Genomic DNA, 57663 nt, shown 5'->3' on the forward strand with positions numbered 1-57663 from the left:
ATACATCCGCACCGCACGGGCACGCAACTCAAGCGAGTATTTCCGGGGTGCAGCCATGGTCAAAGGTCCTCTCATGAGTCCCATCTGACCGGCTGTCAGCTTCCTCCGCATCTCGGGGGAACCTCACGTGGCTGGCCAACCTGATCGTGGTGATCGCCTGTGTGGTGCTGCTGACCGGCGGTCAGCCCCCGGCCCGTCACAGCGCGCCGTCGACTGCCGCCATCGTCGCGAAGCTGGCGATCGGCCTGGCACTGGTGCTGTACAGCGCATACCGGCACCGCCGACCGCCCCGCCCGCACGGCCCGCCACGCTGGACCGCCCGGATCGACAACGCCTCCCCGGTCACGGCCGCCGGCCTGGCTTGGCTGTTGCAGCCCTGGGCACTGGTCGGCGCCGGCGCCGCGACCGCCGTCGACGCGAAGCTCTCCACCGTCACCGACTGGCTCGCACTGACCGGCTACTGCCTGCTGGCCACACTCAGTCTCATCATCATGGAGCTGTACGTGGTCTGGGCGCCCGCGGTCGCGAACGCCCGGTTGAACGCTCTGCGGACCTGGCTGGAGCAGCACCAGGAACAGCTGATCGTCACGCTCTCGCTGCTCCTCGGCCTGTGGCTGACGGCCCGCAGCATCGCCGAGCTCGTCGCCTGACACGCCCTCCGCACGCATCCCGCCACCGGACCGGGCGCTCCACCGAACTGCGCGGGCGCGGGTCTCCAGCCATGGTCATTCGATCTCGAGGGGGCCGATGCCCAGATCCTCACGCATGCGGCGGCGCATCTCGGCCATGGCGGCGCGGCGCTGCCGGATGAAGGCCATGTCCTCGGCGGAGCCGACCGCGACCCCACGGGCATAGGCGTCGCGCATCCGACGCAGGCTGTGAAACGCCTCGTTCCCGGCCGCGACGACGAGCGGCGGGCCCACGAGCCAGAGCTGCTCGCTGGCCGTGTGCAATCCGGTCCCACGGAAAGCTTCGCGCACCGCCGCATCACGCGCCGACTCGGACATGTGATCGCCCAGGGCGACAGCCCTTATCTCTTCCCCCGCGTCCTTGAGCGCGGAGGCGTACGCGGTGTACAGGGCACGCCGCGCTTCCAGAGCATGTCGTGCTTCCTCGCGCCGCCACCTGTTGCGATCGGCGATCAGGGTGGCAGCGATGCCGATGGCGGCACCCATCAGCGTGGAGAGCAGAGGCATCCAGTCCATGCGCCGCATACTGTCCCAACCACTGCTACGGCACCAGCGGCCCTGACGTTCCGGCATGGTGAACACGGGCCTGCCAGGCACGCAAGAAGTGGTTCACGGCCCGCTCCTGGTCCGGGCCTGGTTCCCGTCGTGCAGGTGGACGGGGGCACCTGGTCGCCCTGGTGCTCGACGTCCTGGCCTCGGGCGGGATGCGCGTCACCTTCACGTGAACGGCTCGCGACGGCGTCCGTCGGCCATGGCGAGCGCCGCGACCGGTGGCGTGCCAGGCCGCCACGAACCGGGCTGCGGGTGCTGTCGGCGGCGGGGTGCGGTCAGTCGCTCTCCCGGTAGTTCATGAACCATCCGTGAAGCCGTCCAGGGCGAGGGTGCGTGGGGCCCCGTGACGGTCGGCCAGCGATTCGACGAGCGTATGCGGGTCGATGTCCGCAGGCAGGTACAAGGACCCGCTTGGGGCGGTGAGCCGGGCCAGCAGGTCGTTGAGCATCCATGGGGTGAGCACCATGGCGACCAGTGAAGCGCGCGGCACTGACAAGGGGCGCACCGGGCCAGGCCCACCGCCCCTCGGCCCGCTCCGGCTTCTCGCCGGCCGCCGGCCCGCGGCGGTGGCTGCCCGGTCCCACCCGGCCCCCGGTCTCGCCAGGCCTCACCCGGTCCCGCCGAGTCAGGAGGGCCGGCGGATTTCGTTGCCGGGCGATGTCCGAGCGAACCAGCTCCGCGTCTCGTCCGGGGTCAGGACGCGGGTCAGTTCGGCCGTGCCGGGAAGATGCGGGAAGAAGCGGTCGGCGTTCCAACTGCGCTGGTAGGCCGGTTCGTCGAGCACGAGCAGGCGACGGCCCTCCACCACGGGGATGTCGTCGGGCAGACCCTCGTTCCAGATCCGCTCGCCGTCCGGGGCGAGGAGTTCGAAGGCACCGGTCGCGATGGTCCGGGTGCGCCCCTGCGCGGGCTCGGGGTCCGTGGCCAGGCGGACGCTCTCCGCCGAAGGCACAGTGCCGGGCACGTGGCCCCCGCCGACGAGGACGTGGGCAAGCAGCGTGTGCAACTGGAAGTTGTCCCCGATGCCGCCGATGCGTACCTCGAACCCGGCCCCAGTGGGCCTGTGCAGCACCACGATCGGTTCGTCGTCCAGAACAGCCAGCGCGTAGGCCAGGCACTTGAGGTCGTGCCGCTGCAGTGCCTCCAGATCGCGGCAGGCGGGGAGGTTCGCGGAGGCGTGCATGCGGCGCACCTCGGCGCTGCGGCACAGCACGGCGAGCGCCGGCGGCTGCCACTCCTCGACCGAGCACCAGGCCAGCGCCAGCCGCGTGGCCTCGTACACGTCGACGCCGAGGCGGGCCGGCAGCGCGTCGTCGATGATCTTCTCGTCCGGCTCAGGCAGTTCGTCCTCGGCCGCGCCGGTGGCGGTCCAACGGCGGGCGAACTCCAGGGCGTCGAGCAGGTCCTGCCGGACACCGTCGAGTATCGGCTCGGCGCAGGCCACCGGATCGGCCCCGCGCTCGACGCAGTATCCGGCCGCCATCGCCAGCATCGGCCGCGGGCCGGTGGGCGGGAAGGCGGGGAGCAGCGCCGCCAACCGAGGCCCTGCCAGACGGCATTCGGCGTCCGACACCGACTGCACACCGTTCATCACGGCGGTGAAGGCAGGCCCGGTGCGGTCGCCGTCGCGAGCGGCCACCGCACCCTCCAGTTCGGTCACGATGGCGGCGAGGCTCGGAGCCTCCCGCTTCCTCTTGAAGATCACCAGCACACCTTAGGCCCGAGGTCATCGCGGCGTCACCGGACCAGGGCCTCTTGAACAGCCGCCCGTGGATCATGGCGGCTTGCCGTACGACGTCTTCGGGAGCCGAGCCGGGCCGGTCTACCTGCCCTCGACGTGGGATTCCTCCGGGTGGCTTCGTTGGGCCGGTGTCACGGCGCGGGGTTCCTGGGCGTCGGAGCCCGAGTCCTCGTCGGCTGCCGGTCGCAGGCATTCGATGAGGTGGTCGCCGGTTTCGGGGTCGAGGGTCACGCCGTGGGTCTCGCTGCGGAATCCGGGAAAGCGGCGGTCGAAGGATTCGAGGGCGGAGAGGTGACACAGCAGCGGGCCGTCGGGGGCGCCGACGTTCTCGCCGGGCATCAGGACGGGAATGCCGGGCGGGGTGACGGTGATCATGGCGGCGGCCACCTGGCCCGGCGCCTCCGTCAACCGTACGCGGTGGGTGCCGCCGCGGATCCGCGTCGTAGCACAGGCCGTCGTAGGTGGAGTCGGTGAAGACCGCGTACTCAGGGTGCGGCGAGACCGCATCCCGGGTCAGCGGGTTCGCGGCGATCCGGGCCGCGACGGAGTCCGCCGCGAGTTCCGCCGGGGGCAACGGCCCCGCCAGGCCGTAGCCGTTGCGGGTGTGGATCAGGTGGACGGGACGGGCGCCGGAGACGACCAGCCCGTGCAGCACCACTTGTGGCAGTTGCGGTCCACCAGCGCGATCTCGTCGCGGGTGGCACTGAAGTGGCCGACCACGCGGTTGCGGGTGGAATCGCCGTGCAGCACGAAGTACGTGCGGCCCACGCCGAAGACCCGGGCGGCGGACGCGCGGGGGTGCGGGTTCCGGGACGGCGGCGGCCGGTCCGATCAGGGTCAGGGCGGCGACGCACAGGCCAGAGCGGCCGTCGCCGGGCCGCGACGGTCGGTCATGAGGCGCATGGGTGGGACCTTTCCGGTGGGACCGGGAGGGGTGGGGCCGGCGCCGGGCGTGGGCCGGGGCCCGCCCGCTCCACGGCGAGGGCGGATGGGCGGGCGGGTCCCGGAGGAGCGGAAGTGTCAGGCGGTGGTGCAGGAGGTGCCGTTGAGGCTGAAGGCCGCGGGCTTGGTGAAGGATCCGGCATAGCTGCCCTGGAAGCCGAAGGACACCTGGCCGCCGGGCGCGATCTGCGCGTTGTAGGCCAGGCTGCTTGCCGTGACCGCTCCGGACGACGGGGACACGCCGGCGCTCCAGCTGCTGGTGATCTGTTGTCCGGCGGGCAGGGTGAACCCGAGCTTCCAGCCGTTGACCGGGGAGGTGGCGGTGTTGGTGACGGTGACTTCGGCGGTGAAACCGCCCTGCCAGACGTTCGCCGCGTAGGCCACCTTGCAGGCGGTGGAGCCGCCGGGGTCACCGGAGCCACCGCCGGTGTTGACCGTGGAGGAGAACGAGGTCACGGCGAGGCCGACGCCGTTCTGCCAGGGCTCGAAGCCCGCCTGGACGCTGGTCAGGTACCAGTTGTTCTGGGCCAGTCCGCGGGAGACGGCCTGCCGGGCGAAGTCCATGACGTCGAAGTTCCAGCTGCTGATCGTCGACGGTGCGACGAAGGACAGCACGTCGTTGGAGCCGTTGTTGCCGGACCACACCTGCCACTGACGCCCGGCCACGGTGGCCGTGCCGACCGCGGAGCCCACCGGCTGGACGGATCCGACCTTGTCGAACCAGATCATGATCTCGGTTCGGTTGACGCCGTCGGTGCGGGGCGTGGGGTCGAGCCAGATGTCGTAGGCGGCGTCGTACGCCGCGTTGCCGACGTAGCTGTAGGAGATGCCGGTGGGCGCGCTGGAGATGGTGCCGAGCTGGGCGGGAAGGTTGGTTCCGGGTGAACAGTTGGTGTAGTGGCAGCCGTTGTAGACGGACGGGTAGGACTTCGGCGCACCGTTCGTCGGGACCGAGCCGTCGGCCTGGGTGATCCGGAATCCCGAGTCGCTCACGCTGATGCACTGTGTCTCGCCGGTGCCCCAGCGGTTGTTCTGGACGACGTAGCGGCCCTGGATCGTGGTCGACCCGAACTGCTCACAGATGGTGGTGTCGGCCTGCGCCGCCGAGGCGGTGGTCAGCAGCGCGGCCAGTGAGACGAGCGAGGTGAGCAGGGCGCCGAACAGGCCACGCGCCCTGCGGGCATGGTGCGGTGACGGTCGCATGCGGATCCTCTCCGAAGGGAGTGGGGGAAGTAGGTGCGGGGAGTGCTCCCACTACTGCGACAATGGGAGCGCTCCCATTCCCTCGGTTCGGCAGGGACTCTAGGGAGGCTCCATGTCCCTGACAAGGCTGTCGGCAGAAACCCGTCGAAAGTCTTCGATGACGCCCGGCCGGAGCCGCCCAGCATGCCAGGCCGGAGGAAGCGTGCGACTTGTCCTCCCGCACTGGTTGGGAGCGCTCCCGAGGGTGCCGACGGTCGGGAGCGTCCCACTGAACGGAGGCTTCCGGATCAACCGGCGGTGGGCAGGACGGCCGGGGGCAGTCAGGACACGAGCGGCCGACGGTGGTCGGGGCGCGACCGGCCGGAGGCGGTCAGGACACGAGCGGCCGACGGTGGTCAGGGCGCGACCGGCCGGAGGCGGTCAGGACACGAGCGACCGGCCAAAGGCGGTCAGGGCGCGACCGGCCGGAGGTGGTCAGGACGACTCGCGGACCACCAGTTCCGTGCGGAGGATGACGTGGCGCCAGGCGACGGCGGACTCGTCCATCTCCTCCAGGAGCAGCCGGATCATGGCGCGTCCGATCTCCTCCAGCGGCTGACGGACCGTGGTCAACCGCGGCTCGGTCTGCTCGGCCAGCGGAAAGTCGTCGAAACCGATCACGGCGACGTCCTCGGGCACCCGCCGTCCCGCCGCGCGCAGCGCCTGCAGAGCACCGACCGCCGTGGTGTCCGACGCGGCGAGGACCCCGTCGATCTCCGGATGCCGTTCGAGGAGTTCGGCCATGGCACGGCGCCCGCTCTCCTGCGTGAAGTCGCTCTCGGCGACCCGGGACCGCTCGCCCCCCTGGCCCGCCGTCACCAGGGCCTCTTGGTAGCCGCGCAGTCGGCACTGGGCGACGTACATGTCGAGCGGCCCGGTAATGGTGGCGATCTCCGTGCGGCCCCGTTTCAGCAGGTGGGCGACTGCGCTGCGGGCACCGCCGACGTTGTCCGCGTCGACGTAGCTGACGTGCTCGTCGCCCGAACGCCGTCCCAGCATCACCGTCGGCAACCGCGCCTCGGCGAGCATGTCCGGCAGGGGGTCCCCGGCATGCACGGACACCAGCAGCGCCCCGTCGACCCGGCCGCCCCGCGCGTACTCCAGGAAACGCTGCCGCTCCGCATCCGAGCGGACCAGGGTCAGCAGCAACTGCATCCCGGTGTCCGCCAGCGCATCCCCCAGCGAGCGGACGATCTCGGAGAAGAACGGCTCCGCGAACTGCCTCCAGTCCGGCTCCGTCAGGACAAGGGCCACGGCATCGGCCCGTCGCCCCGCCAGAGACCGCGCGGCGAGATTGGGCACATAGCCGAGTTCCTCGACAGCACGCTGCACAGCCCGGCGTGTCGACGCCTTCACACCGGCCGCGTTGTTGATGACGCGAGAGACCGTGCCCCGCCCCACCCCCGCGCGGACGGCCACCTCCTCCAGCGTCGGCCCCCCAGGACGTCGCCTGCCCATGACCACCTCCCCCACGAGATCACCAAATCCTACGGCCCGGCCCAACCCGGCACACGGACTTCCCCGGCGGCATGGCCGAACCACCGGGCAACCGGACGCCGCGAGGCATGGCGGACCGCGAAGGAGCGGAAACCCGTGTACCGCGCGCTCGGTCTTCTCCGTGAACTCACAGCGGTCCGGCGGCGGTACGCGACCCTATCGACCTGCCTGCGGCCGGGATGCCGGTGATGAGAGAGATCGCCCGGTCAGGGCGAGGAGAAGTCCTTCGATGCCGGGGACGAACCGCGCGAACAAGCCGAACGGGACGATCTTCGTGACAGGCCAGTTGGGGACATGACCTGTCGTGCCAAGCGGTGGCTGTGAAGCCCAGCCCTTGGGCCGAACCCCCGCAGAGGCCCAAAGTGACGGATCCTCGATTCCGTCCGCTCAGGTTCCGGCAGCACCCACCAGCAATGATCAACGGGGATGGGGAGGGCGCCGGGAGTGACGTGGAGGCGGCCGCACGAGTTCTCGCGTGTGACGACCAAGGAATGGACCCGTGCGGCATTGTCCCACTCTGCCTTCGCGGCATCTCCCGTGCCCATCTCGGCGCTTTGATCGCGGAGTTGGCCGGTCCGTGGACCGCGCGGTGCGAGTCCGCGCTGCACGAGCGGCGCGGCGGCCGGCGCAAACAGCGGTCGGGCGCCGGACCGAAGTACGACCTGAGACCAGCGCCAGGGCAGCGAGCAGGAGGAGTGGCTGCGGGGTGGACCGGTCGGGGTGACCGGTCGCCGGAGCAGCCGGGGGCGGGCCGGTCGGCAGCGGAGTCGGCCCAGCGTGGATGGCGCGGGTCGTCCCGTCGTCCCGTCGCAGTCGGCGGCGGTCGGTGCGGGTTGAGTGTCCGGCCCGAGCAGACCTGCCGGCGGGGCGGCGCGTCGACGCGCAACCCTTCAGTTGCACCTTAGGAGTCGATGTGCAACCCTGGAGTTGCATCAGACGATGACGACGAAGGAGCTCCTCATGAGCGAGGACCGGATCGAACGCGAAACCCTGATCGCAGCACCCGTGGAGCGGGTCTGGTCGCTGGTGGCCCAGCCCGGTTTCTGGGTGGCCGACAAGGCGAGCCTGCCCGGCACCGTGGCCAGGGAGGGCGAGTCGATGGTGGCGAAGAACCCCGAACACGGCGACTTCCCGGTGCGTGTGGAGAAGGTCGAGCCGCCGACCTACCTGTCGTATCGCTGGACCAGTGCCTTCCCCGGGGAGGAACTGCGCGAGGACAACAGCACCCTCGTGGAGTTCACGTTGACCCAGGAGGGCGACAAGACCCGACTCCGCGTCGTCGAGAGCGGGTTCGCGGCGCTGACGGGTTCCGAGGAGCTGCGCAGTCAGAACCTCAAGGACCACAGCGCGGGCTGGCCTCTGGAGCTCGACGCGCTCAAGGCACGTGCCGAATCTTCCGCCACGTGACGGAAGAACGCCCCGGAGCAGCCGAGGTCGTCGACAGCGTCCTCGGCGCGCTGGCCGACCCGACGCGTCGCCAACTGCTTGACCTCCTCGCCGCACACGGCGAGGCCACTGCCACGACACTCGCCGAACGGCTGCCCGTCTCGCGGCAGGCAGTGGTCAAACACCTCTCCGTCCTCGACGCCGCCGGGCTGGTTTCCGGCGGCCGGGTCGGACGCGAGGTCCGCTACGCCGTGCGACCCGCGGCACTGGACACGACGGCGCGGTGGATGGCCTCCCTCGCGGCCGACTGGGACCGGCGGTTGGCGCACATCAAACGCGTCGCCGAGGCAGCGGAACGGGATCCGGGTTCGGCACACCCCGACTGAACGGCTCGATGCCGCGACCGTCCACGCGCATCGGGACGCTTCACCCTCCGGTCCGCCGGCCTCTGTGGTCCCTCCGCCCCTGTGGTCCCTCCGCCCCTGTGGTCCCTGTGGTACTTCCGGTCTTTCCTGGCCTCTTCTCGGGGTTTGCCACGGCGAAGGGGATCCGGTCATGAGTGCCGCGAGCCCGGACGTCACGGCGTTGCGCCCACTTCGAGGGCCTGCCCCCCGTCTACGCTCGGCCCGTGGGGCAGCCTGAGCAGTGCGCCGAGGGCGCGGGACCGTTCACCACCCGGCTCACCTGGCGCCTTCCCGGCGGCGGCACCGCGGTGTGGGATTCGCGGCTCGCGCGGCGGCGCGGGCTGCTCGCCGTGCGTCCTCCGGGTGCGGCGACCGCTCGGCACACCCGTGCGGACGCCACAGGCATCGCCAGGCTGCGCAGACTCAACGCCGTCGCGGCGGTCGCGTTCGTCATCGGCGGAGCACTTTTCGCGACCGGTGCGGCTTTCGCACAGTTCGGCTCCGGCAACGGCACGCAGTGCGCCTCGATCTACTTCGCGGGCGGCCTCTTCTTCAACACCGGGGGTTACGTCTCACTGCTCCAGGTGATCAACGCACCTCGCCACGTCGTCGGCGGCGAAGGTCCGCTGGTCACCCACCCCTGGCGGTGGTGGAGCTACGAGCCGATGCGAGTGGACTGGCTGGGCGCCTTCGTCCTCTTCGCGGGCACGCTCGTCTTCGCCGTCGACCTGCTGGACTCCTTCCTCCAGGGCCTGAACGTCCACCAGGTCAACCGGCTGATCTGGGCGCCCGACGTGATCGGCTGCCTGCTCTTCCTGGTCTCCGGGCATCTGGGCTTCGTCGAGATCTGCCATGGACAGCCCTGCGTGCGCCCGCACAGTCTCGGCTGGTGGATCGTCGCCGTGAACCAACTCGGCTCCGTCCTGTTCATGGTCTCGGCGCTCGCCGCCTACACCCGCCCCGCCACGGGCAGCCTGGTCAACGCCGACATCGCCAACTGGGGCACCCTCGCCGGCGCCCTGTGTTTCTCCGTCGCCGGACTCCTGCAACTTCGCGAACACCCGTAGGGCTCCACGAAACGCATCTGCCCTGCCCGGTCAGGGCGAAGGAAGAGTGAGAGGCTCGCCCGGCGGTGGTCGGGGCGAGCAGGCAGAGGTGGCCTCACCCATTCCGGGAGGCGTCATGCACCATCCGACCGACCCTACGAACCGTTGCCGCTCCCTGCGGGCGCCCGAAGTACTGCGACGCACTCTGTCCATCCGGGTGCTCCTCAGCGCCGACGAAGCCGTTCAGCTCGAGGTCTGCTTCGTCCACGACCCCGCCGATCCGCTCGCCGTACGCATGGACTTCCCCGGCTCACCCGACGACATCGTGCCCTGGACGTTCTCGCGGGATCTGCTGTACGCCGGTCTGCGCGTGCCGTCCGGTGAGGGCGACGTGCGGGTCTGGCCGCCCTGCCCCTGCCATGGCCTGGGCACGGTCCGGATCCTGCTGCGGAGCAGTTTCGCCGCTGCGGTGCTCTTCGTACCGGCCGACGAACTTCGTGACTGGCTGGACGAGACGTTCGCGTCGGTGCCTGCGGGGGAGGAATCCGCCCGGATGGGCTGGGAGGGGCCCCTGGAACGTCTGCTGTATCCCGGGTGACCGCGGGGCGGCCCGCACGGTGATCTGGACACGCAGTGCATCCGTGGGCCCTCCGGCCGACGAAACACGAGGTGGTGCGACCGGTCAGCGCCACCGGTTCAGTGAGCGAGGAGAGGCAATCGTGGTCGAAGTCGAGCGTGTCCTGACCGTCCGCCATCCGTTGGACGAGGTCGTGCGGTACCTCGCGGACTTCTCGCACGCCGAGATGTGGGACCCGGGCACGGTCACCTGTGAACGGCTGGGCGCCGGCGCGGTGGCCGTGGGGACGGAGTGGCGCAACGTGTCGGAGTTCCGCGGGCGTCGCACGGAGCTGCGGTACCGGCTCGTCCGGTGGGAGCCGGACCGCCTCACCTTCGTGGGGCGGAACAAGACGGCCACCTCGACCGACGACATGCGCTTCGAGGAACACGCGGGAGTCACGCAGCTGACCTATCGGGCGCATGTCGACTTCCACGGCCTGGCTCGGCTGGCCGGTCCCCTGCTGCAGCGCGAGTTCGAACGGCTCGGCGACCAGGTGTCCGAGCGCCTGCCGCGGGCGGTCGACCATGCTCTGGGCGCTCCGCCGTCGCAAGGCGACGGGCCACGCTGAGGCCCGTCCGCGACCCGGCTCGCGAGGGTCTGGAAGGGCCGCGATCCACTCCTGAGTCCGCCGGGGCCGGCTGCCCGTCCTGAGCTGAGCTGCGGCCTCCGCCGGACATCAGCATCGCGGCCCACCCGAGCGGTGCTCGGACCGCAGCCTGGCGGACACGATTCAGATGAGTTCGGGCTGCGGTTCCGGTTGCCGGGCCGGTGCGGTCTTCGGTTCCCACAGCGCGGTGGTCCGTGCGTAGCCGTAGATCACCGAGGTCATGGCCAGCAGGAGAAGCGGTCCCGACAGCCACGGATGCTCCGCCATCTGCAGCGGCAGGTAGCGGTAGGAGACCAAGAGCGCAACGAAGACCGTGGCACCGTAGGCGACCGGCTGGATTCCCGCTCGGTCCCAGCCGCGGTCGAGCGAGCGCAGACCTGCCTCGATCGTGCACGCGAACACCACGCCGGCGATGAGATCCACTCCGTAGTGGTAGCCGAATCCCAGCGTTGCGGCGAGCGTGGCAACCAGCCAGAACGTTCCGGCGAATCGCAGGAATCGCGGGCCCTTCCGGGAATGGATGAAGATCGCGGTAGCCCACGCCGTGTGCAGGCTCGGCATGCAGTTGCGTGGGGTGGTCTCGTCGAACGGCATGTGGCGCGGGCCGGAGATCGGCGACGGGGTGACCGGCCAGAGGTCGCCCACCGCCCACTGCTCGCTGGACGGCGTGTGCGACCACAGGCTGACCGATGCCCAGTGCTCGGCGCCGGTGCCGTAGGCGAAGACCGGTCCGACGACCGGGAAGATCATGTAGATGGCCGGCCCGAGGAGGCCGATCACCAGGAAGGTGCGCACCAGATGGTGCCCCGGGAAGCGGCGCTCGGCCGCCACGTTGCGCAGTTGGTACAGCGCGACGACGACCGCGGCCACCGCGAGCTGGCCGTAGACGATGTCCAGGAAGTTGAAGCCGATCGAGCCGGTGGCGGTGATGATCCGGCCTGCCAGCCACGACGGTTCGCCCAGCGCGTGGTCGGCGGTCGCCACGTACTGGTCGAGCACCATGGGGCGGGTCTTCGAGGTGATGATCAGCCAGATGTCGCCGGTCTTCCGACCGGCCACCAGCAGCAGGCCCAGCCCGACACCCTTCAGCAGGAGGGCACGTTCCCTGCCGGTGCGGCGCGTGACCGCGATGACCGCACAGCCCAGCATCACCCACAACGCGCCGTTGCCGAAGGGGTGGCCTTCGTGCACCTTGACGTCGGCCGCCCGCCGGACCAGGAAGAAGACGGCGTCGATGCCGATCGCGGCACCGAACGCGATGAACCGTTGCCGCCAGGTGAGGACCACCGTCATCAGCGCCAGGCTGGCGTACAACAGGAATCCCGATTTGGGCGGGAATATCAGCTCCCCCACCTGGTTGCTGATCGGCCCCGGCAGACCGCAGCGACGCGCCGCGACTTCCAGCGCGATGAGGAATCCGAGGGCGACCACACCCACCGCGGCCCACAGAATCGCCCGGGGACGACTCTCCACGAAGCGGGCAGTTCTGCCTTTTATTCGCGAAAACGCCCGCATTGCTATGTATATCAATTACTTAACCAATTTGCTCGATTTTGAATGATCACATTACTCAGCACGCCGAATGGCGTGCTTTCCCTGCGAAGGACGGGCATGGGGGGCGTTCGTCGCGAGTTCGAACATGTTAACGGAGCGGTGCGGGTGGGTTACGTCGAAATGCGCATCGGCAAAGGTGAGCCACAGGAAGGGGGAGGGACCTGCCGGAGTTCCCCATCGCCCACCGTCGCCTCGGCCGGCGTGACGCCATGGGCGGGGCCTGCCGAGGGCGCTCTCGCGTTCAGTCGGTGGAGCGGGAGTGCACGCTGACGGCGTAGCCGCAGTCCGGGATGTACGGGTCGCCGTCCCAGGTGGCGAAGCGCTGCCGCAGGCTCAGTCCGGCCTGCGTGCACCAGTGGTCGAACTCCGTCAGTGTCACGGTCGGTTCCGGCAGCGGCAGGTGTTCCGCGTCCAGTCCCATGCCGGTGACCAGCAGTCCGCCGCCGCGCAGTACGGCGGCCAGCTGCCGGACGACAGCCGGTCCGGTACCGGGGGCCAGCAAGGGGATGACGTTTCCGGCGGCGAGCGCCAGGTCGAAGCCGGGTTCCAGGCCGATGCCGTCCAGGCGGGCCAGGTCACCGTGGAGCCATTCCAGGTCGGGGGCGGTGCGGCGCGCGACGGCGAGCATGGAGCGGTCGAGGTCCACGCCCGTGCAGAGGTGACCCAGCGTGGCGAGCCGGATCGCGATCCGCCCGGTGCCGCAGCCGGCGTCGAGTACCCGCCCGGCAGGATTCAGCAGCGCGTCGCAGAAGGCGGCCTCGCCGTGGATGTCGTGGCCCGACTCCGCCAGCCGCTCGAACCGGCGGGCGTACTCCTCGCCGGCTTGCCCGCCTGTCAGTTCCGCCCAGCGGTCGCGTTGGCTGCTCATGGTCTGCGTTCCTCCCGGGTGGTCAGGGGCGAGGACCGGTGCCATCGCGCGTTTCCCATCGTAGGTACGGACCTCGCGGGCTCAGGGATACGGAGAGCGTCCGCTCGGCTGCCACCGGATTCCGTGACCGGATCCCGGTGACCACGGGGATCGGTGACGGGCTCGACGCCGGTGACCTCCAGCCCCCTGTCCAAGGCTGCCCACCCGCCGCGCGGCCTCGGGCAGGGCGAGTCGATCTGGGACGGTGCCGGTTCCGGGACCGGTTCCCGCGCGGGTCCTGGAACGGCTTCGGTGGAGGTGCCTGCCCTCCGCCATGGCAGGAGGAGCGCGCTCGTCATGCACGGCGCACCGGCGCTGAGCAGCGTGTCACGGACACCCACCGCCTCGGCGAGGAGACCGCCGACGATCATGAAGACCGCCTGGCACGTCGTCGAGCCGACCGGGAGTCGTGGGCCGTCAGGGGGTCTGGACCGGGGGCAGGTCGCAGAGCAGACGGCCGAACTCCAGGGCGGGGAACAGCTCTGCGGCCAGCCGCAGCAGGCGCAGGGGCTGGGGCGCCAGGCCTGTCACTGCCGTCTGCCGGGGCGGGCCGTCCGGCGGTCGCCGGTCCGTGAGCAGGTGGAGGCCGGCGACGTCCATGAAGGGTGCGTCGTGGAGGTCCCAGGTCACCACGGTCACGTTCGGCGGCAGCGCCGCAGCGGCAGCGCGCAGTGCGGGCAAGGTGTCGTGGTCGATCGCTCCGTGCGGAGTGATCCGGGCGGCGGTGCCGACGATCATCGTGGTGATGTGCATCTTGGGCGAGCCCCCTTTCGGGGGGTGGTGAGCCCAAAGGCGAGGCGCCCCGAGGGGAGGCGGCCGACGATGGCGGGAGTTGGATGCCCGTGAAGGGGGCGATGTCCAGGACCCGGAGGTCGGCGTCCGGGGCCGGCCAGTCTCGTGTTCGCCCATCGTTGCACGGCTACAGCCGTGGAGACCGTGGTCGGCCGAAGGAGCCTCGCCACGCATCGCGCGCGGTGCCGGACCGGGGCTGCCGCGAGGGCGTTTCTTTTGGACCGGGCCGGATCAGGCCGCGGTGTCCGGAGCGGTGCGTCGCAAGGCGGAGCATGATCCGCGTACCGGGTGTACGCGGGTCGTGCGACAACGCCGCGAGGTGCCGCACCGCGCGCCGCGGCCCCGGGCTGATCCAAAAGAAGCCCCCTAGACCGCGGGCGGCGGTGTCGCCGCCAGGGGGTCGAGCAGGGTGATGCGGGCCGTGATGCGTTTGCCGACCGGCCGCTGCTCGATGAGGAGGTGCTCGGTGACGGCCTTGACGATCTCCAGGCCGTGCTGGCCGATCCTGTCGGGATCGGCGGGCCGGGCCGCGGGAACGACGGGGTCGCTGTCCCACACGACGACGTCGACGGCGCGGGTGGTGATGCGCAGTTCCATCAGGACGGGCCCGGGGGCGTATTTGCGGGCGTTGGTGACCAGCTCGCTCACCACCAGTTGGGTCAGGTCCTTGACCCGTGCGGATACGGCCAGGCCGTGGTCGGCGCCGGCCTGGTCGAGGAAGGCGGCGGCGTGGTGACGGGCGTCGGCGATACAGCCGTCGTCTCCGCCCAGTGCGTGGCCGACGCGCAGCAGATGTTCATTCGGCGCCGTACAACCGTCACCATCGGCATGGGATCCCACTGGCCTCGACCTCATTCCCCGTTTTACGCGCGCTACCCCCGATTCCGTCATACATGTCAGAGGCATGTTGTCCGGCACAGCCGCCCGAGTGTATTTGGCCCGGCCGGTGGGGCAGAATCGTCCGTACACGCCGTGGACCGGGGCAGGGCCGAGCACAGTCGAGGAGACGGTGACCGACATCGAACAAGCGGGCCGGCCGGGCCGGCTCTCCGTCGAGCATCGCGTGGTGGACGGCGTCCATGTCGTAACGGTTCAGGGCGAGATCGACCACGATGTCAAGAACATCCTGGTTGATGCTCTGACGATCGGGGACGGCACGGCACAGCCCTCGCGCATCGTGGTGGACCTCAGCGGCGTGACCTTCATGGACTCCAGTGGCATCAACGTCTTCGTCGCCGCCCACCAGGCCGTCAGCGCCACCGAGGGGTGGCTGCGTATCGCCGCTGCGCAGCCACCCGTGCTGCACGTGCTGCGACTGGTCGGCATTGACGCCCTCATCCCCTGTCATCCGACCATCGAGAAGGCCCTGAACAGTTAGAAGACTCTCCGCCGTCCACGGTCGGCGAAGAGCCCGACAGGCTGCCTTCCCCCAACTCGCTCGCTGCCGAGCCGCCCACGCGTGCGCCCACACACTCGTTCCGTCAGGAACAACCGCCCGTTGCCGTCACGGTGTCCGCGTCGGAGGCCGCCGACGTCGAGAGCGGTCTGTCGGCTGCCTGGTACGGCCGTCGGCCGTCAGGCGGAAACGTGACCCGTCGCCGGCGGGCGTCCCGGGGCCCGCGAAGTTCCTCGGGCGGACCGGGGGCCCGCGGAGTGCCTCGGGCGGGCGGACGGGAGCGGTGGCGGCCTGCGGATGAGGACTGCGTGGCCTTGCTGTCCGCCTCGGGACCGCCGCCTTTCGGGCCGGGCCGCCGAGGGCTAGTGTTCGGGTGCGACGAGTGACCCACGAGGAGCGAAGACATGATCGGTCGTCAGAGCGCGCGTTGACGCTGTGGGCCTTGACCGGCCCGTCATCGCGTGCTGCCTTTGATGCTGCGGCACAGCGAGCCTTCCCGCCCGAACCGTAAGTGCGCCTGCTGTGCGCCAGGGGGCGGGCCTCGTCGTCGGCGATCCAAGGGGCCCCTGTGCCGTCCGCCTCCTCTTCTTCCTCCGCCGTGTCCGGTTCCGGTCGGCCTGTTCCGTCGAGTCTGTGGCGGGACGGCGACTTCCGCAGGCTCTGGGTGGGTCAGACGGCCTCCCAACTCGGCGAACACGCGAGTCTGGTGGTTCTGCCGCTCTTCGCCGTCCTGACGCTCGACGCCGGTGCCGGCGAGCTGGGCGTCCTGCGCGCGGTGGGGCAGGTTCCGATCCTGTTGCTCTCGCTCTTCGTCGGCGCGTGGGTGGACGGATGGCGGACCCGCACGGTCATGGTGCTCACGGATGCCGGCCGGACCCTGGCCCTGTGCGCCGCCGCCGTGGCCGGTCTCCTCGGTGGGCTCGGTCTGGCGGGACTGCTTGTGGTTGCCTTCGTCGTCGGCGGCCTGTCCGTGTTCTTCGACGTGGCCTACCAGGTGGCTGCCGTACGGCTGGTGACGCCGGATCAGCTGGTGCGGGGCAACAGCGCGCTCGAGGGCAGCCGGTCCGCGGCGCAGATCGGCGGTCCCGCCCTCGGCGGCGCACTGGTGTCACTGCTGTCGGCGCCGATCGCCGCCGCCTCCAGCGCGCTGTTCTTCGCGCTGTCGTTCCTGTCGATCGGACGGATCCGCCGGATCGAGTCGATCCCGGAGCACTCGGATCGTCCCCCTCGTGTGGGGCGGCGGATCCACGAGGGCCTCCGTTTCGTCGTCGGCGAAACCTCGTTGCGAACCGTGTGCCTGGCCTCGGCCGCCTTCCAGTTCTCCTTCGCCGCCCTGATGACCGTCTATCTGCTCTTCCTGCCGCGGGAGTTGCAGCTTTCCGGCACCGCCGTCGGGCTGGCGATCGCCGCCATGGGGCCGGGCGCGCTCCTGGGCTCCGTGCTGGCCGCCCGGCTGCCGAGCCGGTTCGGCCATGGCGTGGTTCTCATGTCCGCAGCGGCTCTCGGCGACGGCGCCTTCCTGTGTGTGCCCGCCCTGCACGGCTCCGCTGCGGTGACGCTTCCCGTGCTCCTGACGGTCAGCTTCGTCTTCGGCGCGGGCGGCCAGTTGGTGAACGTCACGGTCATGGCCGTCCGTCAGGCCGTCACTGCGGACGGGATGCAGGGCCGCGCGGCCGCGACGATCACGTTCGTGGGCATGGGGCTGACCCCGCTCGGCTCCCTGCTCGGCGGATGTCTCGCAGCGGAGTGGGGGTTGCGCACCAGCCTCCTGGTGACGGCCGCGGGCATGATGTCGTCCCCGGTGCTGATGGCTTGGTCCCCGCTGGCTCGCCTGGGCCGGGAACTTCCTGCCTCCGGAGCTTCCCTCGGTCGTGGCGAAGGCGTCCGTCCTCCTCTCAACAAGCCTATTCCCAAAGGGAAATGAGCACCAGAGCTCCCTGCTATGGTGCGCCGATGTCATCGATCAAGCAGTTCCAGGTCACCTTCGACTGTGCGGAACCCGAGCGCGTCGCCCGCTTTTGGTGCGCGGTGCTGGGGTACGTAGTCCCGCCGCCACCAAAGGGGTTCGCCAGTTGGGGCGATTTCGAGGGCTCCCTGCCTCCGGAGGAGCAGGGTGCCTGGTTCGCCTGCGTTGATCCCTCAGGCGTGGGGCCGCGACTGTACTTCCAGCGCGTTCCGGAGGGCCGGGTCGTCAAGAATCGGGTCCATCTCGACGTGCGGGTCGGCACCGGACTCGTGGGCGAGGAGCGCCTGGCCACGCTCGAGGCCGAATGCGCACGGCTGGTCGCGCTCGGTGCGGTACGCGTGCAACTGCTGCTTGCCGATGACAGGAACGAGTCCTGCATCGCGATGCAGGACATCGAGGGCAACGAGTTCTGTCTCGACTGAGCGTCCTTAGGGCCGGCGAGGCGGGGAGCCATCGCACGGGCGCCTTGCCCGAGGGAGCGGCGATGCCCGACGCGTCGCCGCCTGACCGCATCGCGGCCACCTCGCGCGTCTCGGCGGCCTCCCTGCTTTCCGGGCCGCCGTCGGCGTTCATCCGCTCCCACCGTGCCCGGACGCACCCGATCCGCTCCTCGACGCAAGCCGCACCCGAGGGCCGGGCGAGCTGCCGAAGCGCGAGGTGGCGCAAAGCATTCGTAGGTGGTCACCGATCGATGGATCAAGTCTCAAAGCTTGAACACAAATTACACACATCCTCTCTTCATACCGGCCCGGATGGTCTAGATTGACCGTGCTTCAGCGGTTCGGACCTGAGGCGACCCGTATTCATCTCTAGGTCCGGCGCTACGCAGAGCCAGCAGCCGCGTCCCCGGCGCCCGACGTCGGGGTGATCGATTCGTAGAGCCCGAGAGGGCCTTGGGTGCGGGGAGCGCCCGAGGTTTCGAGACGTTTCCGCGCACCTCAGAAGTCCGACAGACACGCAAGTCCACTGCCGTCAGGGCGGGTTGTCCAAGCACCTCTGGAACAGCCGGGATGTCATGCGCGGGGGCGGGGGCCTTCCGGAGGGGAGGAACGGCACGGGAGGCGGGGGCCTCCCGGGGGGAGCAACAGTGCGGGGGGCGGGGGCCTCCCGGGGGAGGGACAGTACGGGGGGCGGGGGCCTCCCGGGGGGAGGAACAGTGTTAGGCGAACACGTCGAACCACTGGGGACCTTGGGGGGTTCTGTGCAGCAAGGGGGACTGGTCAGCCCGTTTCCGTCGACGCGCGGGCGTCGGCCGAACGGCGCGATAAGACCGCCCGCGATCGACTGGGAACAGCGCTACCGCCGTTCCGTGATCACCAGCGACACGGTGGCCACCGCCTTCGTGGTGGCGGCGATCGGCAACTTCTTCGGGGCCCGGGACGCCGCCAACTGGCATGAGAAGTGGGGAATTCTCGCCTTCGGCACCGAGCTGCTGGTGCTGGGGGCGCTCGCGGTGAGCCGGTCGTGGGCGCCGGCCGTGCTCGGCCAGGGCGCCGAGGAGTTCCGCCGGCTCGGCCGCTCGCTGTTCACGGCCACCGTCGTACTGGCCCTCGGCGGGATCGCCCTCACCTCGCGCAACATCAAGCTCTGGATCTTCGTCGCGATCCCCGCGATCGCGCTCGTCACCATGACCGCCCGATATCTGCTGCGCCTCTGGCTGCACAAACAGCGGAAGGAAGGCCAGTGCCTGCGACCGGTGCTCGCTGCCGGCAGCCCGGCCACCGTGCGCGACCTGATCACCCGAACCCGCAAGTTCCCGCACCTCGGCTGGCGGGTGGACGGCGTGTGCACGACGGACGGTCTCGGGCTCGACGGTGACGAACTGGACGGAGTGCCGGTCGTCGGCCGGCTGGCGGACGTCGCGAGCCACGTCCACCGCGACGGCTACCGTGTCGTCGCGGTCACGCCGGACCCGCACTGGTCACCGGCCCGGCTGCAGCGGCTGGCCTGGAACCTCGAAGGCAGCGACGCCGAGATGGTCGTGGCCCCCGTGCTGATGGAGGTGGCCGGCCCGCGGCTGCATATCGACGCGGTGCTCGGGATCCCGCTGCTGCGGGTCAGCATGCCGACCTTCACCGGAGGCCGCCGGGCGGTGAAAGGAGTCGTCGACCGGGTAGGCGCAACGATTCTGCTGATGCTGTTCGCGCCACTGATGGTGTTCGTCGGGCTGCTCGTGCTGCTGGACAGCCGGGGTGGGGCGGTCTACCGCCAGCGCAGGGTCGGCAAGGACGGCCGCGAGTTCACCATTCTCAAGTTCCGCACCATGGTCGTCGGGGCCGACGGGGCACGTGCCGGGCTGGCCGACCTCGACGAGGGTGCCGGCCTGCTGTTCAAGGTCCGCCGGGATCCACGGGTGACCCGGGTGGGAGCAGTGCTGCGCCGGTACTCGATCGACGAGCTCCCGCAGCTTTTCAACGTGCTCACCGGATCGATGTCGCTCGTCGGTCCGCGGCCTCCGTTGCCGGAGGAGTCCGCCGCGTACGGCCCGGACATCCGGCGGCGGCTGCTGGTCAAGCCCGGCCTCACCGGCCTGTGGCAGATCAGCGGACGCAGCGACCTGTCGTGGGAGGAAGCGGTCCGGCTCGACCTGCGGTACGTCGAGGACTGGTCGCTCGCCCTGGACACGGTGATCTTGTGGAAGACGCTGCGTGCGGTGCTCTACGGCCAGGGGGCCTACTGATGCGCGGGAGTCTGCAACTCGACGGTCCCGCCGGCGCGCGGACCGCAGGCCGCAGGGGCCTGCCTGGGGGGAGGAACGGGACATGAAGGTCAGCGTTTTCGGGCTCGGCTACGTGGGCTGTGTGTCGGCCGCGTGCCTGGCCAGCATGGGCCACGAGGTCATCGGGGTGGACGTGAACCAGGTGAAGGTCGACCTGGTCAACGACGGCAAGGCCCCGGTGGTCGAGGAACGGATCGGCGAGCTCATCGCCGAGGTCGTAAGGACCGGGGCATTACGCGCCACCGACGACGTCCGCGAGGCGATCACGGGCAGCGAGGTGTCGCTCATCTGCGTGGGCACACCGTCGGAGCCCAACGGCAGTCTGTGCACCACGTACCTGGAGCGGGTCACCGAGCAGATCGGCGCCGCGCTGGCCGAGGGGGCCAGGAAGGGGGGCCGGCACACCGTCGTGTTCCGCAGCACCATGCTCCCGGGCACCTGCCTGAACCTGCTGGTCCCGATCCTGGAGAAGGCCGTCGGCGGCACGGCCGGGGTGGACGTGGGGGTCGCGGTCAACCCGGAGTTCCTGCGCGAGGGCACGAGCGTGCGGGACTTCTTCGACCCGCCCAAGACCGTCATCGGCGAACTCGACCCGGCAAGCGGCGACGCGGTGCTGGCGCTGTACGACGGCTTGCCCGGCGAGGCGTTCCGGGTGCCCGTCCCGACGGCCGAGGCGATCAAGTACGCGGACAACGCGTTCCACGGCCTCAAGATCGGCTTCGCGAACGAACTGGGCGCGGTGTACCGGGCGCTCGGGGTGGACTCGCACCAGGTGATGGACGTGTTCCTGGCCGACCGCAAACTGAACATCAGCCCCGCCTACCTGCGGCCCGGATTCGCCTTCGGCGGCTCCTGCCTGCCCAAGGACCTGCGCAGCCTGGTCCACGCGGCACAGCGGGCCGACGTCTCGGTACCCATCCTCTCCCACGTGCTGCCCTCCAACTCCGACCATCTGCAGCGCGCGGTGGAGCTGGTCGAGCGCACCGGCAAGCGCCGGGCGGGCCTGTTCGGGCTGTCCTTCAAACCCGGCACCGACGACCTCCGCGAGAGCCCGCTGGTCGAGCTGGCGGAGAGACTCTTCGGCAAGGGGTACGACCTGAAGATCTACGACGCCAACGTGAGCCTCTCCCGGCTGCTCGGCGCGAACCGCGAGTACATCGAGACCCGGCTGCCGCACCTCGCGCAACTGCTCGCGGATTCCGTCGAGGAGGTGCTCGAGCACGCCGAGGTGTGCCTGGTCGGGACCAGGGATCCGGCCGTGCTGGCGGCGCTGCCCCATGGCGACGGCACGGTGATCGTCGACCTCATCCACCTTCCCGACGCCGAAGCGCGCCGGGCCGAACCGGGGTACGTGGGCCTTGCTTGGTGACAGATCGTTCGGCGACACAGCCGACGACGAACGGCCGGACCGGCGCGCGCTGATCCTGGTGGAGAACCTGTCGGTGCCGTTCGACCGGCGGGTGTGGCAGGAGTGCACGACACTGCGCGACGCGGGCTGGGAAGTGCACGTCATCTGTCCCCAGGGGAGCAAGCGGGACACGGAGGCGGAGGCGGAGATCGACGGGGTGCGGATCCACCGCTACCCGTTGCGCGCGGCCACCGGAGGGCCGGCCGGCTATCTGCGGGAGTACGGATCGGCGTTGTGGCACACGGTCCGGCTGGCCCGCAAGGTCGGCCCGGTCGACGTGGTCCACGCCTGCAATCCGCCCGACCTGCTGTTCCTGCCTGCGCTGTGGCTGAAGCGGCGCGGAGCACGGTTCGTCTTCGACCAGCACGACCTGGTACCCGAGCTGTACCTCTCCCGGTTCGACCGCGGCGAGGACCTGCTCTACCGCGCCGTGTGCGCGCTCGAACGGCTGACGTACCGGGCCGCGGACATCGTGCTCGCCACGAACGAGAGCTACCGGGACGTCGCGGTGCGCCGTGGCGGTCGACGTCCGGCGGACGTGTTCGTGGTGCGCAGCGCGCCGCAGACCGACCGGTTCCAACCGGTGGCGCCCGAGCCCGAGTTGAAGCGCGGCAAGCCTCATCTGCTGTGCTATCTGGGCGTCATGGGCCCGCAGGACGGCGTCGACTACGCCCTTCGGGCCCTGGCGAAGCTGCGCGACGAGCTCGGACGGACGGACTGGCATGCGGTGTTCGTCGGCGCGGGCGACGCATTCGACGCGATGGTGGAGCTTTCCGGGCGGCTCGGGCTCTCCGGGCAGGTGGAGTTCACCGGGCGCATTCCGGACGCCGACCTGGTGCGCTACCTGTCCACCGCGGACGTGTGCCTCTCCCCCGACCCGCGCAATCCGCTCAACGACGTGTCGACCATGAACAAGGTCCTGGAGTACATGGCGATGGGCCGCCCGATCGTCTCGTTCGACCTCCGGGAGGCGCGAGTCTCCGCCGGCGACGCCGCCGTCTACGCGCCCGCGAACGACGAGGCCGAGTTCGCCAAGCTCATCACGCTGCTGCTGGACGATCCGCAGATGCGGGCCCGGATGGGCAAGATCGGCCAGGAGCGGGTCAGCGGGCCGCTCTCCTGGCGGAACTCCCAGCGATCACTGCTGGCAGCCTACGCCGCCGCCTGCCGTGACCACGCCCCGCTGTCGGCGGGCGAACCGCACCGGGCATGGAAGAGGCCGCGCCGTTGAGCGACGACACCATACGCCTGGTCACGATCGGGCGGATCATCCGTCGGCGCCGGCGGCTGCTCACCCTCCTCGTCGTGGTGGGCGCGCTCGTCGGCTACGGCACCTCCTTGCTGTTCCCGCCGCGATACACGACGTCGGCGTCGGTACTGCTGCCGGGGGCGTGGGAGGAGCGCGAGCTGGTGACCCAGGCGGAGATCGCGACCAGTTCGGTGGTGGTCGACCGCGTGGCTGCCACGCTCGACTGGACCGGGGTCAGCGGCAGCGAGCTGCGGGACCGGGTGAGCGCCAAGGCCGCCGACGGGAACATCATCAAGATCTCGGGCACGGCCGACACCCCCGAGCGCGCACAGCAACTCTCCGACCGGCTGGCCCAGCAGTTCGTCACCTTCGCCGCGCAGATCACGGGCGACAGCACCGACCCCGAGGCGGCGGCGCCCGAGGCCCTGCGGCAGATGGTGGTGCAGACCAGCCGCCGCATCACCGAGCTGGCCGACGCGGCCGGTCCGGGGCAGACCGTGGAGAGCGTGCAGACCCGCACCGAGCTCTCGAAGCTGCGCACCGCGCTCCAGGAAGCCATCAACAAGCTGGACGAGACCGACCCGGCCGCGACCCAGGCCGACATGGTCGTCATGGGTCCGGCCGCCCGGCCGACCGGCGAGGCACCGCCGACGAGGATCCAGCTCGTCGTCGCCGGGGCGCTGCTGTTCTTCCTGCTCGCGGTCATCGGCCATCTCACCGCCGCACGGATGAGTCGCCGGCTGCGCACCGAACCGGAGATCGCCGCGGCGCTGGGCTCGGCGCTGCTGGGTACCGTCGACGTACCCGGTGAACGGCCCGCGCACCGGCCGGAGAGCCGTGACTCGCGGGCCCGGATCCGCCGGCTGCTGGGCGTCGACGTCCGGTGGGACGTACCCGCCCCGCAGACCTCCGGCGACGAGGCCAGCAGGCAGATCCGCTACCGGCGGGTGTGCGCCCGCCTCCGGGACCGACTGCCCGCCCCCCGGCGGCTGTTGGTGGTCGTCCCGGACGGCGACGAGATCGCCCTGCGGGCCGCCGGCCGGCTCGCCGCCGAGGCCGAGAGCGATCCGCCGCTGCGGGTGGTGGAGGTTTCGGTGTCCCAGCCGATGGTGCCGGACCGCGACAACGAGTCCGGTGTCCTGGTCGTACTCAGCGCGGGCAGCTGGACCGCAGGGGAGCTCGCCGGCATCGCCGAGGCGTGTGCGGACGCCAAGCACGAGGTCGTCGGCATCGTCCTCGCCGGCACCGTCTGGGCGCGTCCGACGCGGTCCGCCGGCCATCCCCGCCATGCCGCCACGACGGAGCTCGCGGCCGGCGACGGCGCGACAGGAGGTTCACAGTGACGACGCACACGACTTCGCAGTCGTCGGCCGCCGCTCCGCTGCTGGACCTGCAGGCGCTGGTGGTGTCGGTGCGCAGGCGGCGCCGCTTCTGGTGCTCCCTGGCACTGCTGGGGCTGCTCGTCGGCGTAACGGTGGCGGTCCTGATGCCGCCGCCGCCGACCGCGGTGACCAAGGTGCTGGTCGCGCATCAGGAGGACCAGCCGAACGACCCCGGAACGCTGATCCGCACGGACGTCGCGCTGCTGCAGACCACGCGGATCGCCGACGTGGCCCTGCGGTCCCTGAAGTCCCCGGAGAAGCCGGAGGACTTCATGCAGGACTACGGGGGTATCGGCCTGACCAACAACCTGCTGCAGATCAATGTGACAGGTGACAGCGACGCGGAAGCGGTGGCCCGTGCCAAGGCGCTGGCCGACGCGTTCGTCTCGGACCATGTGCGGCGGATCCAGCAGGCCGCGAACGCCGAGGCCAAGGCCCTGGTCGACCAGCGTGACCGGATACGGGACGAACTCGCGCAGGTCAACAAGGAGATCGGCGAGGCATCGCCGGACGGCGGGCCGAAGGCGGCGGCGAACCTGGAGTCGCTCTTCGCCCGCCGGGCCGAACTCACCTCGCGGATCTCCGATTTCGACCAGCGCGCCGCGGAGGCGCGCATCGGCACCCCGCAGCTCATCGCCGGCACCCAGATCGTGGACGCCCCTCGCGCGGTGCGGCACTCCCTGCCCAGGAGCGCTGCCACCAACGGCGCGGTCGGACTCGTCCTCGGACTCGCCCTCGGGCTCGCGGTGGCCGCGATCCGCACGGTGGTGGCGGACCGACCGGTACTGCGCCGGGACATCGCCGCGAACCTCGGCGCCTCGGTCATCGCGGAACTGCCCTACCGGTCGGCCGGGTTGTGGCAGCGCCGACGGATCCGGGCGGCACGCGAACGGCTCACCGCCTCCCTGGCCCGCACCGTGCGCGGCTCCGCGGAACCGGTGTCGCTGCTGGAACTGGGCTGTGCGCGCAGCGCGAGCGCGCTCGCCCTGGACCTCGCCGGCGCACTGACGGCGGAGGGGCCCGTGGTCATCGTCGACGGCCTGCCGGGCCTGCGGCTCGCGGGCCGCCGCCAAAAGCCGGGAGACCCGGCCGTGGTCAGCGGCGAGCGGGCCGCGACCGTGCCGCCCCAGGAGCGCCGGCTCGGCGTCGGCTCGGTGGCGCCCGGCACGGCGTGGACCGACCTCCGGTACCTCGGCACCCGGACCGCGCTCGTCGTGCGCGCCGGGCACGGCAGCGCCGCATGGCTGCACACCGTGGCGCGGCAGCTCGCGGACCAGCGCATCGCGGTGATCGGTGTGGTGCTGATCGACCCCGATCCGCGTGACCGGACCGACGGCACGCTGTGGGACGGGCCGCACACCGCGCTGCGCGGCCAGAACGAACCGCCGGCCCCACAGAACGGTGGGGGTACCTCCCACGCCGTTCAGGCAGTGGGAGAGGGCCCGCGGCGGACCGAACGACAGCCGATGTGGGCGGCACGCGTCCCGGACAGCGACCAGGAGGCGCGCTAGACATGTGTGGCATCGCAGGAACCTACCGATGGCCGGACGGGAAGCTCGTGACCGACCGGCTCACCGAGACCCTCGCCCACCGCGGTCCGGACGGGGCGGGCCGGTACGGCCACCCCGTCGGTGACGGCGAAGTGCACCTCGGGCACCGCCGGCTGGCCATCATCGACCTGTCCGAGACCGGCGCCCAGCCGATGGTCTCGGACGGCCTGGTCCTGACGTACAACGGCGAGCTGTACAACGCGCCCGAGCTGCGGGCCGAGCTGTCGGCCGCCGGGGTCCGCTTCCGCGGTACCTCCGACACCGAGGTGGTGCTGGAGGCCTGGCGGCGCTGGGGCACGGACTGCCTGCCCCGGCTGCGCGGGATGTTCGCGTTCGGGATCTTCGACGAGCGAACCGGTGACCTGGTGCTCGCCCGCGACCAGCTCGGCATCAAGCCGCTGTTCCTGCTCCGGCGCGGCGAGGGCCTGATGTTCGCCTCCGAGCTCAAGGCGCTCGCCGCCGCGACCGGCGGGTCGCTGGAGGTGGACCATGCGGCGCTGGTGGCCTCGCTGCTGTACTACTGGGTGCCGGACTCACGGTGCGCGTTGCGCGAAGCGGAGAAGCTGCCGCCGGGGAGCTGGCTGCGGTGCCGGCCCGACGGCCGGGTGGAGCGCGGCCGGTTCTGGCACCTGAAGGACATCGCCGCCGAGGGGCAGGAGCTGGCCCGCAGCGGCGAACAGCCGGATCTGGCCGCCGTCGTCGAGGAGTCGACCCGGCGCCACCTGCTCTCCGACGTGCCCGTGGCGACCTTCCTCTCCGGCGGGCTGGACTCCAGCTACCTGACCGCGCTCGCGGCCCGCGACCGACCGGGGATCTCCGCCTACACCATCGGGTTCCGTGCCGAGGACGCCAGGTTCGAGGCGATGCCGGACGACCTGCGCTACGCCCGGCAGGTGGCCGAGCGGTTCGGTGTCGACCTGCACGAGATCGAGATCGCTCCGAACGTGCTCGACCTGCTGCCGCAGATGACGTACGCCTTGGACGAGCCGATCGGCGACCCGGCCGCGATCAACACGTTCCTGATCTGCTCGGCCGCCCGGGAGGCCGGCGTCAAGGTGATGCTCTCGGGGATGGGGGCCGACGAGCTGTTCGCCGGCTACCGCAAGCACCTGGCCAACCTGCTCGCGCTGCGCTACCAGCGCGTCCCGCGGCCCCTGCGGCGCGGCCTGTCCCGGGCCGTGGACCGGCTGCCGGTCGCCACGGCCCGCCGGGGGTACCGGTCGGTGCGCTTCGCGAAGCGGTTCCTGTCCTTCGCCGATCTGCCGGAGGAGACCGCGTTCCGGCGCAGCTACACCATGTACGACCAGGACGAGCTGCTCGCCCTGGTCGATCCCGACCTGGCCGGGACGGTCGACGACGTGCTGACCGAGCATGCGGACATCTACCAGGACAACGAGCTCGACGACTTCGTCAACCGCATGTGCCTGGGTGACGCGCGGATGTTCCTGCCGGGTCTGAACCTCGCCTACACCGACCGGTCGAGCATGGCCGCGTCGACCGAGGTGCGGGTGCCGTACGTGGACGTGGAGGTGGTCAAGGCGGCGTTCGCCTTCCCCGGCGATCGCAAGATCGTCGGACGGCAGGGCAAGGCCGTCCTCAAGGAGGCGGCCGTCTCGATCCTGCCCCGGGAGATCGTGTACCGGCCCAAGGGCCTGTTCAGTGCCCCGCTGCGCGCCTGGATGAGCCGGGATCTGGCACCGCTGGTGCGCGAGGTGGTGAACGACGGCGTGCTCGTCGGTTCCGGGCTCCTGCGCCGCGACGCGCTGGCGCGCATGGTCGCCGAGGACGCCGCCGGGCAGCGGGACTTCTCCAAGCATCTGTGGCACGTGCTGACCCTCGAGTACTGGTATCGCGACGCGACCTCACGGGCCGGCCAGAACTCTCACTGACGGCGTAGAGACAGTAGAGACAGAGGACTTCGGGTGAAACAGGTTGTTCAGAACTACAAAAGCGGCGAGCTGGCGGTGCTCGACGTGCCGGTGCCGGGATGCAAGCCGGGCGGGGTGCTGGTCCGCAGCGCCTACTCGCTGATATCCACCGGGACCGAGCTCATGAAGGTGTCCGAGGCCGGCATGTCGATGCTGGGCAAGGCCCGCTCCCGGCCGGACCAGGTGGCCAAGGTCATGCAGAGCGTGGCCACCAACGGGGTGCCCGCCACCTACCGCAAGGTGATGGGCAAGCTGGACTCCTACACGCCGCTGGGCTACTCGCTGTGCGGGGTGGTCGAGCAGGTCGGCACCGGGATCGACGACGTGAAGGTCGGCGACCTCGTGGCCTGCGCCGGCAACGAGCACGCGTTGCACGCCGAGCTGAACTGGGTACCGAAGAACCTCTACGCCCGGGTGCCGGACGGTCTCGCGCCGCAGCACGCGGCCTTCGGCACCGTCGGGTCGATCGCGATGCAGGGCGTGCGCCAGGGCGAGCCGCAACTCGGCGAGGTGGCGCTGGTCATCGGCCTCGGGCTGATCGGGCAGCTGGTGGTGCAGCTGCTGGCCGCCTCGGGGGTTCGCGTCGTCGGGGTCGACCCCGACCCGGTGCGCTGCGAGCTGGCCGAGCGCCTGGGGGCCGCGGCCTGCGGGGATCCCGCGTCCGCGGCCGTGGAGGCCGCCGTCGCCGAACTCACCGACGGGCACGGCGTGGACCAGGTGTACCTGGCGGCGGGCGGCGGCAGCAATCAACCCGTCGAGCTGGCAGCCAGGTTGAGCCGGGACCGCGGCCGGGTCGTCGACATCGGCAAGTGCCGGCTGGACCTGCCGTGGAACGCGTACTACGAGAAGGAACTCGACGTCCGGTTCTCGCGCAGTTACGGCCCCGGGCGCTACGACCCGGAGTACGAGCTCGAGGGGCGGGACTACCCGATCGGCCATGTGCGCTGGACCGAGCGCCGCAACCTGGCGTGCTTCCTCGATCTCGTGGCCCGCGCCAGCGTGGACGTGGAGCCCCTGGTCTCCCACATCGCCGACTTCGACGATGCCGTCGAGACGTACCGGCGTCTGAAGGACGGCGATCTGAAGGCCGTGGCCGTGCTGTTCCGGTACCCCGAGCAGAAAGAGGAGGCGGGGCAGGCGGAGGCCCCGGCGGTGACGGTTCCCGCGGCGCCCCGCAGCGGCAGGGCGTCCGCCCCGGCCCGGCCCGCCGACGCGCCGGTGCGGCTGGCGTTCGTCGGCGCCGGGAACTACGCGACGTCGATGCTGCTGCCGCACCTGGCGCAGCGCGAAGGCGTCGCGTTGTCGACGGTCGTCACGACGACCGCGCTGTCCGCGGCCAACGCGAAGCGGAAGTTCGGCTTCGCCGAGGCGACCACCGATCTCGACGCCGTGCTCGGCGACAAGTCCGTCGACGCGGTGTTCGTGGTCACCCGGCACAGCTCGCACGCCGAACTGACCCGAAAGGCGCTGCTGGCCGGCAAGGCGGTGTTCGTCGAGAAGCCTCTGGCCCTCACCGAGGACGAACTGGCCGGTGTGCTCGCGGCGGTGGAGGAGTCCGGCAACGACCGGCTGCAGGTGGGCTTCAACCGCCGGTTCGCGCCGCTGTTGCAGGAGGCCCGCGAGCGGTTCGGCGTCCGGACCGGCCCGGCGAGCCTGCGCTACCTGGTCAACGCGGGCCGGCTGACCCACGGGAGCTGGTACCTCCGACAAGGCACCGAGGGCTCGCGGTTCGCCGGTGAGGGCGGACACTTCATCGACACGGCGAGCTGGCTGCTCCAGGCCGACCCGGTCTCGGTGTACGCGGTCGCCACCTCCGGCAACGAGGACCTGCAGATCGTGCTGCGCTACCCGGACGGGTCCACCGCCGCCATCAGCTACGTCACCACCGGCGCGGCCGGCTTCCCCAAGGAGACGCTGGACCTGGTCGCGGACGGCAAGGTGCTGCGGCTCGACGACTTCGTCCGTGCCTCGGTGTACGCCCGCAAGCGGTGGGTCAGCTCGCGGCTGCCCAAGACCCGGGACAAGGGCCAGTCCGCCGAGCTGGCCGCGTTCGTCAAGGCCGTGCGGACCGGCGGGCCGATGCCGGTGCCGCTGGAGTCGCTGGTCGCCACCACGGCGGCCACCCTCGCCGTGCAGGCCGCTCTGGCCGGCGGGGCGCCGGTGACGTTGGCGAGAGGGCGATGACGGTGAACTCGGGTAGTCCGGGCTGGTACCTGCGGCGGCTGTCCCGGATGGGACCGCGCGAGGTCGGCGGCCGGGCGGGCGACGCGGTGCGCAGGCGACGGTGGCGGTCGGCGCGGCCGGACAGCCCGAGCGTGACCGGCGCCCGGTTCACCGCGGCACTGCCCGCGGGGACGATCGCCGCGGTGCCACCGGACGCCGCGAAACGTCTCGTCGCCGAGGCGGACCGGCTGATGGCCGGGCACGTCGAGTACTTCGGGGTGGTCCGCGACGACCTGGCCGACCCGGACTGGTGGTACGACCCGAAGACCGGGCGCCGGGCCCCGTGGGGCTACGCCTTCGACGTGCCGTACCGCGACGAGGACGCGGTCGGGGACATCAAGCAGATCTGGGAGCTGTCCCGGCATCAGTACCTCACGGTGCTCGCGGCCGCCTACGCGGTCACCGGCAACGAGCGGTACGCCGAGCGGGTGGCCGAGCACCTGCGGTCGTGGTGGGCGGGCAACGCGCCGCTGCGTGGGGTGCACTGGACCAGCGGCATCGAGCTGGGGATCCGGCTGCTGTCCTGGGTGTGGATCCGCCGGCTGCTCGACGGCTGGCCGGGCGCGGCCGCTCTGTTCGAGGACAACCCGGTGGCCCTGAACCAGATCTGGCACCACCAGCGCTGGCTGGCCGCCTTCCCCAGCCGGGGGTCTTCGGCGAACAACCACGTCGTCGCCGAGGCCGCCGGGCAGTTCGCCGCGGCCTGCGCGTTCGGGTGGTTCCCCTCCTCGGCCCGTTGGCGGGCCGACGCGCTGCGGTCGCTGGAGCTGCACCTGCGCGGCAACACCTTCGGCTCCGGCCTCAACCGCGAGCTGGCCACCGAGTACCACGCACTGGTGCTGGAACTCGGCCTGGCGGCGGTGGCCGAGGCGGACGCCGCCGACGTGCCGGTGCCCGCGTCGATCCGCCTGGTACTGCTGCGGATGACCGACGCGCTCGCGGCCGTCGTGGACAGCCGGCTGCGGCCGCCGCGCCAGGGGGACGCGGACGACGGGCACGGTCTGGTCGTGGACGGCGAGGGCACCGACCGATGGGCCTCGCTGCTGGCCACCGGGGACGCCGTGTTCGGCCGGCTCGCCTGGTGGCCGGCGGTGACCGGCACCGATGTGCGCACCCCTCTGCTGGCCGCGCTCGTCCGGCCGTACGCGAAGAACGGAACCGCACCGGCCGTGTCCCGCCCGGCAGGCCGGCCGGCTCATTTCGCCGACGCGGGGATGACCATCCTGCGTGGCCCCGGGGAGATCTGGTGCCGCTGCGACGGTGGTCCGCACGGATTCCTGTCCATCGCGGCGCATGCCCACGCGGACGCGCTGTCCGTGGAGGTCCGGCACGACGGGGTCGACGTCCTCGCCGACCCGGGGACGTACTGCTACCACGGGCAGCCCGAGTGGCGGCAGTACTTCCGCTCGACCCTCGGCCACAACACGCTGCAACTGGACGGCGATGACCAGTCCGTCTCCGGCGGCCCGTTCCTGTGGACCCGGCATGCCCGCAGCCGCGTCCTGGCCGTGGACACCTCCGACGCCTCCGACGGGGGGACGGCCCGCTGGTGCGCGGAGCACGACGGCTACCAGCGCTCCGTGCACCGCCGCCGGGTGGAGCTGACGGCCGCGAGCCGGGAACTGAGGGTGGTCGACGAGGTCCACGGCCGACACGGCCCGCGCCGCGCCGTCCGGCTGGCGTTCCACCTCGGCCCGGCGATCGCCGCGGACCTGGTGGGGAACCGGGCACAGCTCACCTGGACCCGGGACGGCGAGGACCGCTCCGCGGCGCTCGACCTGCCCGGGCAGCTGAGCTGGCGGGCGCATCGCGGCGAGAGCGACCCGCCGCTGGGCTGGTACTCCCCCGGCTTCGGGCGCAAGGAACCCGCCACCACGCTGGTCGGCACCGGCTTCGCCGACGGCGCGACGGGGTTCACCACCGTGCTCAGGTTCCGCGGCTAGGGGGGCGCGTGGGGATCAAGAGGCGGCACTGGGCGTTGGCGGCGGCACCGCTGGCGCTGGCCCTGCTGGCGGCGACCGGCTGTGAGAGCACGCCGGACGCGCGGCCGAAGCCGACCTCGGCGCCGGCCACGTCCGTGGCCCGGGTGTGTGCCAAGCCCGCGGCCGGGCCGGCCAAGGCGCCGGCGGGCGCGGTGACGGTCGACCCCGCGGTGGCCGGTGACCTGGCCGCGAAGACCAAGAGCAGTCCCCCGAACACCACGTTCTGGCTGCGACCGGGCACGCACAGGCTCGAGCCGGACCGCTACGCCCAGGTCATCCCCAAGAAGGGGGACAGCTACCTCGGGGCGCCCGGCGCGGTGCTCGACGGCCGCAAGACCAACCAGTACGCGTTCGGCGGCACCGCTCCCGACGTCACCATCCGCTACCTGACCGTGCAGGGTTTCGTCGCACCGCACGACGAGGGCGTGGTCAACCACGACTCGGCCGACGGGTGGGTGATCGAGCACGCGACGATCCAGAACAACTCCGGCGCCGCTCTGATGGCCGGTGCCCGCCAGCGGGTCGGCGCCAGCTGCCTGCGCGACAACGGTCAGTACGGCATGAACGCGTACAAGGCCTCGGGCCGTATCACCGGCCTGGTGGTCGAGGGCAACGAGATCGTGGGCAACAACAGGGACGACTGGGAGCGGCGGCGGCCGGGCTGCGGCTGCACCGCAGGCGTCAAGTTCTGGGCCGTCGACGGCGCCGACATACGCGGCAACTGGGTGCACGACAACCGGGGAGCCGGGTTATGGGCGGACACCAACAACAACGACTTCCGCATCGAGGACAACCTGATCGAGGCGAACGACGGTGCCGCGCTGATCTACGAGACCAGCTACAACGCGGTCATCCGCAAGAACACGATCCGGCGGAACAACTGGGTCGAGGGCCGCAGGTACGCCGACCGGGGCGACAACTTCCCGTTCGCGACCATCTACCTGTCCGAGTCCGGCGGCGAACCACGGATCCGAGCCCGCACGGACAAGATAGAGATCTACCGGAACGTCCTGGAGAACAACTGGTCCGGGATCACCCTGTGGGAGAACGCCGACCGGTTCTGCAACAGCCCGGCCAACACCTCCTCCGGTGACTGCACGCTGCTGGTGAACAGCACCGACCGCTGCGCACAGCCGGCGATCGCCGCCGCACCGCTCTACGCCGACTGCCGGTGGAAGACCCAGCGGGTGGACATCCACGGCAACCGCTTCGTGCTGGACAAGTCCGTCGTGGACTGCACGGTGAAGTGCGACCGCATGGCGGTGCTGGCCAACTACGGCACCTATCCGGACTGGTCGCCGTACCAGGGCGAGCGGGTGGCCGAGGCGATCACCCGCGAGCAGCACAACCGCTGGCACGACAACGTCTACCTCGGACCCTGGAAATTCGTCGCCCACGACCCGAGCCGGATACTCGACTCGGTGCAGTGGCAGGGCACGCCGTACCAGCAGGACGTGGGCAGCACCTTCCGCGCGCGGGACGGTGGTTGAGATGAGCCCGGACCACACGGACCACACGTCGAAGATCGTCGGGACGGTCTGGGGGCTGCTGATCCTCAACACGCTCGGCTCCGCCGGGGCGAAGACCATCGTCCCGCTCCCCCGCTCGCTCATCCAGATGGTCACCATGGGCGCGCTCGTCGCCGCGTTCGCGCTGGCGCTCGCGGTCAATCTCCGGCTGCGCATCCGGGCCAGCGCCTTCGGGTTCCTGCTCACCCTGCTGCTGGTACCGAGCGTGATCTCCAGCGCGGACCTCGAGTCCGGGTTCGGCGCGCTGTTCCGCTGCGCCCGGCTGGCCCTCTTCATCGGCACGCTGTGGCTGCTCAGCCGCTGGTGGGACGGCGGCCTGACGTTCGTCCGGCACCACATCAGGATGTACTTCGTGGTCCTCGGGTCGGTGGCCGCCGGTGCGGTCATCTCACCGGGCGCCGCCATGCCCGAGCTCTACGGCGGGCGGCTGGTGGGCGCGTTGTGGCCGCTCACCCCGCCGCAGATCGGGCAGTACGCCGCGGTGATCATCGGGCTCAGCGTGCTGCTCGTCCTGGGCCGCCGGACCGACGGGGCCAGCGCGGCCGTGGTCATCGTGCCGGCACTCGTGCTGCTCGCGCTGACCCATACCCGGACGGCCACCCTCGGCCTGCTCATCGGCTTGGCGTTGGCGATCGGCTCGCTCGTCCTGACCAGCGCCGCCGCCCGCCGGTTCTTCGCCTGGGCGGTGCTGTGCGCCGCCGTGGCCGCGGTGGGGTTCGGCTCCGTGCTGCAGGCGTGGTTCCTGCGCGGACAGAGCCAGGAGAACTTCACCAGCCTCACCGGCCGGGCCAAGGTCTGGCACGCCCTGCTGGCGGCACCCCGCTCGACCTCGGAGTACCTGTTCGGCGCGGGCCTGGGCGACAAGTCGTTCGGCGGGCTGCCGATCGACAACAGCTGGCTGGCCGTCTACCACGAGCAGGGCGTGACCGGCGTCGCCCTGGTGGCGGCGATCATCATCGTGCTGGGCGGCGTCGCGTTGCTGCAGCCGCCGTCGCTGTCGAGGGCCTGCGCGATCTTCCTGATCAGCTACTGCGCCATCGCGTCGTACACCGAGGCCGGGCTCGGCGACGCCTCGCCGTATCTGCTGCATCTGGCCGTGGCCGCCTCGCTGCTGGCCGCGCCGGCCGCGGCCACCCCTCTCACGACGCCCGAAGTCCCCGGACGCCGCATCCCGCAAGGGGCCCGAAGACCGGAGGTGACCTGAGCATGCACGTCCTCGTGGTGCACAACCGCTACGCCTCGGCGCAGCCGAGCGGGGAGAACAAGGTCGTCGACCAGGAGGTGGCGCTGCTGCGCGGGGCCGGCCATCGGGTCGAGATGTTCGAACGGCGCAGCGACGACATCGCCGCCCGGTCCCTGCCGGGCAAGGCCGCGATACCGCTGCTGGTGCCGTGGAACCCGGCGGTCCGCGCGGAGCTCGCCGCCCGGCTGCGCACCGAGCGGCCGGACGTGGTGCACGTCCACAACGTCTTCCCGCTCCTTTCGCCTGCGGTGCTGGCCGCCTGCGCCGACGCGGGCGTGCCCGCCGTCGCCACGCTGCACAACTACACCCAGGTCTGCCCGCCCGGCACGTTGCAGCGGGACGGCCGGCCGTGCACCGAGTGCGTCGGTTCCTCCCCGCTGCCCGCCGTCCGGCACGGCTGCTACCGGGGCTCCCGGCTGGCGACGGTGCCGCTCGCGGTCAGCCTGTCGGTCAACCGGCGGCGGTGGTGGTCCGGTGTGGAGCGGTTCTTCTGCATCTCCGCGGCGCAGCGCGACGTCCTGGTGCGGTCCGGCATGCCGGCCGAGCGGCTGGCGGTGAAGCACAACTTCGTGCCCGACCCGGACGCCCGGCGGACGGGCGCCGGCGAGCATCTGCTCTATCTCGGCCGGCTCGCGGAGGCCAAGGGCGTGCGGCTGCTCATGGCCGCGTGGGAGGAGATCGCCGCCGGCGGCGGTGTGGGTGTGCCGCTGGTGATCGCCGGCACGGGGCCGCTGGAGGCCGAGGTGGCCGCCTGGGCGGCGGCCCGGGACGACGTGCGGTACGTCGGCCTCTATGACACCGCGGAGTGCCAGAAGGCCATCGCGCGTTCGGTGGCCGTGGTGGCTCCGTCCACGTGGCTGGAGGCGTTCGGGCTCGTGGTCGTGGAGGCGATGGCCGCGGGGGTCCCGGTCGTCGCCGCCGGTCACGGCGCGTTCGTGGAACTCGTCGAGGACGGGGTGACCGGGCTGTTGCACCGGCCGGGCGAGTCCGCGTCGCTCGCGTCCTGCATACGCCGGATCGCGGCCGGACAGGACCGCAACCGGGAGATGGGCCAGGCGGCCCGGCGCCGATACGAGCAGGGGTTCAGCCCGGCCGTCGGCCTTGAGCGCCTGGTGGAGGGGTACCGCTCCGCGATCGCGGGTCGGTCCGGCGGCGGGGAAAGCCCGCCGCCGGCAGAGGAGAAGATCACTGGCTCGCGGTGGGGTCACCCGCGCGAGCGGGATGGGGGCAGTACATGACACGATGCCGACTCTGCGGCTCGGCGGCGCTGGAGAGCGTCGTCGATCTCGGGGCGACTCCGCCGTGCGAGAGCTTTCTCGCCGCGGACCAACTGGACCAGCCGGAGCCGGCGTACCCGCTGCACCTGCGGGTGTGCACCGACTGCTGGCTCGCGCAGATACCTCCGCTGATCACGCCGGAGGAGACGTTCAGCGAGTACGCGTACTTCTCCTCCTTCTCGACCTCCTGGGTGGAGCACGCGCGCACGTTCGTCGACGCCAGCGTGCAGCGGCTGGGCCTGGGCACCGACGCCTTCGTGGTCGAGGTCGCGAGCAACGACGGGTACCTGCTGCGGCACGTGGTGGACCGCGGGATCCGCTGCCTCGGCATCGAGCCCTCGGTGAACGTCGGGGCGGCGGCACGTGAGGCGGGTGTGCCCACGCGCACGGACTTCCTGGACCCGGCCACCGGCGCCGACGTCCGCGCCGAGCACGGCCCGGCGGACCTGGTCGTGGCCAACAACGTGTACGCGCACATCCCCGACGTCGTCGGGTTCACCCAGGGACTGCGCGCCCTGGTCGCCGACGACGGCTGGGTCTCCGTCGAGGTGCAGCACCTGCTGACCCTGATCGAGGAGAACCAGTACGACACGATCTACCACGAGCACTTCCAGTACTACACGGTCGCGTCCGCGGCCCGGGCACTGGCGAGCGGCGGACTCACGCTCGTGGACGTCGAGTTGCTGCCCACGCACGGCGGCTCCATCCGGCTGTGGGCCCGGCCGGCCGAGGTGGCCGGCGAGCCGGCCGGGCGGGTGGCCGACGTGCTGGCCCGGGAGAAGGCCGCCGGGCTGCAGGAGCTGTCCGGGTACACCGAGTTCTCCGCCCGGGTGGCCAAGGTGCGCCGGGACCTGCTGCGGTTCCTCATCGAGGCGGCCGAGCGCGGCGAGACGGTCGTCGGCTACGGCGCCCCGGGCAAGGGCAACACCCTGCTCAACCACTGCGGCATCCGGCCCGACCTGCTCCCGTACACGGTCGACCGCAATCCCTACAAGCACGGCAGGTTCACCCCGGGCACCCGCATCCCGATCCTGTCGCCCGAGCGGATAGCCGCCGACGAACCGGACTACGTCCTCGTCCTGCCGTGGAACCTGCGGGCCGAGCTGGTCGAGCAGCTGTCCTTCGTGCACGACTGGGGCGGCCGCCTGGTCTTCCCCATCCCGGAACTGAGCATTGTCGAGGCCAAGTCATGAAGGTCGTTCTGTTCTGCGGCGGTTACGGCATGCGGATGCGCAACGGTGCCTCCGACGACGTGCCCAAGCCGATGGCGATGGTCGGCCCGCGACCGCTGATCTGGCACGTCATGCGCTACTACGCGCACTTCGGGCACACGGAGTTCATCCTGTGCCTCGGGTACGGGGCTCACCACATCAAGAACTTCTTCCTCAACTACGAGGAGACGACGTCCAACGACTTCGTGCTGCGCAAGGGGCAGACCGAGTTGCTGTCGACCGACATCGCCTCCTGGACGATCACGTTCGCGCAGACCGGCATCGAGTCACCGATCGGCGAGCGGCTGCGCCGGGTGCGGCACCACCTGGACGGCGACGAGATGTTCCTCGCCAACTACGCCGACGTGCTCACCGACGCCCCGCTGCCGGAGATGATCGACCGGTTCTCCCGGCGCGACGCCGGTGCGTCGATGATGGTGGTGCCGCCGCAGTCGTCGTTCCACTGCGTGGAGCTGGGCGAGGACGGCCTGGTGGGGGGTATCACCGCGGTGAGCGAACTGCCGCTGTGGGAGAACGGCGGCTACTTCGTGCTCCGCCAGGAGATCTTCGACCACATCCCTGAGAACGGGGACCTGGTCGCCGACGGATGCGGCCAACTGGCCAAGCGCGGGCGGCTGGTGGCACATCAGCACCGCGGCTTCTGGAAGCCGACCGACACCGTGAAGGAGCGGGCGGCGCTCGACGACGCCTACGCCCGGGGCGACCGCCCGTGGGCCGTGTGGGAACGGGACGGCGCGACGGCGAGCGCGACCGGTGGCAGGGGCGGCTCCGGGGCGAGGGCGTGATCCGGCTCGGGGCCGGGCGCCTGGACCGGATCGTCGCGGTCGGCGCGCACTGCGACGACATCGCCATCGGCGCCGGCGGCACGCTGCTGACGCTGTGCCTCGCGCACCCGGGTGTCCGGGTCGACGCGTTGGTCCTCTCCGGCGGTGGCGGTGAGCGCGAGCAGGAGGAGCGCGCCGCGCTCACCGCCTTCTGTCCGGGCGCCGACCTGCGGCTGACCGTGCACAAGCTGCCGGACGGCCGGCTGCCCGCGCACTGGGAGGAGGCCAAGGCGGCGGTCGAGGAACTGCGCGGGCAGACCGAGCCGGATCTCGTGCTGGCCCCGCGCACCGATGACGCGCACCAGGATCACCGGGGTCTGGCGAGGCTGATACCCACCGCGTTCCGCGACCACCTCGTGCTCGGCTACGAGATCGTCAAGTGGGACGGCGATCTCGGCCGTCCGACGGCTTACCAGCCGCTGTCGCCGGAGATCGCCGAACGGAAGGTGCGGCTGCTGCAGGAGCACTACCCCTCGCAGCGGCACCGGCCCTGGTACGACCGGGAGGCCTTCCTCGGTCTGGCCCGGATCCGCGGCATCGAATGCCACGCGCGCTACGCCGAGGCGTTCGCCGCCACCAAAATCACTCTCGACCTGGGGGAATGAACCTTGCGCGTACTGCTGACCGGACATCAGGGCTACCTGGGCACCGTGATGGCCCCGGTCCTCGCGGCCGCCGGGCACGAGGTCGTCGGGCTGGACGCCGGCCTGTTCGCCGACTGTGTCCTCGGCCCGCCGCCCGCGGACCCGCAGGGGCATCGGGTGGACCTGCGCGACGTCACGGCCGAGCACGTGGCCGGGGTGGACGCCGTGATCCATCTGGCCGCGCTGTCCAACGACCCGCTGGGGTCGCTGGCGCCGGACCTCACCTACGACATCAACCACCACGCCTCCGTACGACTGGCCCGGCTGGCCCGGGACGCCGGAGTGCGGCGCTTCCTGTACGCGTCGACCTGCTCCGTCTACGGCGCCGCGGGCGGCGGCGGCCTGGTGACCGAGGACGCCCCGCTGCGCCCGGTGACGCCGTACGCGGAGTCCAAGGTGCGGGTGGAGGACGACCTGCACGCGCTGTCCGACGGCGACTTCAGCCCGGTGTTCATGCGCAACGCCACCGCCTTCGGCTACTCGCCCCGGCTGCGCGCCGACATCGTCCTGAACAACCTGGTGGGCCACGCGCTCCTGTCCGGCGAGGTGCTGGTGCTCTCCGACGGCACCCCGTGGCGTCCGCTGGTGCACGCCGCCGACATCGCACGGGCCTTCACGGCCGCGCTGGCCGCGCCGCGCGAGGCGGTGCACGACCGGGCGTTCAACATCGGCAGCGAGTTCAACAACGTCACGGTCGCCGAGATCGCCGACCAGGTCGCCGAGGCGGTGTCCGGCGCGAAGGTGGTGATCACCGGGGAGAACGGTGCCGATCCGCGGTCGTACCGGGTGGACTTCTCCCGGTTCCGCGCCGCGGTACCCGGTTTCGACTGCGAGTGGACGGTGAAGCAGGGCGCGCTCGAACTCGCCGACGCCTACCGGGAACACGGGCTGACCCGGGAGGACTTCGAGCAACGCTTCACCCGGCTGGCCGTGCTGCGCGCGGCGTCCGACGCCGGCGCCGTCGACGACACCCTGCGGTGGCGCCGATGACCGACGCCGGCGAAGAGATGTACGCGCTGGTGGAGCGGCTGTACCCGCTGTGCCGGAGCATCACCGGCGACGGTGTGCGCGCCACCCTGGAGATCGTCGACGAGTACGTCCCGCTGCAGGTGCACGAGGTGCCGACCGGGACTCAGGTGCTCGACTGGACGGTGCCGCAGGAGTGGAACATCCGGGACGCGTACGTCGCCGACAGCGCGGGCCGCCGGGTCGTCGACTTCGCCGCGTCCAGCCTGCACGTGCTCGGCTACAGCGTGCCGGTGTCGGCGACCATGCCACTGGCCGAGCTGCGTGGACATCTGCACACCCTGCCGGACCACCCGGCCTGGGTGCCGTACCGCACCAGCTACTACAAGCCCGACTGGGGGTTCTGCCTGGCCCAGGAGACCTTGGACGCGCTGCCGGACGGCGACTACGAGGTGCGTATCGACTCCACCCTCGCGGACGGCCACCTCACCTACGCCGAGCACGTGGTCCCCGGTCAGGTACCCGACGAGGTGATCGTCTCCTGCCACGTCTGCCACCCGTCGCTGGCGAACGACAACCTGGCCGGCATCGCGGTGGCGACCTTCCTGGCCAGGGCGTTGGCCGAGCAGACGCCGTACCACACCTACCGGTTCATCTTCGCGCCCGGCACCATCGGGGCGATCACCTGGCTCGCCCGCAACGCGGAGCGGGTGGAGCGGGTCAAGCACGGCCTGGTGCTGGCCTGCGCCGGCGACCCGGGCCGGCTGACGTACAAGCAGAGCAGGCGCGGCGACGCGGAGATCGACCGGGTGCTGCGACACGTGCTGCCCGCCTCCGAACGCCCGCACCACATCACCGAGTTCACTCCGTACGGCTACGACGAGCGGCAGTACTGCTCCCCCGGGTTCGATCTCGGCGTGGGCTCGCTCAGCCGGACCCCGTACGCCGGCTACCCCGAGTACCACACCTCGGCGGACAACCTGGACTTCGTCTCCCCGGAGGCGATGGCGGACACGCTCGCGCTCTGCCGCGAGGCGTTCGCCGTCCTCGACCGCAACCGGCGGTACGTCAATCTCAGCCCTTACGGAGAGCCTCAGTTGGGCCGGCGCGGGTTGTACGACGCGCTCGGCGGCCGCAGCGACACCAAGCAGGCCCAGATGGCCATGCTCTGGGTGCTCAGCCTCTCCGACGGCGAGCACAGTCTGCTGGACGTCGCCGAACGGGCCGGGCTGCCCTTCGGCGCCGTCGCCGCCGCGGCCGACGCGCTGCACGGCGCCGGGCTGATCAAGGCATGACGCAGATGACCACCGAGGGGGAGAAAACGACGACACCGGCCGGATCCGCCAGGCGGGCCCTCGCCGGCCGGCTGTCCTGGGGACTGGCCGACCAGGCGGCCTCCAGCATGAGCAACTTCGCCGTGGGCATCTACGTGGCCCGCTCACTGGGGGTGACCGCGTTCGGCGTGTTCAGCCTCGCCTGGGTGACGTACGGCGTGGTGCTCAACGTCTCCCGCGGGCTGGCCACCGACCCGCTCGTGGTCCGCTTCAGCGGCGTGCCGGACGCGTCCTGGCGCGGGGCGGTGGCCCGGTCGACGGGTACCGCACTCGGCGTCGGTACGGCCATCGGCGCGGTGTGTCTGGTGGCCGGGCTCGGCCTCGGCGGCCGCCTGGGGCCCGCGTTCGCCGCCCTCGGTGTCATGTTGCCGGGGCTGCTGCTCCAGGACGCCTGGCGGTTCTCGTTCTTCGCCGCCGGCGCCGGGCGGAAGGCGTTCGTCAACGACGTCGTATGGGGTGTCGCGCTCGTCCCGGCCCTGGTGGTGGCGGCCCGGGTGGGCAGCGTGGCGGCCTTCGTGCTCGCCTGGGGCGCGTCCGCCACGGTGGCGGCGGGGTACGGCTACCTCCAGTCCGGCATCCGGCCCCGGACCACCGAGGCACGCGGGTGGCTGCGCGAACAGCGCGATCTGGGCTACCGGTACCTGGTCGAGAACGTCAGCCTCAGTGGCGCGAGCCAGCTGCGGGCGTACGGGCTCGGCGCGATCGTCGGGGTCGGCGCGGTGGGTGCGGTGCGGGGCGCCGAGCTCCTGCTCGGCCCGTTCCTGGCGGTGCTCATGGGGCTTTCGCTGGTCACCGTGCCGGAGGCGGCACGGGTGCTGCGGCAGGCCCCGCATCAACTGGGCAGGTTCTGCCTCCTCCTCGGCGGGGGGCAGGCGGCCGGCGCGCTGCTCTGGGGCGGGGCGCTGCTGCTGATGCCCGGCCGGCTCGGCGAGCTGGTGCTAGGCGGTGTCTGGACCTCCGCCTCGGAGCTCATCGTGCCGATCACCCTCGGCGTCGCGGGCGCGGGCCTCGGCACCGGCGCGGCGGCCGGGCTGCGCGCGCTCGGCGCGGCCCGGCGCAGCCTGCGCTGCCAGCTGTTCGCCTCCGCCTGCTATGTCGGCGGCGGGCTCGGCGGGGCCGCCGCCGCCGGCACGGTCGGCTCGGCCTGGGGCGTCGCCGCCGCGACGGTCAGCGCCTCGGCCGTGTGGTGGCTCCAGCTGCGGTCCGCCCTGCGCGAGCGCCACCGCCATCCCATCCCCGAAGTGAGGACCTCATGACCGACCGACCCAGGCTGAGCATCGGCCTGCCCGTGTACAACGGCGAGGAGTACCTGGCCGAGTCGCTCGACGCCCTGCTCGGCCAGACCTACGAGGACTTCGAGCTGGTCGTCTCCGACAACGCCTCGACCGACGGGACGCAGGAGATCTGCCGCAAGTACGCCGCGCGGGACTCGCGCATCCGGTACCTCCGGCTGCCCCGGAACATCGGCGCCACGCCGAACCACAACCATGTGCTGGCCGAGTCCCGCGGCGAACTGTTCAAGTGGGCCTCGCACGACGACCTGTACGGCCGGGACCTGCTGCGGCGCTGTGTGGAGGCGCTGGACGAGCGGCCGGACATGATCCTCGCGCACAGCGGCCAGGCGGTCATCGACGGCGACGGCCAGGTGAAGGTCCCCTACGAGTACGGGCTCGCCACCGACTCTCCGCACGCGCCGGAGCGCTTCCGCAGTCTGCTGTTCGAGCCGGGCGGCGACGACTTCTACGGGGTGATGCGGGCCGACGTGCTGCGCCGGGTGAAGCCGATGGACAGCTACCACCACGCGGACCGCACGTACGTCGCCGAGATCACCCTGCACGGGCCCTTCCACCAGGTCCCGGAGTTGCTGTACTTCCGCCGTGACCACCCCACCCGCGCCGAGCGGGCGAACCCTTCCAAGCGCTCCCGGTGCGTCAACCTGGACCCGCGTCGGGCGGGCCCGCTGCACCCGACGCCCCGGCTGCTCGCCGAGTACGTCTGGGGCTTCGCCTCGGCGATCCGCCGGGCGCCGTTGTCCCCGGCCGACCGGCGCGCGTGCTACCGCCACCTGGCCGCGTGGATGACCAGTCGGGTCCGGCCGGGCGCCGGCGAGCGGATCGAGGACCGCGCCCCGGTCGATCCGGCCCTGCTCACGGTCTCCGTCGACGCCCTCGTCGCAGGACGTGAAGGGAGGCAGGCATGACATCCGGGGACGGGGCTCGGGTACGCGTGGGGGTGTTCGGTCTGCTCGGCTCCGGCAACCTCGGCAACGACGGATCGCTCGAAGCCGTGCTCGGGTACCTCCGCGCCGAACACCCGGAGGCGGTCGTGGACGCGCTGTGCGGCGGACCCGAGGCCGTGACGACCCGGTTCGGGATCCCCGCGACGCGGCTGCACTGGTACCGCGGCGAGTACCGGACCGCGTCGCGTGCGGGCGCGATCGCGGGGAAGGGTCTGGGCAAACTCGTCGACGTCGTCCGCACCGCCGCCTGGGTGCGTCGCCACGACGTGGTGATCGTCCCGGGCATGGGCGTCCTGGAGGCCACGCTGCCGCTGCGGCCGTGGGGCTTCCCGTACTCGCTGTTCCTGCTCTGCGCGAGTGGCCGGCTGCTGCGCACCCGGGTGGCGCTGGTCGGCGTCGGCGCCGCGACGATCGGCGACCGGCCGACCCGGGCCCTGGTGCGCTGGTCGGCGCGGCTGGCCGCATACCGGTCGTACCGGGACGCGCAGTCCCGCGACGCGATGCGGGCGATGGGCGTGGACACCGCGCGCGACGGGGTCCACCCGGACCTCGCGTTCGCCCTGCCGACGCCGAGGGCGGGCGCGCCCTCGGACCCGTCGGACCCGCCGGGTCCGGTCTGCGTCGGCGTCATGGACTTCCACGGCGGCAACGACGACCGGGCCCGCGCCGATGAGATCCACCGGCGCTACCTCGACGGGACGATCCGGTTCGTCCGCACGCTGGTCGAGGAGGGCAGGGCTGTCCGGCTGCTCACCGGTGACGAGTGCGACGCGACGGTGGTCGCCGCGATCCTCGACGCGGTGGACTCGCCGCTGGTCACCGCTGCCGAGCCGGCCTCACTGGCCGACCTGATGAGGGAGATGGCGGCCGCCGACGCCGTGGTGGCGATCCGCTACCACAACCTGATCTGCGCGCTGAAGACCGGTACGCCGGTGCTCGCTCTGTGCTATGCGGCGAAGAGCGAAGCGCTCATGGCGGAGATGGGCCTCGGCGCGTACCGCCACCCGGCGCGCGAGGTCGACGCCGACCGGCTGCTCGAGCAGTTCCGTGCGCTGGAGAAGCGTTCGGCCGAGCTGCGGCAAACCCTCACCGAGCGGAACCTGGCCGTCTCCCGGCAACTCGAGCGCCATTTCGACTCCTTGACCGCGGCCCTGTTCCCTGCGGCCGACCACTCCCCCACCTTACGGAAGGCGTCATGAAGGCGACCGAAGTCCCGGAGATCACCGGCGCGTACCTCTTCGAGCCGACGCCGTACGCCGACGAACGCGGCTTCTTCTGCCGCACGTTCGACGCCGACGTGGTGCGCTCGGTGGGGCTCGACCCGGACGCCTTCGTCCAGGACAGTCTGTCCCGGTCGGTCCGGGGCGTGCTGCGCGGTCTGCACCTGCGCTCCGGCGACGGCGAGGCCAAGCTGGTGCGGTGCTCGTACGGGAGGATCTTCGACGTCGTCGTGGACCTGCGGCCGGACTCGCCGACGTACCGCAACCGGGCATTCTTCGAGCTGTCCGGCGATACGCAGGTGACCCTGTACATCCCGGCGGGGTGCGCGCACGGCTTCCAGGCGCTGACCGGGACCACCGACACCTCGTACCGGATCGACCGCCCGCACGATCCGGCCGAGGACGTGACGATCGCCTTCGACGACCCGGAGCTCGCCATCCCCTGGCCGCTGCCGGTCACCTCGATGTCCCAACGGGACCGGGAGGCGCCGAGCCTCGCCGAGGTCCTGAAGCACAGAGAAACGTAAAGAAAGATGAGGTCGGCGTGGACACCCAACACACCGCAGAGCTCCTCCTGCCCCGGTCGCGGACGGCGAACGAGCGGCTGCACGCCCTGATCCCCGGGGGCGCGCACACCTACGCCAAGGGCGACGACCAGTACCCCGAGAACCTGGCCCCGGTCATCAGCCACGGCCGAGGCGCCCACGTGTGGGACATCGACGGCAACCGCTACATCGAGTACGGCTCCGGCCTGCGGTCGGTCAGCCTCGGCCACGCCCACCCGCGCGTCGTCGAGGCGGTGCGACGCGAACTCGACCGCGGCAGCAACTTCGTCCGGCCGTCCATCATGGAGGTCGAAGCCGCGGAGCGCTTCCTGGCCACGGTGCCGACCGCCGAGATGGTCAAGTTCGCGAAGAACGGCTCCGACGCCACCACCGCCGCGGTGCGCCTCGCCCGCGCCGCCACCGGGCGTCAGCGGGTGGCCCTCTGCGCCGACCATCCGTTCTTCTCCGTCGACGACTGGTTCATCGGCACGACGCCGATGTCGGCCGGCATTCCGGCGTCGACCAACGAGCTCACCGTGGCGTTCCCTTACGGGGACCTGGCCGCCACGGAGGCACTGCTCACCCGTTACCAGGACGAGGTCGCCTGTCTGATCCTCGAACCGGCCACCCACACCGAGCCGCCGCCCGGGTACCTCGCCGGCCTGCGCGCGCTGGCCGACCGGCACGGCTGCGTACTGATCTTCGATGAGATGATCACCGGCTTCCGCTGGTCCGAGGCCGGCGCCCAGGGCCTGTACGGCGTCGTCCCCGACCTCTCCACGTTCGGCAAGGCGCTGGGCAACGGATTCGCCGTCTCCGCGCTGGCCGGGCGCCGCGACCTGATGGAGCTGGGCGGACTGCGCCACCGCGGCGACCGGGTGTTCCTGCTGTCCACCACGCACGGTGCCGAAACGCACTCCCTGGCAGCCGCGATGGCCGTGCAGACCACCTATGTCGAGGAGGGCGTCACCGCACGGCTGCACTCCCTCGGAGAGCGGCTGGCCGCCGGTGTCCGCGCCGCGGCGGCCGGCATGGGAGTCGGCGACCACATCGTCCTCCGGGGCCGGCCGAGCAACCTGGTCTTCGCGACCCTCGACGAGCACGGGCAGCCGTCGCAGCAGTACCGCACCCTGTTCCTGCGCCGGCTCCTCGCGGGCGGGGTGCTGGCCCCGTCGTTCGTGGTGAGCAGCGCGCTCGACGACGCCGACATCGATCACACCGTCGACGTGGTCGCCCAGGCATGCGCGGTGTACCGGAAGGCGCTGGACGCCGCCGACCCCACTCCCTGGCTGGCCGGACGTCCGGTGAAACCCGTGTTCCGCCGCTTGGCGTGACGTGACGTGATGTGACGTCAGCGACGCTCCCGCCGACCGGCGTCGGCCATCCGATCGACCTGCCGGTCGGCCGGCCCGTCGCTCAGCCGGTCGGCCGTCCGGTCGACCAGCCACGCGGTCGCCGGCACCACCGCAAGCGCGGTGCACCAGCCACCGAGGACGTCGGTCGGGTAGTGCGCGCCCAGGGCGACCTGCGCCCAGCCCATGGCGGCGCCGGCGACCAGCGCCGCGGCGAGCACGAGCACCGTGCCGGCCGTCCTGCCGAGGCCGAGCCGGCCGGTCGTGAGCAGCGCCGCCACGAGGGCGAGCGCGGTGAGGAAGGCGGTGTGCCCGCTCGGGTAGGACAGGTTGCCGTCGCCGTGGATGGTGCGTCCCACCAGGGACTTGAGCAGCGTCGCCGTCACCACGGCCATGCCGGCGCCGGCGACGACGAGCGCCGCCGCGCGAGGACGCCGAAGCAGCAGACAGCCCGTCACGGCGGCCACGACCAGCATCGCCGCTCCGGCGGGTTCTCCCAGGAAGTCCATGGCCAGAGCGACGTGCCGCCACGGTGGTCGCACACTGTCCGCCGTCGGCCGGACGATCCACCTGTCCACCCTGCCGGGCTCGCTGTGACCGGCGTACCGGACCCCGAGCGCGACGACCACCAGCGCGGCGAGGGCCCCGGTCAGCCCGAGCGGCCCGCGCAGCGATGAGGGCAGCACCGCGGGCGCCGGACGGCCGGTCACCCGGCCACCGCGTCCGGTCGACCTGCGGCGGCTTCCTGTTCCCCCTGCTCCAGGCCCTCGTCGCGGCCACCACCGCCCGAGCCGCCGACGGCGTGCACCGCCCGCCGCACGCCGTCGCCGTCCATCCGGCAGATGCGATGCACCGCGCCCTCCCGTCGGGGCGGACCCCGTGTCACCCGCCGCTACCGCGACGCCCCGTCCCCGAGCACTGCCCGCTGCCGCCCGCCGACTCGGCCGGATCGTCGGATGTACGGGGCCGCGCACGGCTGGACCGACAATCAGTCTCTTCTTGTCACCCTAACCAACAACGTGGCCGGGACAGCCCGCCGTCGGAAAGTCCGTGGGTCTGCAACGGTCGACGCGGCCGCCGCGAGGAGGTGGCGCAGTCGTCCGCCTGATCGTCCGGGCACCAAGTGCTCCCCTTCCCGGAAGGGCGCTGAGCGGGCGACAAGAAAGATCGATGTCACGCCCATGACACACGACGAAGAGAATACGGGTTCGAAATTTCGTTGGCCATTCGGAAACTGAAGGCCCCACGGATACTAGGGAGGCGATCGAACATGTCAACCCCATCGTCGAACCACCTCCACGATCCGGCCATTCAGACGCGCCGAAGGTGGCTCATCTGCATCATCGTCGCAATTGGCCTGCGGTAACACCGAACCAACAGCTTCGAATGTTTCGAAGATTCCAACGATTCATGCGCGAGGTATTGACGGGATTCCCCGGCCTCCTATCATCCAGAATGCTCGACAAGCCGATCCTTGTTCGAGATTTCGTATGCAGAGCAGTCGCCTGCGTGAACCAGCAGGGCACCTCCGGGCCACTCCAGCCCCCGACGGCTGGGCCACAGAAGGAGAACGCCACCCGTGCAGATGTCATGGACTCATCACATCCTGTCCCGTCGCCGCGCGCTGACCACCACCACCGGCCTGGCCGCCGGGGCCCTGCTTCCTCCGACAGCGGCCCACGGCACCGCCTCCGCCCAGGGGCCGGCCCTCGCGACCGCGGCAGCATTCACGAACCCGGTGATCTGGCAGGACTTCGCGGACATCGACGTCATCCGCGTCGGCGACACCTTCTACGCCTCGGCCTCGACCATGCACTACGCGCCGGGCGCGCCCGTCCTGCGGTCGTACGACCTGGTCAACTGGGAGATCGCCGGTCACTCGGTGCCCGTGCTCGACTTCGGCGCCAAATACGACCTCAACGGTGCCCGAGGCTATGTCCGGGGCATCTGGGCGTCGTCGCTGGCCTACCGGCCGAGCAACAGGACGTTCTACTGGCTCGGCCAGATCGACTTCGCCAGGACGTACGTCTACACGGCGGCCGCCGCCGAGGGGCCGTGGAACCGACTCACGACGATCAGCACGCCCTACTACGACGCGGGGCTGCTCGTCGACAGTGACGACACCCTGTACGTGGCGTACGGGAACACCACCATCAGCGTGGCCCAGCTCTCGCCCGACGGCCGCGACCAGGTCCGCACGCAGCAGGTGTTCACCGCTCCGTCGAGCGTCGGCACCCTCGAGGGCTCCCGCTTCTACAAGATCAACGGGCAGTACTACATCTTCCTGACCCGCCCCGCGAACGGCCAGTACATCCTGAAATCGTCGAGCGGCCCCTTCGGTCCCTACACGATGCGGCAGGTCCTCCTCGACCTGCCCGGACCGATCGCCGGCGGCGGAGTCCCGCACCAGGGCGGGCTGGTGCAGACGCAGAGCGGCGCCTGGTACTACCTGGCCTTCGTCGACGCGTACCCCGGTGGCCGGATGCCCGCCCTGGCGCCGGTCACCTGGACCCCGGACGGCTGGCCGGTCGTGCAGCTCGTCAACGGCGCATGGGGCACCTCGTACCCCGGCCCGACCGTGCCCCCTCCGCCCCGCCAGGTCACCCCCATGACAGGCGTCGACACCTTCGACGGCACAGCCCTCAAGCCCAGATGGGAGTGGAACCACAACCCGGACAACACCAGATGGTCGGTGAACAACGGCCTGACCCTGCGGACCGCGACCGTCACCGAAGACCTCTACTGGGCCCGCAACACCCTCACGCACCGCATCCAAGGCCCCACCTCCACCGCCACGGTCCAGCTCGACCACACCGAGATGCGGGGCGGCGACCGGGCCGGACTCGCGCTGCTGCGGGACTCCTCCGCATGGATCGGCGTCAAACGCGACGGCGCCGGGACGCGGGTGTCCATGGTCAACGGGCTGACCATGGACACCAGTTGGAAGACCACCGGCACCGGCACCGAGGTCGCGAGCGCGGCCGTCCCGGGCAGCCGGGTCTGGCTGCGCGCGAGCGCGGACATCCGTCCCGGCACCGGACGCCTCGGCACCTTCTCCTACAGCACCGACGGCACCACCTTCACCCGCCTCGGCCCGGCCTTCTCCCTGGGCAACGACTGGCGGTTCTTCATGGGCTACCGATTCGCCCTCTTCAACCACGCCACCCAGGCACTCGGCGGCGCGGTCCGCTTCACACGGTTCGAGCTGACCACGCCCTGAACAGTTCCACCGATCGCACCACGCAACCCCCCACCCGCCCCAAGAGGAGAACCATGAACCCGCTGAAACGGCTCGGCTGTCGCCGAGCCTCGGTCCTGGGCCTGCTGGCCGCGACCGTCCTGGCGACACCCGGGACCGCGACCGGCGTGCCCGAAGCGCCCGACACCGTTCGGGCCTCCACCCTGGGCGCCCAGGCGGCCCAGTCCGGACGCTACTTCGGCACCGCCGTGGCCGCTGGCCGGCTCGGCGACGGAACGTACACCGGCATCCTGGACCGTGAGTTCAACTCGGTCACGCCCGAGAACGAGATGAAGTGGGACACGATCGAGCCGTCCCGCGGCTCGTTCAACTTCGGCCCCGGCGACCAGATCGTCAACCGCGCGACGTCCCACGGTCAGCGCATGCGTGGCCACACCCTGGTGTGGCACTCCCAACTGCCCGGCTGGGTCGGCTCGATCAGGGACGCGGGCACCCTGCGCGGCGTGATGAACAACCACATCACCACCGTGATGAACCACTACAAGGGCCGTATGCACTCCTGGGACGTGGTCAACGAGGCCTTCGCCGACGGCTCCAGTGGCCAGCTCCGCAGCTCGGTCTTCCGGGACGTGCTGGGCGACGGCTTCCTGGAGCAGGCGTTCCGCACGGCCCGCACGGCCGACCCGGCGGCCAAACTCTGCTACAACGACTACAACATCGAGGACTGGAACGCCGCCAAGACCCAGGGCGTCTACCGCATGGTGCGCGACTTCAAGGCACGCGGCGTGCCCATCGACTGCGTCGGCCTCCAGGCCCACTTCGGCGCCGGCGGTCCCCCCGGCAGCTTCCAGACGACGCTGTCGAGCTTCGCCGCCCTCGGCGTGGACGTCCAGATCACCGAACTGGACATCGCGCAGGCGTCACCGACCGCGTACACGAACACGGTCAGGTCCTGCATGAACGTCGCACGCTGCACCGGCATCACGGTCTGGGGCATCCGCGACAGCGACTCCTGGCGCAGCAGCGAGAACCCGCTGCTGTTCGACCGCAACGGCAACAAGAAGTCGGCGTACAACGCGGCGCTGACCACGCTGGGCGGCACGCCCGCCACCACGCGCAGCACCCCCGACGCGCGCGCCCTGCCCGGCAGTTACTCGTGGAGCTCCAGCGGCCAGCTGATCGCGCCGAAGTCCGACTCGACCCACAACATCGCCGGCATCAAGGACCCGACGGTCGTCTACTACAACGGCAAGTACCACGTGTTCGCCAGCACCGCGAGCTCCTCCGGCTACAACCTGGTCTACCTGAACTTCAGCGACTGGTCCCAGGCCGGCTCGGCCACCCACCACTACCTCGACCGCACCGCCATCGGCGCCGGTTACCGCGCCGCGCCGCAGGTGTTCTACAACGCGCCGCAGCGCCTGTGGTACCTCGTCTACCAGACCGGCAACGCCTCGTACTCCACCAACCCCGACATCAGCAACCCCAACGGGTGGAGTGCCCCGCGCAACTTCTACTCGTCGATGCCGGACATCATCCGGCAGAACATCGGCAACGGCTACTGGGTCGACATGTGGGTGATCTGCGACAGCGCCAACTGCTACCTGTTCTCCTCCGACGACAACGGACACCTGTACCGCTCGCAGACGACCGTGGGCCAGTTCCCGAACGGCTTCACGAACACGGTCATCGCACTGCAGGACTCGAAGAACGCGTTGTTCGAAGCGAGCAACGTGTACAAGGTGCAGGGCAGCAACCAGTATCTGCTCCTCGTCGAGGCCATCGGTTCCGACGGGCGGCGCTACTTCCGTTCCTGGACCGCCGCCAGTCCCGCCGGCTCCTGGACGCAGCTCGCCGCATCGGAGAGCAATCCCTTCGCCCGGGCCAACAACGTCAGCTTCCCCGCGGGCGCCTGGACCCGGGACGTCAGCCACGGCGAGATGATCCGCGCGGGCTATGACCAGACACTCACCATTCCGGCCTGCCGGCTCCAGTACCTCTACCAGGGCCTGAATCCCGGCGCGGGCGGCGACTACAACCTCCTCCCGTGGCGGCTCGGCCTCCTGACCCAGACCAACTCGACCTGCTGACCGACCGATCCGTGGGGAGCGCTCCCGAGGAAGCGCTCCCCACCACCGACCATCGGACGCATCCCCGTCAGAGAACCGAGGTACCGTCGTGCGCCGTAAACTGCTCGCCCTGGTAGCAGCGCTCTCCTCGCTGCCGCTCACGCTCGCCGCCGCCCCGTCCGCGCAGGCGGCGGACCCGACGACCATGACCAACGGGTTCTACGTCGACCCCGACTCCAGCGCGAGGCGGTGGGCAGCCGCCAACCCCGGCGACGGCCGGGCGCCCGCGATCAACGCCTCCATCGCCAACACCCCGACGGCCCGCTGGTTCGGCTCCTGGAGCGGCACCATCGGCACCGCCACCGGCGCGTACGTGGGCGCCGCCGACGCCCGGGACAGGCTGCCCGTACTCGTCGCCTACAACATCTACAACCGCGACTACTGCGGAGGGCACTCCGCGGGCGGAGCCTCCTCGCCGTCCGCCTACACGAACTGGATCGCCCAGTTCGCGGGCGGGATCGGGAACCGCCCGGCCGTCGTCGTCCTCGAACCGGACTCCCTCGGGGACTACGGCTGCATGAACCAGGCCCAGATCGACGAACGCGAGGCCATGCTCACCGGCGCGCTCGCCGAGTTCAACCGCCAGGCACCGCACACCTGGGTCTACCTCGACTCGGGCAACCCGGCCTGGGAGAGCGCGGCGACCATGGCCCGGCGCCTGCACGAAGCCGGCCTCCGACAGGCCCACGGCTTCTCGCTCAACGTCTCCAACTACCTGACCACGGCCGAGAACACCGCGTACGGCAACGCCGTCAACAGTGAACTCAACGCCCGGTACGGCTACACCAAGCCGTTCGTCGTGGACACCAGCCGTAACGGCAACGGCTCGAACGGCCAGTGGTGCAACCCTTCAGGCCGCCGTATCGGCACTCCCACCCGCCTGGGGGGAGGCGCCGAGATGCTCCTGTGGATCAAGGTCCCGGGTGAGTCCGACGGCAACTGCGGAGTCGGAAGCGGCTCCTCGGCCGGACAGTTCCTCCCCGAGGTCGCCTACAAGATGATCTACGGCTACTGACCCGGATCGACAGGGCGCGGTTCCGATACGGGTCAGGGGCGAGAACCGGCCCGGACAACCCCTCATCCAGGACTGTACCGAGCCGATGCGCCGCACTGCCGAGCCGTCGACGCAGTGGAGCCAGGGATCGTCCTGGCTCCACTGCGTGGTGCGGGCGTGTCACCGGAACTGTGCGAAGAACCTCCAGATCTCAGCTTTGGTCCAGGTGGCGACGCCGCTTTCGCCGGCGGACCCGTCGACCGGACCGGGTATGTGGTCTCCGTCGAACGCGGCCCATTGGACGGGGTATCCGGCACGGCAGCCCGAGTAGACGGTGGTGATGTGCGTTCGGCTGCCCGACGCGGGCTCGCGCGGGCTCTGAGGGGTGCAGCCGTTGTTGCCGACGAATCTGTCGCGCAGGGATCGTCCTTGCGCGATGTTGAGGACGGAGTCGCTGACGCCGTGGATTCCGAAGTAGGCGATGGGCTGGGTACCGCCGCCGCACCCGCTGATCTCAGCGCCGGACATGACCGCGACGGCCCTGAAGACGTTCGCCCGGCTGCATGCGAGTGCGTAGCTCATTCCGCCGCCCCAGCTGAATCCCGTGGCGAAACGCTGTGCCGGGTTGACACAGAGGCCGCCCTCGATCAGCCGGATCATGTCGTCGACGAAGGTGACGTCCTCACCGCCCGAATTGGCCCAGCCGTTGCCGAGGCCCTGGGGGGCGACGAGGATCGCGCCGTTGTCCGACTGTTCCTGTTGGCCGTAGTAGGCCCAGGCGCTGCCGCTCGTGCCGCCCGAGGCGACGTCGCCGGCGGTTCCGCCCCGCCAGTGGAACGCGAAGATGAGCCGGTAGGGGTGGCTGTTGTCGTAGTCGGCGGGAACCCTGAGGATGAAGCTGCGGCTCTTGCCGCCGCTCTGCATCGTGTGCGTACCGCTCGCCAGAGCCGGGGCGCTGCCGCATCCGCCACCGCCGCCCCCACCGGACGACAGCTTGATCATCTGCCATTGCTGGTTGGCGCCGCCCCAGTCGGTGTACTGGACGACGTTGCCGCCGTCGGCGGTGGAGGCGCCCTGCACCTCCACCGCCTTGCCGCTGGTGCGGTTGATCAGCCGGACGTGGCCCGAGTCGGAGTCGGCCAGGCGGAACTGCTGGTTGGCCCCGTTGTGGTCGGCCCACTGCTGGATCGAGGCACCGTCCGCGGTCGAGGCGCCGGCCACGTCGAGAACCCTGTCCGAATGCCGGGCCTTGAGGCGGTAGAAGCCGTCGCCGGAGTCCACGAACTGCCACTGCTGGTTGGCTCCGTCGCTGCGCGTCCACTGGGCGACGCGCGCGCCGTCGGCGGTGGACGCGCCAGAGACGTCCAGCGCCTTGCCGCTGTTGCGATTGACCAGGACATACCAGGCGTGGGTGTCCACCGTCGCCGCCTCGGCGGGCTTCGGATGCACCACGGCGAGCATGCCGATCGCGAGGGTGGCCGCCACCACGGCGGCGACCCGGGACCACCAGCGATGCCTTCGTAAAGGGACGGGGGAAGCCGCACCGTGGGTCTTCATCGATTCACCCCTTCGTTCGCGGCGGGTCCCATCAGGTGCGGGTCCAGCGTTGGTTGCTGCCGTTCGAGCAGGAGTAGAGCTGGATCAGGGTGCCGCCCGCGGTACCGCCCGAGACGGCGTCGAGGCAGAGGCCGGACTGGACGCCGACGATGGATCCGTCGGAGTTGAGGCGCCACTTCTGGTTGTCGGCGCCCCAGCAGCTGTAGATCTGGACCTTGGTGCCGTTGCCGGTGCCGCCGGCGTCCAGGCACTTGTTGCCGTAGACCCTGAGCTCACCGGCGGCGGTGTACGTCCACTGCTGGTTGGTGGCGTTGTTGCAGTCCCACAGTTGGAGCTGGGTGCCGTCGGTGGTGCTGCCGCCGGGCACGTCCAGGCAGCGGCCCGACCCGACGCCCTTGATCTGTCCGGAATCCGAAGGGGGCGTGGTGGTGCCGCCGTTGAGTGCGTTGAGGACGGCCGTGTAGGCGGGCTTCTTGCTGCCGTCGCCGTTGAACAGCAGCGGCGTGTCCTGCGACCGCCAGGAGTCGGTGTCGCGCACACCCCAGACGGTGATGCCGAGGCAGCGCGTCACGGCCAGGCAGTCGTTGGTCACGTTGGCGTAGGTCGTGGCCGGGGCGCCCTGGATGTCGAGTTCGGTGATGGCCACGTCGACGCCGAGGGCGGCGAAGTTCTGCAGGGTGGTGCGGAAGTTGCTGTTGTAGGGGCTGCCGCTGTTGAAGTGCGACTGGAAGCCGACGCAGTCGATCGGCACGCCGCGCTGCTTGAAGTCCCGGACCATGGCGTACACGGCCTGGGTTTTGGCCCAGGTCCAGTTCTCGACGTTGTAGTCGTTGTAGCAGAGCTTGGCGGCCGGGTCGGCGGCGCGCGCGGTGCGGAAGGCGACCTCGATCCAGTCGTTGCCGGTGCGCTGCAGGTTGGAGTCGCGCCGGGCTCCCGAACTGCCGTCGGCGAACGCCTCGTTCACCACGTCCCACTGGACGATCTTGCCCCTGTAGTGGGCCATCACGCCGTTGATGTGGTCGATCATCGCCTGGCGCAGGGTGCTGCCGCTGAGGCTCTGCATCCAGCCGGGCTGCTGGGAGTGCCAGGCCAGGGTGTGGCCGCGCACCTGCTTGCCGTTCTGCGCCGCCCAGTTGTAGACGCGGTCACCGGCGGTGAAGTTGAACTGGCCCCGCTGCGGTTCGGTGGCGTCGATCTTCATCTCGTTCTCGGCCGTCACCGAGTTGAACTCACGGCCCGCGATCGTCGTGTACGCCGAGTCGCCCAGCCTGCCCGAGGCGATGGCGGTGCCGAAGTAGCGGCCGCTCTGCGCGGCCGCGGCACCGAGCGTGTTCTCGGCGGCGTGTGCGGTCGGCGGCGCGACCAGTGCGGCGACCGTACCGAGGGCGCCGACGAGCAGCGCCAACAGCAGGCCGCGGATCTTCCGGCGGATATCGGCTCCGGGAAGGGCATACGAGCCCATGAATGTGCCTCCAAGGTAGAGATCACGGAAGGACTGAAGCGCAGGGGAATGCGTCGACCGCTCCCACTCGGCAGACGGACGGGGCGGGCCGGAACCCGACAGCGCAGATGGCCCTGGGGCAACGCGGTTCGGCATATCGAACTGTGGCCGGTTTCTCAGACAGGGATGATTGAGGTGTTGACGATGAATCGTCAATACTCCTCGCAGAAGAAGTTTCGGTTCCTGGCCCGAAACTTCCGGAAACCCGGCGAGCCGGAAGACGAAACCTCGGCGCCACCGTCGGGGATTCCCGTAGGGACGGGCCGGGATGAGCGCGCGGACGCTGCTCGCACGGCATCCCTGCTCCCCGCGGACACCTCGGGCCGGCGATCCGTATCCGCGAACTCCGGACTGCTTCCGGTAGGCGCGACAGCTCGGCAGGCCCAAAGGGAGGCGCTGTTTGTGGACAGATCGGCGCCAGCCCTTGACCAGAGGGCGCCGCATTCCTAGCTTGTGGCGTCGAAGCATCCGGGAATTCTTCGAAACATTCGAGATTACCCCTGCCCCCGGCACGTCCGCTCCGCGGTTCATCGGGGTCACCTCACCCCCGCTCCCGAAGGAGGCCCTCTGATGTGGTTTCGCCCCTCGTCCCCGGTCCGGCTGAGACGCTTACTCGCCGTCCTCGCGCCCTTGCTGCTCGTGGCGACCTTCCTCGGCGCCCAGCCCGCCGGCGCGGCGACCGTGGACCCCGACGCCTCGTATGTGCTGGTCAACCGCAACAGCGGCAAGGCCCTCGACGTCTACAACCTGGCGACGAACGACGGCGCCCGCATCACCCAGTGGACCAGGAACGACCAGGCCCAGCAGCAGTGGCAGTTCGTCGATTCCGGGGGCGGCTACTACCGCATCAAGTCGCGCCACTCGGGCAAGGTGCTCGACGTCCACAACTGGTCCACCGCGAACGGCGGCTCGATCGTCCAGTGGGCCGACCTGAACGCCACCAACCAGCAGTGGCGGCTGGCCGACAGCTCCGACGGCTACGTGAGGCTCATCTCGCGCCACAGCAACAAGGCTCTCGAAGTGCAAGGCGCCTCCACCGCCGACAGCGCGAACGTCGTCCAGTACGACGACTGGGGCGGCACCAACCAGCAGTGGCGGCTCGTCAAGGCCGGCGGCGACACCTCCGGCCCGTGCGATCTTCCGTCGGCATACCGCTGGACATCGACGGGCGCGCTGGCGCAGCCCAAGCAGGGGTGGGTTTCGCTCAAGGACTTCACCGTCGTCCCCTACAACGGCAGGCAACTCGTCTATGCGACGACGCACGACACGGGGACGAGTTGGGGTTCGATGAACTTCGGCCTGTTCACCAATTGGTCGGAGATGGCCTCGGCCGGCCAGAACACGATGTCGGCTTCCACCGTCGCGCCCACGCTCTTCTACTTCGCGCCGAAGAACATCTGGGTGCTCGCCTACCAGTGGGGCGGGACCGCCTTCTCCTACCGGACGTCGAGCGACCCCACCAACCCGAATGGCTGGTCGTCCCAGCAGGTGCTCTTCTCCGGGAGCATCGCCGGCTCCGGAACAGGACCCATCGACCAGACGCTCATCGGTGACGGAACGAACATGTACCTGTTCTTCGCCGGTGACAACGGCAATATCTACCGGGCCAGTATGCCGATCGGGAACTTCCCAGGCAGCTTCGGCACGACCTCCACAGTGATCATGAGCGATACGACGAACAACCTGTTCGAAGCCCCCCAGGTCTACAAGCTGGAGGGCCAGAACCGCTACCTCATGATCGTCGAAGCGATCGGCTCGCAGGGCCGCTACTTCCGCTCGTTCACGGCCACCAGTCTGAACGGCTCATGGACACCCCAGGCCGCGACCGAGAGCAGTCCCTTCGCCGGCAAGGCCAACAGTGGCGCCACCTGGACCAACGACATCAGCCACGGCGAACTGATCCGCACCAGCGCCGATCAGACCATGACCGTCGATCCCTGCAATCTGCAGTTGCTCTACCAGGGCCGCAGCCCCAGCTCCGGCGGCGACTACGGTCTCCTGCCCTACCGTCCGGGTCTGCTCACACTGCAGCGCTGACGGCGTGACACGAGTCCCTCTCCGGTACGGAGCGGACGTGGGGGGGGGGGGGGGGGGCGG

At 70.8% G+C, this 57663-nt stretch carries 48 protein-coding genes and 1 pseudogene; 34 read left to right on the forward strand and 15 right to left on the reverse strand.

Annotated features, from left to right (window positions below; all coding sequences use genetic code 11):
* Positions 1-131: 131 nt before the first annotated feature.
* Entirely contained in the window at positions 132-650 is a 519-nt protein-coding gene (locus QQM72_RS37875; RefSeq protein WP_314225389.1) for a GAP family protein, read from the forward strand.
* A 75-nt stretch (positions 651-725) separates the two neighbouring features.
* Here the strand turns inward: QQM72_RS37875 and QQM72_RS37880 are convergent, their stop codons facing one another.
* The 7 genes and pseudogenes from QQM72_RS37880 to QQM72_RS37910 all read right to left on the reverse strand — a co-directional run bounded on the left by QQM72_RS37880 (position 726) and on the right by QQM72_RS37910 (position 6624).
* Complete coding sequence (locus tag QQM72_RS37880; RefSeq protein WP_314225345.1) at positions 726-1205, reverse strand: hypothetical protein; 480 nt, start codon at positions 1203-1205, stop codon at positions 726-728.
* Between the two features lie 331 nt (positions 1206-1536).
* Complete coding sequence (locus tag QQM72_RS37885; RefSeq protein WP_314225346.1) at positions 1537-1707, reverse strand: hypothetical protein; 171 nt, start codon at positions 1705-1707, stop codon at positions 1537-1539.
* Between the two features lie 159 nt (positions 1708-1866).
* Entirely contained in the window at positions 1867-2946 is a 1080-nt protein-coding gene (locus QQM72_RS37890; protein WP_314225347.1) for a hypothetical protein, read from the reverse strand.
* A 117-nt stretch (positions 2947-3063) separates the two neighbouring features.
* Entirely contained in the window at positions 3064-3390 is a 327-nt protein-coding gene (locus QQM72_RS37895; protein WP_314225348.1) for an Orn/Lys/Arg family decarboxylase, read from the reverse strand.
* 85 nt (positions 3391-3475) lie between these two features.
* Positions 3476-3750 (reverse strand): annotated as a pseudogene (locus QQM72_RS37900) (arginine decarboxylase); the annotation flags it as partial.
* A 252-nt stretch (positions 3751-4002) separates the two neighbouring features.
* The gene (locus QQM72_RS37905) at positions 4003-5127 is read right to left on the reverse strand and encodes a GH12 family glycosyl hydrolase domain-containing protein (protein ID WP_314225349.1); all 1125 of its coding nucleotides are present in this window, start codon (positions 5125-5127) and stop codon (positions 4003-4005) included.
* A gap of 474 nt (positions 5128-5601) precedes the next feature.
* The gene (locus QQM72_RS37910) at positions 5602-6624 is read right to left on the reverse strand and encodes a LacI family DNA-binding transcriptional regulator (RefSeq protein ID WP_314225350.1); all 1023 of its coding nucleotides are present in this window, start codon (positions 6622-6624) and stop codon (positions 5602-5604) included.
* 999 nt (positions 6625-7623) lie between these two features.
* On the opposite strand from QQM72_RS37910, the gene QQM72_RS37915 reads away from it, so the two are divergent.
* From QQM72_RS37915 to QQM72_RS37935, 5 genes are all read left to right on the forward strand, one after another.
* Positions 7624-8070 carry an SRPBCC domain-containing protein gene (locus tag QQM72_RS37915; RefSeq protein WP_314225390.1) on the forward strand — a complete coding sequence of 149 codons (447 nt, stop codon included), beginning with the start codon at positions 7624-7626 and terminating at the stop codon, positions 8068-8070.
* A complete protein-coding gene (locus QQM72_RS37920) occupies positions 8067-8435 on the forward strand; it encodes an ArsR/SmtB family transcription factor (protein ID WP_314225351.1) in 369 nt (122 codons plus the stop codon). The genes QQM72_RS37915 and QQM72_RS37920 overlap by 4 nt, the downstream gene beginning before the upstream one ends.
* 242 nt (positions 8436-8677) lie before the next feature.
* The gene (locus tag QQM72_RS37925) at positions 8678-9520 is read left to right on the forward strand and encodes a hypothetical protein (protein ID WP_314225352.1); all 843 of its coding nucleotides are present in this window, start codon (positions 8678-8680) and stop codon (positions 9518-9520) included.
* A gap of 115 nt (positions 9521-9635) precedes the next feature.
* Entirely contained in the window at positions 9636-10097 is a 462-nt protein-coding gene (locus QQM72_RS37930) for an SsgA family sporulation/cell division regulator (protein ID WP_314225353.1), read from the forward strand.
* Positions 10098-10218: 121 nt separating this feature from the next.
* Positions 10219-10686, forward strand: coding sequence for an SRPBCC family protein (locus tag QQM72_RS37935; RefSeq protein ID WP_314225354.1), 468 nt, complete (start codon positions 10219-10221; stop codon positions 10684-10686).
* 162 nt (positions 10687-10848) lie between these two features.
* Here QQM72_RS37935 and QQM72_RS37940 read toward each other — a convergent pair whose 3' ends face one another.
* From QQM72_RS37940 to QQM72_RS37955, 4 genes are all read right to left on the reverse strand, one after another.
* The gene (locus QQM72_RS37940) at positions 10849-12240 is read right to left on the reverse strand and encodes a DUF5933 domain-containing protein (protein ID WP_399080129.1); all 1392 of its coding nucleotides are present in this window, start codon (positions 12238-12240) and stop codon (positions 10849-10851) included.
* A gap of 280 nt (positions 12241-12520) precedes the next feature.
* The gene (locus QQM72_RS37945; protein ID WP_314225356.1) at positions 12521-13147 is read right to left on the reverse strand and encodes a class I SAM-dependent methyltransferase; all 627 of its coding nucleotides are present in this window, start codon (positions 13145-13147) and stop codon (positions 12521-12523) included.
* A 456-nt stretch (positions 13148-13603) separates the two neighbouring features.
* Positions 13604-13939 (reverse strand): hypothetical protein, encoded by a 336-nt coding sequence (locus tag QQM72_RS37950; protein ID WP_314225357.1) that lies wholly within the window; start codon positions 13937-13939, stop codon positions 13604-13606.
* Positions 13940-14344: 405 nt separating this feature from the next.
* Complete coding sequence (locus tag QQM72_RS37955) at positions 14345-14818, reverse strand: ATP-binding protein (protein WP_314225358.1); 474 nt, start codon at positions 14816-14818, stop codon at positions 14345-14347.
* A 169-nt stretch (positions 14819-14987) separates the two neighbouring features.
* Between QQM72_RS37955 and QQM72_RS37960 the strand changes: the two genes are divergently transcribed.
* From QQM72_RS37960 to QQM72_RS38075, 24 genes are all read left to right on the forward strand, one after another.
* Positions 14988-15356: an STAS domain-containing protein gene (locus QQM72_RS37960; RefSeq protein ID WP_314225359.1), complete on the forward strand. Its 369-nt coding sequence runs from the start codon at positions 14988-14990 to the stop codon at positions 15354-15356.
* Positions 15357-15942: 586 nt separating this feature from the next.
* Complete coding sequence (locus tag QQM72_RS37965) at positions 15943-17298, forward strand: MFS transporter (protein WP_314225360.1); 1356 nt, start codon at positions 15943-15945, stop codon at positions 17296-17298.
* A gap of 29 nt (positions 17299-17327) precedes the next feature.
* The gene (locus QQM72_RS37970; RefSeq protein WP_314225361.1) at positions 17328-17762 is read left to right on the forward strand and encodes a VOC family protein; all 435 of its coding nucleotides are present in this window, start codon (positions 17328-17330) and stop codon (positions 17760-17762) included.
* Between the two features lie 779 nt (positions 17763-18541).
* Positions 18542-20020: a sugar transferase gene (locus tag QQM72_RS37975; RefSeq protein WP_314225362.1), complete on the forward strand. Its 1479-nt coding sequence runs from the start codon at positions 18542-18544 to the stop codon at positions 20018-20020.
* An 82-nt stretch (positions 20021-20102) separates the two neighbouring features.
* The gene (locus QQM72_RS37980; RefSeq protein WP_314225363.1) at positions 20103-21428 is read left to right on the forward strand and encodes a nucleotide sugar dehydrogenase; all 1326 of its coding nucleotides are present in this window, start codon (positions 20103-20105) and stop codon (positions 21426-21428) included.
* Positions 21418-22698, forward strand: coding sequence for a glycosyltransferase family 4 protein (locus QQM72_RS37985; RefSeq protein WP_314225364.1), 1281 nt, complete (start codon positions 21418-21420; stop codon positions 22696-22698). Before QQM72_RS37980 ends, QQM72_RS37985 begins: the two co-directional genes overlap by 11 nt.
* A complete protein-coding gene (locus QQM72_RS37990; protein ID WP_314225365.1) occupies positions 22695-24059 on the forward strand; it encodes a Wzz/FepE/Etk N-terminal domain-containing protein in 1365 nt (454 codons plus the stop codon). Before QQM72_RS37985 ends, QQM72_RS37990 begins: the two co-directional genes overlap by 4 nt.
* Positions 24056-25609 carry a Wzz/FepE/Etk N-terminal domain-containing protein gene (locus tag QQM72_RS37995; protein WP_314225366.1) on the forward strand — a complete coding sequence of 518 codons (1554 nt, stop codon included), beginning with the start codon at positions 24056-24058 and terminating at the stop codon, positions 25607-25609. The genes QQM72_RS37990 and QQM72_RS37995 overlap by 4 nt, the downstream gene beginning before the upstream one ends.
* A gap of 2 nt (positions 25610-25611) precedes the next feature.
* Positions 25612-27537 (forward strand): asparagine synthase (glutamine-hydrolyzing), encoded by a 1926-nt coding sequence (gene asnB, locus QQM72_RS38000; RefSeq protein WP_314225367.1) that lies wholly within the window; start codon positions 25612-25614, stop codon positions 27535-27537.
* A gap of 33 nt (positions 27538-27570) precedes the next feature.
* Positions 27571-29760, forward strand: coding sequence for a bi-domain-containing oxidoreductase (locus tag QQM72_RS38005; protein WP_314225368.1), 2190 nt, complete (start codon positions 27571-27573; stop codon positions 29758-29760).
* Positions 29757-31742: an alginate lyase family protein gene (locus tag QQM72_RS38010; protein WP_314225369.1), complete on the forward strand. Its 1986-nt coding sequence runs from the start codon at positions 29757-29759 to the stop codon at positions 31740-31742. Before QQM72_RS38005 ends, QQM72_RS38010 begins: the two co-directional genes overlap by 4 nt.
* An 8-nt stretch (positions 31743-31750) precedes the next feature.
* Positions 31751-33271, forward strand: coding sequence for a right-handed parallel beta-helix repeat-containing protein (locus QQM72_RS38015; RefSeq protein ID WP_314225370.1), 1521 nt, complete (start codon positions 31751-31753; stop codon positions 33269-33271).
* Position 33272: 1 nt separating this feature from the next.
* The gene (locus tag QQM72_RS38020) at positions 33273-34514 is read left to right on the forward strand and encodes an O-antigen ligase domain-containing protein (protein WP_314225371.1); all 1242 of its coding nucleotides are present in this window, start codon (positions 33273-33275) and stop codon (positions 34512-34514) included.
* A 2-nt stretch (positions 34515-34516) separates the two neighbouring features.
* On the forward strand, positions 34517-35791 hold the full coding sequence (locus tag QQM72_RS38025) for a glycosyltransferase (RefSeq protein WP_314225372.1): 1275 nt from the start codon (positions 34517-34519) through the stop codon (positions 35789-35791).
* Positions 35788-37023 carry a class I SAM-dependent methyltransferase gene (locus tag QQM72_RS38030; RefSeq protein ID WP_314225373.1) on the forward strand — a complete coding sequence of 412 codons (1236 nt, stop codon included), beginning with the start codon at positions 35788-35790 and terminating at the stop codon, positions 37021-37023. Before QQM72_RS38025 ends, QQM72_RS38030 begins: the two co-directional genes overlap by 4 nt.
* Positions 37020-37847: a glycosyltransferase family protein gene (locus tag QQM72_RS38035; protein ID WP_314225374.1), complete on the forward strand. Its 828-nt coding sequence runs from the start codon at positions 37020-37022 to the stop codon at positions 37845-37847. The genes QQM72_RS38030 and QQM72_RS38035 overlap by 4 nt, the downstream gene beginning before the upstream one ends.
* Positions 37844-38491, forward strand: coding sequence for a PIG-L deacetylase family protein (locus tag QQM72_RS38040; RefSeq protein ID WP_314225375.1), 648 nt, complete (start codon positions 37844-37846; stop codon positions 38489-38491). The genes QQM72_RS38035 and QQM72_RS38040 overlap by 4 nt, the downstream gene beginning before the upstream one ends.
* A 3-nt stretch (positions 38492-38494) precedes the next feature.
* Positions 38495-39520, forward strand: a complete 1026-nt coding sequence (locus tag QQM72_RS38045; RefSeq protein WP_314225376.1) for an NAD-dependent epimerase/dehydratase family protein — start codon at positions 38495-38497, stop codon at positions 39518-39520.
* Positions 39508-40791, forward strand: a complete 1284-nt coding sequence (locus tag QQM72_RS38050) for a DUF4910 domain-containing protein (protein WP_314225377.1) — start codon at positions 39508-39510, stop codon at positions 40789-40791. The genes QQM72_RS38045 and QQM72_RS38050 overlap by 13 nt, the downstream gene beginning before the upstream one ends.
* 5 nt (positions 40792-40796) lie before the next feature.
* Entirely contained in the window at positions 40797-42086 is a 1290-nt protein-coding gene (locus tag QQM72_RS38055) for an MATE family efflux transporter (RefSeq protein WP_314225391.1), read from the forward strand.
* Positions 42083-43030 (forward strand): glycosyltransferase family 2 protein, encoded by a 948-nt coding sequence (locus tag QQM72_RS38060; RefSeq protein ID WP_314225378.1) that lies wholly within the window; start codon positions 42083-42085, stop codon positions 43028-43030. Before QQM72_RS38055 ends, QQM72_RS38060 begins: the two co-directional genes overlap by 4 nt.
* Positions 43027-44268, forward strand: coding sequence for a polysaccharide pyruvyl transferase family protein (locus tag QQM72_RS38065; RefSeq protein WP_314225379.1), 1242 nt, complete (start codon positions 43027-43029; stop codon positions 44266-44268). Before QQM72_RS38060 ends, QQM72_RS38065 begins: the two co-directional genes overlap by 4 nt.
* Complete coding sequence (locus tag QQM72_RS38070; RefSeq protein ID WP_314225380.1) at positions 44265-44816, forward strand: dTDP-4-dehydrorhamnose 3,5-epimerase family protein; 552 nt, start codon at positions 44265-44267, stop codon at positions 44814-44816. Before QQM72_RS38065 ends, QQM72_RS38070 begins: the two co-directional genes overlap by 4 nt.
* Positions 44817-44833: 17 nt before the next feature.
* Complete coding sequence (locus QQM72_RS38075) at positions 44834-46168, forward strand: glutamate-1-semialdehyde 2,1-aminomutase (RefSeq protein WP_314225381.1); 1335 nt, start codon at positions 44834-44836, stop codon at positions 46166-46168.
* A 17-nt stretch (positions 46169-46185) separates the two neighbouring features.
* Here the strand turns inward: QQM72_RS38075 and QQM72_RS38080 are convergent, their stop codons facing one another.
* Together QQM72_RS38080 and QQM72_RS38085 are read right to left on the reverse strand one after the other, a co-directional pair.
* Positions 46186-46896 carry a phosphatase PAP2 family protein gene (locus QQM72_RS38080; protein WP_314225382.1) on the reverse strand — a complete coding sequence of 237 codons (711 nt, stop codon included), beginning with the start codon at positions 46894-46896 and terminating at the stop codon, positions 46186-46188.
* Positions 46893-47039: a hypothetical protein gene (locus QQM72_RS38085; protein WP_314225383.1), complete on the reverse strand. Its 147-nt coding sequence runs from the start codon at positions 47037-47039 to the stop codon at positions 46893-46895. The genes QQM72_RS38080 and QQM72_RS38085 overlap by 4 nt, the downstream gene beginning before the upstream one ends.
* A gap of 732 nt (positions 47040-47771) precedes the next feature.
* Here QQM72_RS38085 and QQM72_RS38090 point away from each other — a divergent pair.
* The 3 genes from QQM72_RS38090 to QQM72_RS38100 all read left to right on the forward strand — a co-directional run bounded on the left by QQM72_RS38090 (position 47772) and on the right by QQM72_RS38100 (position 52529).
* Positions 47772-49406: a glycoside hydrolase family 43 protein gene (locus QQM72_RS38090; protein WP_314225392.1), complete on the forward strand. Its 1635-nt coding sequence runs from the start codon at positions 47772-47774 to the stop codon at positions 49404-49406.
* 53 nt (positions 49407-49459) lie between these two features.
* Complete coding sequence (locus QQM72_RS38095) at positions 49460-51475, forward strand: non-reducing end alpha-L-arabinofuranosidase family hydrolase (RefSeq protein ID WP_314225384.1); 2016 nt, start codon at positions 49460-49462, stop codon at positions 51473-51475.
* 88 nt (positions 51476-51563) lie between these two features.
* On the forward strand, positions 51564-52529 hold the full coding sequence (locus QQM72_RS38100) for a glycoside hydrolase family 6 protein (protein ID WP_314225385.1): 966 nt from the start codon (positions 51564-51566) through the stop codon (positions 52527-52529).
* 159 nt (positions 52530-52688) lie between these two features.
* Here QQM72_RS38100 and QQM72_RS38105 read toward each other — a convergent pair whose 3' ends face one another.
* Both QQM72_RS38105 and QQM72_RS38110 read right to left on the reverse strand, forming a co-directional pair.
* Entirely contained in the window at positions 52689-53996 is a 1308-nt protein-coding gene (locus tag QQM72_RS38105) for an RICIN domain-containing protein (protein ID WP_399080154.1), read from the reverse strand.
* A gap of 100 nt (positions 53997-54096) precedes the next feature.
* Positions 54097-55527: an endo-1,4-beta-xylanase gene (locus QQM72_RS38110; RefSeq protein ID WP_314225387.1), complete on the reverse strand. Its 1431-nt coding sequence runs from the start codon at positions 55525-55527 to the stop codon at positions 54097-54099.
* A gap of 609 nt (positions 55528-56136) precedes the next feature.
* Here QQM72_RS38110 and QQM72_RS38115 point away from each other — a divergent pair.
* Entirely contained in the window at positions 56137-57603 is a 1467-nt protein-coding gene (locus QQM72_RS38115; protein WP_314225388.1) for a non-reducing end alpha-L-arabinofuranosidase family hydrolase, read from the forward strand.
* The last annotated feature ends 60 nt before the right edge of the window (positions 57604-57663 follow it).

This window comes from Streptomyces zaehneri, assembly GCF_032248645.1.
In the GTDB taxonomy this organism is placed as follows: domain Bacteria; phylum Actinomycetota; class Actinomycetes; order Streptomycetales; family Streptomycetaceae; genus Streptomyces; species Streptomyces coriariae.

Coding starts and splice junctions, on each gene's coding strand:
- QQM72_RS37880 (WP_314225345.1), bottom strand. CDS start 1,205: ATGGACTGGATGCCTCTGCTCTCCACGCTGATGGGTGCCGCCATCGGC.
- QQM72_RS37885 (WP_314225346.1), bottom strand. CDS start 1,707: ATGGTGCTCACCCCATGGATGCTCAACGACCTGCTGGCCCGGCTCACC.
- QQM72_RS37905 (WP_314225349.1), bottom strand. CDS start 5,127: ATGCGACCGTCACCGCACCATGCCCGCAGGGCGCGTGGCCTGTTCGGC.
- QQM72_RS37910 (WP_314225350.1), bottom strand. CDS start 6,624: ATGGGCAGGCGACGTCCTGGGGGGCCGACGCTGGAGGAGGTGGCCGTC.
- QQM72_RS37915 (WP_314225390.1), top strand. CDS start 7,624: ATGAGCGAGGACCGGATCGAACGCGAAACCCTGATCGCAGCACCCGTG.
- QQM72_RS37930 (WP_314225353.1), top strand. CDS start 9,636: ATGCACCATCCGACCGACCCTACGAACCGTTGCCGCTCCCTGCGGGCG.
- QQM72_RS37940 (WP_399080129.1), bottom strand. CDS start 12,240: ATGCGGGCGTTTTCGCGAATAAAAGGCAGAACTGCCCGCTTCGTGGAG.
- QQM72_RS37945 (WP_314225356.1), bottom strand. CDS start 13,147: ATGAGCAGCCAACGCGACCGCTGGGCGGAACTGACAGGCGGGCAAGCC.
- QQM72_RS37950 (WP_314225357.1), bottom strand. CDS start 13,939: ATGCACATCACCACGATGATCGTCGGCACCGCCGCCCGGATCACTCCG.
- QQM72_RS37970 (WP_314225361.1), top strand. CDS start 17,328: ATGTCATCGATCAAGCAGTTCCAGGTCACCTTCGACTGTGCGGAACCC.
- QQM72_RS37980 (WP_314225363.1), top strand. CDS start 20,103: ATGAAGGTCAGCGTTTTCGGGCTCGGCTACGTGGGCTGTGTGTCGGCC.
- asnB (WP_314225367.1), top strand. CDS start 25,612: ATGTGTGGCATCGCAGGAACCTACCGATGGCCGGACGGGAAGCTCGTG.
- QQM72_RS38010 (WP_314225369.1), top strand. CDS start 29,757: ATGACGGTGAACTCGGGTAGTCCGGGCTGGTACCTGCGGCGGCTGTCC.
- QQM72_RS38020 (WP_314225371.1), top strand. CDS start 33,273: ATGAGCCCGGACCACACGGACCACACGTCGAAGATCGTCGGGACGGTC.
- QQM72_RS38025 (WP_314225372.1), top strand. CDS start 34,517: ATGCACGTCCTCGTGGTGCACAACCGCTACGCCTCGGCGCAGCCGAGC.
- QQM72_RS38030 (WP_314225373.1), top strand. CDS start 35,788: ATGACACGATGCCGACTCTGCGGCTCGGCGGCGCTGGAGAGCGTCGTC.
- QQM72_RS38035 (WP_314225374.1), top strand. CDS start 37,020: ATGAAGGTCGTTCTGTTCTGCGGCGGTTACGGCATGCGGATGCGCAAC.
- QQM72_RS38055 (WP_314225391.1), top strand. CDS start 40,797: ATGACCACCGAGGGGGAGAAAACGACGACACCGGCCGGATCCGCCAGG.
- QQM72_RS38060 (WP_314225378.1), top strand. CDS start 42,083: ATGACCGACCGACCCAGGCTGAGCATCGGCCTGCCCGTGTACAACGGC.
- QQM72_RS38065 (WP_314225379.1), top strand. CDS start 43,027: ATGACATCCGGGGACGGGGCTCGGGTACGCGTGGGGGTGTTCGGTCTG.
- QQM72_RS38070 (WP_314225380.1), top strand. CDS start 44,265: ATGAAGGCGACCGAAGTCCCGGAGATCACCGGCGCGTACCTCTTCGAG.
- QQM72_RS38090 (WP_314225392.1), top strand. CDS start 47,772: ATGTCATGGACTCATCACATCCTGTCCCGTCGCCGCGCGCTGACCACC.
- QQM72_RS38095 (WP_314225384.1), top strand. CDS start 49,460: ATGAACCCGCTGAAACGGCTCGGCTGTCGCCGAGCCTCGGTCCTGGGC.
- QQM72_RS38110 (WP_314225387.1), bottom strand. CDS start 55,527: ATGGGCTCGTATGCCCTTCCCGGAGCCGATATCCGCCGGAAGATCCGC.
- QQM72_RS38115 (WP_314225388.1), top strand. CDS start 56,137: ATGTGGTTTCGCCCCTCGTCCCCGGTCCGGCTGAGACGCTTACTCGCC.